Source organism: Coleofasciculus sp. (assembly GCF_046539235.1).
Lineage (GTDB): Bacteria > Cyanobacteriota > Cyanobacteriia > Cyanobacteriales > Coleofasciculaceae > Coleofasciculus.
This window is the reverse complement of record NZ_JBKHHI010000006.1, coordinates 1-50,356: the sequence shown is the minus strand read 5'-3', so window position 1 is coordinate 50,356 and position 50,356 is coordinate 1. Positions and strand designations below refer to the sequence as shown.

At 47.0% G+C, this 50,356-nt stretch carries 42 protein-coding genes; 27 read left to right on the top strand and 15 right to left on the bottom strand.

Annotated features, from left to right (window positions below; all coding sequences use genetic code 11):
- Positions 1-407 precede the first annotated feature (407 nt).
- Together egtD and hisS are read left to right on the top strand one after the other, a co-directional pair.
- Positions 408-1,373, top strand: coding sequence for an L-histidine N(alpha)-methyltransferase (egtD, locus tag ACLFWI_RS01590; protein WP_446411440.1), 966 nt, complete (start codon positions 408-410; stop codon positions 1,371-1,373).
- Between the two features lie 140 nt (positions 1,374-1,513).
- Complete coding sequence (gene hisS, locus ACLFWI_RS01585; protein ID WP_446407457.1) at positions 1,514-2,902, top strand: histidine--tRNA ligase; 1,389 nt, start codon at positions 1,514-1,516, stop codon at positions 2,900-2,902.
- Positions 2,903-2,985: 83 nt separating this feature from the next.
- Here the strand turns inward: hisS and ACLFWI_RS01580 are convergent, their stop codons facing one another.
- Together ACLFWI_RS01580 and ACLFWI_RS01575 are read right to left on the bottom strand one after the other, a co-directional pair.
- Positions 2,986-3,522 (bottom strand): peptidoglycan-binding domain-containing protein, encoded by a 537-nt coding sequence (locus ACLFWI_RS01580; protein ID WP_446407456.1) that lies wholly within the window; start codon positions 3,520-3,522, stop codon positions 2,986-2,988.
- A 405-nt stretch (positions 3,523-3,927) separates the two neighbouring features.
- Positions 3,928-8,178 carry a S8 family serine peptidase gene (locus ACLFWI_RS01575; protein ID WP_446411439.1) on the bottom strand — a complete coding sequence of 1,417 codons (4,251 nt, stop codon included), beginning with the start codon at positions 8,176-8,178 and terminating at the stop codon, positions 3,928-3,930.
- 816 nt (positions 8,179-8,994) lie between these two features.
- Here ACLFWI_RS01575 and atpD point away from each other — a divergent pair.
- The 13 genes from atpD (at position 8,995) to ACLFWI_RS01510 (ending at position 19,786) form a co-directional block, all read left to right on the top strand.
- A complete protein-coding gene (atpD, locus tag ACLFWI_RS01570; RefSeq protein ID WP_446411442.1) occupies positions 8,995-10,488 on the top strand; it encodes a F0F1 ATP synthase subunit beta in 1,494 nt (497 codons plus the stop codon).
- 108 nt (positions 10,489-10,596) lie between these two features.
- The gene (locus ACLFWI_RS01565) at positions 10,597-11,004 is read left to right on the top strand and encodes a F0F1 ATP synthase subunit epsilon (protein WP_446407454.1); all 408 of its coding nucleotides are present in this window, start codon (positions 10,597-10,599) and stop codon (positions 11,002-11,004) included.
- Positions 10,991-11,302, top strand: coding sequence for an AtpZ/AtpI family protein (locus ACLFWI_RS01560; protein WP_446407453.1), 312 nt, complete (start codon positions 10,991-10,993; stop codon positions 11,300-11,302). The genes ACLFWI_RS01565 and ACLFWI_RS01560 overlap by 14 nt, the downstream gene beginning before the upstream one ends.
- The gene (locus ACLFWI_RS01555) at positions 11,295-12,530 is read left to right on the top strand and encodes a cation:proton antiporter (protein ID WP_446411438.1); all 1,236 of its coding nucleotides are present in this window, start codon (positions 11,295-11,297) and stop codon (positions 12,528-12,530) included. Before ACLFWI_RS01560 ends, ACLFWI_RS01555 begins: the two co-directional genes overlap by 8 nt.
- Before the next feature lie 265 nt (positions 12,531-12,795).
- The gene (locus ACLFWI_RS01550) at positions 12,796-13,083 is read left to right on the top strand and encodes an N-ATPase subunit AtpR (RefSeq protein WP_446411437.1); all 288 of its coding nucleotides are present in this window, start codon (positions 12,796-12,798) and stop codon (positions 13,081-13,083) included.
- 91 nt (positions 13,084-13,174) lie between these two features.
- Positions 13,175-13,897, top strand: coding sequence for a F0F1 ATP synthase subunit A (locus tag ACLFWI_RS01545; RefSeq protein ID WP_446411436.1), 723 nt, complete (start codon positions 13,175-13,177; stop codon positions 13,895-13,897).
- Positions 13,898-13,899: 2 nt separating this feature from the next.
- Positions 13,900-14,178 (top strand): F0F1 ATP synthase subunit C, encoded by a 279-nt coding sequence (locus ACLFWI_RS01540; RefSeq protein WP_446411435.1) that lies wholly within the window; start codon positions 13,900-13,902, stop codon positions 14,176-14,178.
- 4 nt (positions 14,179-14,182) lie between these two features.
- Positions 14,183-15,043, top strand: coding sequence for a F0F1 ATP synthase subunit delta (locus ACLFWI_RS01535; RefSeq protein WP_446411434.1), 861 nt, complete (start codon positions 14,183-14,185; stop codon positions 15,041-15,043).
- Between the two features lie 167 nt (positions 15,044-15,210).
- Entirely contained in the window at positions 15,211-15,726 is a 516-nt protein-coding gene (locus ACLFWI_RS01530) for a hypothetical protein (protein WP_446411433.1), read from the top strand.
- 274 nt (positions 15,727-16,000) lie between these two features.
- Positions 16,001-17,563: an alternate F1F0 ATPase, F1 subunit alpha gene (locus ACLFWI_RS01525; RefSeq protein WP_446411432.1), complete on the top strand. Its 1,563-nt coding sequence runs from the start codon at positions 16,001-16,003 to the stop codon at positions 17,561-17,563.
- 20 nt (positions 17,564-17,583) lie between these two features.
- The gene (locus ACLFWI_RS01520) at positions 17,584-17,832 is read left to right on the top strand and encodes a hypothetical protein (protein WP_446411431.1); all 249 of its coding nucleotides are present in this window, start codon (positions 17,584-17,586) and stop codon (positions 17,830-17,832) included.
- 120 nt (positions 17,833-17,952) lie between these two features.
- Complete coding sequence (locus tag ACLFWI_RS01515; RefSeq protein ID WP_446411430.1) at positions 17,953-19,158, top strand: Coenzyme F420 hydrogenase/dehydrogenase, beta subunit C-terminal domain; 1,206 nt, start codon at positions 17,953-17,955, stop codon at positions 19,156-19,158.
- A 214-nt stretch (positions 19,159-19,372) separates the two neighbouring features.
- Entirely contained in the window at positions 19,373-19,786 is a 414-nt protein-coding gene (locus ACLFWI_RS01510; RefSeq protein WP_446411429.1) for a hypothetical protein, read from the top strand.
- On the opposite strand, the gene ACLFWI_RS01505 is transcribed toward ACLFWI_RS01510, so the two are convergent.
- The 5 genes from ACLFWI_RS01505 to smc all read right to left on the bottom strand — a co-directional run bounded on the left by ACLFWI_RS01505 (position 19,783) and on the right by smc (position 28,209).
- Positions 19,783-20,214 (bottom strand): hypothetical protein, encoded by a 432-nt coding sequence (locus ACLFWI_RS01505; RefSeq protein ID WP_446411428.1) that lies wholly within the window; start codon positions 20,212-20,214, stop codon positions 19,783-19,785. The two genes, ACLFWI_RS01510 and ACLFWI_RS01505, sit on opposite strands and share 4 nt — an antisense overlap.
- Positions 20,215-20,792: 578 nt before the next feature.
- Positions 20,793-22,388: a gamma-glutamyltransferase family protein gene (locus ACLFWI_RS01500; protein WP_446411427.1), complete on the bottom strand. Its 1,596-nt coding sequence runs from the start codon at positions 22,386-22,388 to the stop codon at positions 20,793-20,795.
- Positions 22,389-22,552: 164 nt separating this feature from the next.
- Entirely contained in the window at positions 22,553-23,023 is a 471-nt protein-coding gene (locus ACLFWI_RS01495) for a hypothetical protein (RefSeq protein ID WP_446411426.1), read from the bottom strand.
- A 302-nt stretch (positions 23,024-23,325) separates the two neighbouring features.
- Complete coding sequence (locus ACLFWI_RS01490; protein WP_446411425.1) at positions 23,326-24,333, bottom strand: PRC-barrel domain-containing protein; 1,008 nt, start codon at positions 24,331-24,333, stop codon at positions 23,326-23,328.
- Positions 24,334-24,414: 81 nt separating this feature from the next.
- A complete protein-coding gene (gene smc, locus ACLFWI_RS01485; RefSeq protein ID WP_446411424.1) occupies positions 24,415-28,209 on the bottom strand; it encodes a chromosome segregation protein SMC in 3,795 nt (1,264 codons plus the stop codon).
- A gap of 684 nt (positions 28,210-28,893) precedes the next feature.
- Here smc and ACLFWI_RS01480 point away from each other — a divergent pair.
- The 8 genes from ACLFWI_RS01480 to ACLFWI_RS01445 all read left to right on the top strand — a co-directional run bounded on the left by ACLFWI_RS01480 (position 28,894) and on the right by ACLFWI_RS01445 (position 37,131).
- Entirely contained in the window at positions 28,894-30,066 is a 1,173-nt protein-coding gene (locus ACLFWI_RS01480; RefSeq protein WP_446411423.1) for a HetZ-related protein 2, read from the top strand.
- A gap of 170 nt (positions 30,067-30,236) precedes the next feature.
- A complete protein-coding gene (locus ACLFWI_RS01475; protein ID WP_446411422.1) occupies positions 30,237-31,811 on the top strand; it encodes a GspE/PulE/PilB domain-containing protein in 1,575 nt (524 codons plus the stop codon).
- Positions 31,812-31,968: 157 nt separating this feature from the next.
- Entirely contained in the window at positions 31,969-32,592 is a 624-nt protein-coding gene (locus ACLFWI_RS01470) for a (2Fe-2S) ferredoxin domain-containing protein (RefSeq protein ID WP_446411421.1), read from the top strand.
- Positions 32,593-32,688: 96 nt separating this feature from the next.
- Complete coding sequence (locus tag ACLFWI_RS01465; RefSeq protein WP_446411420.1) at positions 32,689-33,762, top strand: S-layer homology domain-containing protein; 1,074 nt, start codon at positions 32,689-32,691, stop codon at positions 33,760-33,762.
- A 170-nt stretch (positions 33,763-33,932) separates the two neighbouring features.
- Positions 33,933-34,799, top strand: a complete 867-nt coding sequence (locus tag ACLFWI_RS01460; RefSeq protein WP_446411419.1) for a tryptophan 2,3-dioxygenase family protein — start codon at positions 33,933-33,935, stop codon at positions 34,797-34,799.
- A 182-nt stretch (positions 34,800-34,981) separates the two neighbouring features.
- The gene (locus tag ACLFWI_RS01455) at positions 34,982-35,320 is read left to right on the top strand and encodes a hydrogenase maturation nickel metallochaperone HypA/HybF (RefSeq protein ID WP_446409527.1); all 339 of its coding nucleotides are present in this window, start codon (positions 34,982-34,984) and stop codon (positions 35,318-35,320) included.
- Entirely contained in the window at positions 35,311-36,249 is a 939-nt protein-coding gene (hypB, locus tag ACLFWI_RS01450; RefSeq protein ID WP_446411418.1) for a hydrogenase nickel incorporation protein HypB, read from the top strand. The genes ACLFWI_RS01455 and hypB overlap by 10 nt, the downstream gene beginning before the upstream one ends.
- A 231-nt stretch (positions 36,250-36,480) precedes the next feature.
- On the top strand, positions 36,481-37,131 hold the full coding sequence (locus ACLFWI_RS01445; protein ID WP_446411417.1) for a DUF429 domain-containing protein: 651 nt from the start codon (positions 36,481-36,483) through the stop codon (positions 37,129-37,131).
- A gap of 27 nt (positions 37,132-37,158) precedes the next feature.
- Here the strand turns inward: ACLFWI_RS01445 and ACLFWI_RS01440 are convergent, their stop codons facing one another.
- Positions 37,159-37,281, bottom strand: coding sequence for a hypothetical protein (locus ACLFWI_RS01440; protein WP_446411416.1), 123 nt, complete (start codon positions 37,279-37,281; stop codon positions 37,159-37,161).
- A complete protein-coding gene (locus tag ACLFWI_RS01435) occupies positions 37,278-37,643 on the bottom strand; it encodes a hypothetical protein (protein WP_446411415.1) in 366 nt (121 codons plus the stop codon). Before ACLFWI_RS01435 ends, ACLFWI_RS01440 begins: the two co-directional genes overlap by 4 nt.
- 162 nt (positions 37,644-37,805) lie before the next feature.
- Here ACLFWI_RS01435 and ACLFWI_RS01430 point away from each other — a divergent pair, with 162 nt between their 5' ends.
- Positions 37,806-38,024: a hypothetical protein gene (locus ACLFWI_RS01430; protein WP_446411414.1), complete on the top strand. Its 219-nt coding sequence runs from the start codon at positions 37,806-37,808 to the stop codon at positions 38,022-38,024.
- A gap of 162 nt (positions 38,025-38,186) precedes the next feature.
- On the opposite strand, the gene ACLFWI_RS01425 is transcribed toward ACLFWI_RS01430, so the two are convergent.
- The 4 genes from ACLFWI_RS01425 to ACLFWI_RS01410 all read right to left on the bottom strand — a co-directional run bounded on the left by ACLFWI_RS01425 (position 38,187) and on the right by ACLFWI_RS01410 (position 42,679).
- Positions 38,187-39,098, bottom strand: a complete 912-nt coding sequence (locus ACLFWI_RS01425; protein WP_446411413.1) for a ribonuclease D — start codon at positions 39,096-39,098, stop codon at positions 38,187-38,189.
- Positions 39,099-39,265: 167 nt separating this feature from the next.
- Positions 39,266-40,669 carry a (Fe-S)-binding protein gene (locus ACLFWI_RS01420; protein ID WP_446411412.1) on the bottom strand — a complete coding sequence of 468 codons (1,404 nt, stop codon included), beginning with the start codon at positions 40,667-40,669 and terminating at the stop codon, positions 39,266-39,268.
- A gap of 186 nt (positions 40,670-40,855) precedes the next feature.
- On the bottom strand, positions 40,856-42,172 hold the full coding sequence (locus ACLFWI_RS01415) for an FAD-binding oxidoreductase (RefSeq protein WP_446411441.1): 1,317 nt from the start codon (positions 42,170-42,172) through the stop codon (positions 40,856-40,858).
- A gap of 78 nt (positions 42,173-42,250) precedes the next feature.
- A complete protein-coding gene (locus ACLFWI_RS01410) occupies positions 42,251-42,679 on the bottom strand; it encodes an NUDIX domain-containing protein (RefSeq protein WP_446408419.1) in 429 nt (142 codons plus the stop codon).
- A gap of 159 nt (positions 42,680-42,838) precedes the next feature.
- Between ACLFWI_RS01410 and malQ the strand changes: the two genes are divergently transcribed.
- A complete protein-coding gene (malQ, locus tag ACLFWI_RS01405; RefSeq protein ID WP_446408418.1) occupies positions 42,839-44,347 on the top strand; it encodes a 4-alpha-glucanotransferase in 1,509 nt (502 codons plus the stop codon).
- A 95-nt stretch (positions 44,348-44,442) separates the two neighbouring features.
- Here malQ and ACLFWI_RS01400 read toward each other — a convergent pair whose 3' ends face one another.
- Together ACLFWI_RS01400 and ACLFWI_RS01395 are read right to left on the bottom strand one after the other, a co-directional pair.
- Positions 44,443-45,234 carry a helix-turn-helix domain-containing protein gene (locus ACLFWI_RS01400; protein ID WP_446411411.1) on the bottom strand — a complete coding sequence of 264 codons (792 nt, stop codon included), beginning with the start codon at positions 45,232-45,234 and terminating at the stop codon, positions 44,443-44,445.
- Positions 45,235-45,282: 48 nt separating this feature from the next.
- On the bottom strand, positions 45,283-46,050 hold the full coding sequence (locus ACLFWI_RS01395; RefSeq protein WP_446408416.1) for a pseudouridine synthase: 768 nt from the start codon (positions 46,048-46,050) through the stop codon (positions 45,283-45,285).
- A gap of 284 nt (positions 46,051-46,334) precedes the next feature.
- On the opposite strand from ACLFWI_RS01395, the gene ACLFWI_RS01390 reads away from it, so the two are divergent.
- Together ACLFWI_RS01390 and gghA are read left to right on the top strand one after the other, a co-directional pair.
- On the top strand, positions 46,335-47,072 hold the full coding sequence (locus ACLFWI_RS01390) for an LmeA family phospholipid-binding protein (protein WP_446411410.1): 738 nt from the start codon (positions 46,335-46,337) through the stop codon (positions 47,070-47,072).
- A gap of 307 nt (positions 47,073-47,379) precedes the next feature.
- Entirely contained in the window at positions 47,380-49,839 is a 2,460-nt protein-coding gene (gene gghA, locus ACLFWI_RS01385; protein WP_446411409.1) for a glucosylglycerol hydrolase, read from the top strand.
- Positions 49,840-50,356: the final 517 nt, after the last annotated feature.

The following is a 50,356-nucleotide window of genomic DNA, read 5'->3' as shown; positions in this document are numbered from 1 at the left end:
TTTATTTGGAGGATTGTTTGGCGGCAAGAAAAAGTAAGGGAATCAGGGACAAAGGATAAAAAATGAAACCGTTTTTAGGTTGGTCAGTTGTTCCGGCAGGTTTCACCCTGATGTCCCTCAACCCACCCTATCCAAGTGCGAGAATTTTTTGACCAGATGGATGAGGGATGAGGATATAAACGTGCAGCAGCCTCTGACATCCTGTCCGTCTAAACAGTCATAAATTCCTTTTCCCTGGCATACTTGCTTTTTTCCTTGAAGCCCTCAGCTATCTGCATTCTGCCTTGTTTCCACCAAAGTGTAAGTATTCAACCGGACATGAGATAACTTGCAAAAAGGATCGTTGGCGGTAGATGATAGGAGAGGAATCCACCCTGTAGGTGGTTAGCAGATTGAACGATAGGTGGATGAGTAATCTAGAGTTTTACGATTATAAGCCGCACCTAAGCAGCTTACGTGAGGAGATATTCAAGGGTTTGACTCAACCCCAAAAAGCGATCGCGCCCAAGTTCTTTTATGATAAACGTGGGTCAGAACTGTTTGATCAGATCTGTGAGGTGGAGGAATACTATCCCACCCGGACAGAGATTCATCTGTTAAAAACCTATTGCCGGGACATTGCCCAACTCGTGGGTCAAGATTGCTTGCTGATCGAGTATGGTAGTGGCAGTAGTGCCAAAGTCCGCCTGCTGTTGGATGCCTTGCCGCACCTAGCCGGCTATATGCCCATCGATATTTCCCAAGAACACATGCTGCAAGCGTCAGCAGAACTAGCACAATCCTATCCTGACTTGGATGTGATCGCCGTTTGTGCAGATTATACCCAAGATTTTCAACTGCCGCCCTACAGCAAAAAACCCGTTAATCACAAGCTAATTTTCTTTCCGGGTTCCACGATTGGCAATCTCCATCCCCAGGAAGCCATCCATCTGCTGAAACAGTCGCGTCGTCTTTTGGATAAAGGTGATGGCATGTTAATTGGTGTTGATCTCAAAAAAGACCCAGCTATTTTAAATGCTGCCTATAATGATGCCCAGGGAGTTACGGCTGAATTTAATCTCAACCTGTTAGAGCGGATTAATCAGGAGCTAGATGCTAATTTTAATTTATCCCACTTTCGCCACTGGGCTTTTTATAATCAAGATGAAAGCCGCATTGAGATGCACTTAGTCAGTCTCAAGGAACAAACTGTGGTTATCCATAACACACCGTTTCACTTTCGTCAAGATGAAACAATTCACACCGAAAATTCATATAAATACAGCATTGAAGAGTTCCAGGATATGGCAAATTATGCTGGATTCGATACTCAACAGGTATGGACAGATGCTGATCATCTCTTCAGTCTCCACTACCTAACGATTAGCCATTAGAAATTTTAATTCCCGGTTCCCTAGAAGGGCGGGTTTAGTCAAATTATCGGTTTATGGCAAAATGTGAGCGGTAAAACCCGCCCCTACATACCTGTTCCCTGTTCCCTGTTCCCTGTTCCCTGTTCCCCGTTCCCTGAAAAATGGCAAAAGCTGACAAAATAAACTTTTATTGTCCGAGTGGTTTTCCCGAATTTCTCCCAGGCGAAAAGCGTCTGGAGATGTATTTGATAGATACAATCCGCCAAGTTTTTGAGCGATATGGATTCACACCTATCGAAACTCCAGCAGTTGAGCGATTAGAAGTCCTGCAAGCTAAAGGAAATCAAGGGGATAATATTATTTACGGGTTGCAACCCATTTTACCCCCCAATCGCCAAGCAGAAAAAGAACAGGCGGGAGAAAGTGGTTCAGAAGAGAGAGCCTTAAAATTTGATCAGACGGTTCCTTTAGCGGCTTATATTGCCCGTCACCTGAATGAACTTCAGTTCCCCTTTGCCCGGTATCAGATGGATAATGTATTTCGGGGAGAACGGGCAAAAGCGGGACGCTATCGCCAATTTCGTCAATGTGATATTGATGTAGTGGGTCGTAATAAGCTGAGTTTGCTCTATGATGCTCAAATTCCTGCAATTATTGCCGAAATTTTTACGGCGATTAATATTGGAGACTTTTTGATCCGTATAAACAATCGCAAAGTTCTCAGTGGGTTCTTTGAGTCGATTGGTTTAGGCGAGAGCAAAATTATGCCTTCTATCCGGATTGTAGATGCCGCCGAGAAAATTGGCGAAACAAAGGTGAAAAAAGCACTCTTGGCTGAAGGGTTATCCGATGAACAAGTCGAGCAAATTCTTACCTTTACCAAGATTCAGGGTTCGGTAGATGATGTGTTGGCACAATTAAACGCCATGCTTGAGGATAAACCAGACGCTCAGGTATTGAAAACTGGCATTGCTGAACTAGAAACGGTGATTACCGGAGTGCGGAATTTGGGGGTGAGCGATCGCGTATTTTGTATTGACCTCTCCATTGCTCGTGGCTTAGATTATTATACGGGAACGGTGTATGAAACAACACTTGTTGGTCACCAAGCCTTGGGTAGTATTTGTTCCGGGGGACGCTATGAGGAACTTGTGGGCATGTTTGTCGGGGATAAAATGCCAGGAGTGGGCATTTCCATCGGCTTAACTCGATTGATGAGTCGTTTGATTCAAGCCGGGATTCTGGAGTCTTTCTCGTCTACACCCGCCCAAGTGATGGTGGTGAATATGCAAAGTGACCTGATGCCCCTGTATTTAGAAGTATCTCAGAAACTGCGTCAGGCGGGAATTAGTACAATAACCAGTTTTGATGAGCGTTCTGTGGGCAAACAGTTACAGCAAGCTGATAAACGGGGAATTCCTCTTTGTGTCATTATTGGCTCGGAAGAAGCAGCATCTCAAACATGCGGTTTGAAAAACCTGAAAACCGGGGAGCAAATTGCCGTTAATATAGAGCAGCTAGCTGATCAGGTGAGCAACCAATTAGCCTAAGGGCATTTCTGTAGAGACGTAGCATGCTACGTCTCCAGCCTAAGGGCTATTTTGTAGCATCAATTACAGACAAGAACAATGAACTATACGGCGACTAAAGCATCGTGGTAAGAGTTATGGTGTAAACGGAAATGAACCTGACTAAGAGCATACCAGGTTTGCTCATCGACCACTCCATCTACCACTAAGCCATAACGTTTTTGAAAGGAGCGCACAGCGCGTTCTGTTTGTTCGCCAAAATCACCATCAATTGGCGCTGAATAATCCTGAGTCAGATGCAGCACCCACTGCAAGGGAATCACCATATCATGTCGGCTACCTCGATTTAGTACAGGCATATTAACTGGGGCACCCTGATAAAGAGCTTGCCACGTCAGGGAATCGACAATACCATTGGCTTTGAGGAACATACTTTGCTGAAATTCCATCACAGCATCATGGACACAGCGATCAAAATACCCTCCCATCAGACCAGTATAGGTGCCGCAATGAGCCAAAAGCTTTTGCAGTTCTAAAACCTCGGCTCCCACCGAACCCAGTTGCAGTATAGGTTTTTGCACCGATGATTTAGCGGTGAGTCTAACCTTTGATGTCGTTTCCGGATTAAAAAGCGCTTGCATAGTAAAGTCCTCATAAGTTTAAGTAATGGACGCCAGGAAATAAATTTCTGGAACCTAAAGCTAAAGTAAGCTAAAGCTTACTGGGTAAGTCTTTGAACCCGTTTGAACGGGATAAGAGCTTTGAGAGGAGTATTTGAGTTCAGGGCTTAATCAGCGTGACATTAATTTTAAGATACTGTTGATGACGGAGAACTTATCCTAGCTAACCCAATCAGCCTTGTCATCATCCGATTGGGCAATTGGGTGAAAGGATGTATTCTATCTCAACTTAATCCTACAGTAAGTTTAACGGAAGGGAAATCATACAAAAGCGATCGCGCTTGAGTGGGAAGGTTCAAGTACGCGATCGCTTAATTAAATTTAACGGATTTTATCTCAACCGCCCAATGAACGGTTAAGTTGGCTCTAGGCGAGGATAAAATCACTACTGCTGAGGGTACTCGCTTGAATCCCACTCAAAATAGCTAAGTCTGTATTGAAGACACTAATGCGAGTATCATTACCATCTTGAATCAGGTCGAGCTGTTGGAACGTGATACCCAAACCACGAATGCCAATCCGGTCAATCTCTAGCTCAAAGTCGGTAATCGTGTGAGTCGCACTGGGAACAAAGCCATTAACAATCCAGAACTGTTCTGCACCATTGCCACCCGTCATGGTGCTACCACCATAACCACCGAACAATAGATCATCGCCGTCGCCGCCTGAGAGTTGATCATTGAAACTAGCAATCAGGATATCATCACCTTTGCCGCCATCCAGACTGTTATTGCCTGAACCAAACGAGGCATTAAGAATATCATCGCCATCGCCACCAAACAATTGATCATTGAAGCCAGCTAAGAGATTGTCATCACCTTTGCCACCATCTAGGATATTATTTCCTGTACCAACAGAAGCGTTAAGGATATCATCGCCGTCACCGCCCAGAAGTTGGTCATTGGAGCCAGCCAAGAGGTTGTCGTCACCTTTACCGCCATCAAGCAGGTTATTTCCGCCACCATTTAAGGCATTGAGGATATCTTCACCTTTGCCGCCTAATAGGTGATCATTAGAACCAGCGAACAGAACATCGTCACCTTTACCTCCATCAAGCAGGTTATTTCCGCCACCACTGGAGGAATCCAGAGTATCATGACCATTGCCGCCAAACAACTGGTCGTTGAGGTTAGCTAATAGAACATCGTTGCCTTTACCACCATCAAGTAGGTTGTTTCCCGCACCATTGGATACATCCAGACGATCATTGCCAGCTTCACCAAAGAGTTGGTCGTAGCTATTACCAATGAGGGTGTCATTCCCTTTACCGCCGTAGAACTGATTACCACCAGCACTTCCTGAACCATCCACCTCATCATTCCCAGCCAGGGCAAAAACGATGACTGGACTGTCCGTAATAGTGAGAATATCATCGCCACTGGTGCCAAAAATCGGAGTGGGAGCAATCTTTTGGTTACCAAAGTCGATGTTCGTGACTGTATCACCAGGACGCAGCACCACCCTTTGAGGTTGGGGAGTACCGGGCGTAGGTACAATACTGACGGCTAAGTCGTCGTGGACATAGCTCTGGTTGTACGCCACTTGTACCCCTTCAGAAGCATCAGCATTTTCGATGCCAATCGTGGCACTGGTTAAGATGGCATTCATTTCATCGTATTGATAGAGAATGCTGCCATCTGAGTCTAGGATCGCCTGAAATGTCAGGGAACCTTGATCAAAGTAACGAGGAACATCCTGATACTGAACAATGAATTGATCCTCAACTTGATCGTGGTAGTAATAAACCGCACCTCCCCGACCGGGATTCAAATCATCCCAGAAGGGCGCAATGAAATCATTGGGTTGATTGGGATTGAGAATCGGATCATTACTAAAATCACGGGCTTCAGAGCCAAAACTGAGGTATCCATTTGAGGAAATCTTGACCGTATTTTTATCTTCTCCGAAGAAAGAGAAGTTGAAGGGTAAGTTAACTTGGGCGAAAGAGTCATCACTTAAACTGAGCCTTGTACCCAATCTTGAGATATCCATCCAGTCAAAAGTCGGACCACCGGGTTGGTCGCTGTCAGACCATTGGTAGTTAACCGCAGTTGGAGACGTGGCTCGCCAACCTGGTCGCAGCACCTCGGCAACGTTGTAGACACCGGGAGTCAGGTTAGTAAACGTATAATTGCCGTTAACATCAGTTTTTGTGGATGTTTCACCCGAATCGAGTTGACCGTTCTCGTTATCATCCAGATAGACTGTCCAACCTGCGATACCCGGTTCACCAGCATCTCGCTGCCCATTTCCGTTAAAATCATTCCACTTACTACCGCTAATTTCTCCTGGCTGAGGTACTCCGACAAACACATTATCTATAGCCCAGTTATCGAAGTTATTGCCACTGTGGTTGATTTGTCGCCACCGGAAACTGGTGCTACTGGTTTGGGCTGCGGTGGGAACTGTTTCGCTGAGGGTTGTCCAACTGGTGAAGTCTTCGGTGTCATAGAGACCAAGTTGAGTCCAACTGCTACCACCATTGATGGAATATTCCAGTACTACATCTTCCCCTGGATCAGCATTCTCGCCACCATTGGAGCCATTGCCAAAGATTAGGTCAAAGAAGACTGTACCGCCACTGGAGACATCCACAAAGTTGGTGGTAGCAAAGCGAGAGTTCCCGCCAGAAGAACCGCCGTTAAACCACAGCGAGTTCCCATCACTACCGACAAAGTTGCTATTGGCTGTGCCGTTGGTAATCGTTGACCATTGACTATTGTCAATATCTGGATCAAAGTCATCAACAACACTGTTGAGGATCGGGGGTCCAACTGTTATATTGTCTATTGCCCAGTTATCGAAATTATTGCCACTGTGAGCAATTTGCCGCCAACGGAAGTTGGTGCTACTCGTCTGAGCTGCAGTGGGAATCGTCTCAGTTAGGGTTGTCCAAGTGGTGAAGGCTTCGGTGTCGTAAAGACCAAATTGGTTCCAAGTGCTGCCATTATTAATAGAATATTCCAGCACCACATCTTCCCCTGGATCAGCATTTTCGCCACCGTTGGAGCTATTGCCGAAGATCAAATCAAAGGTAATCGTGCCGCCATTAGCGACATCTACCAGGTTGGTGATGGCAAAACGAGAGTTACCACCAGGAGAACCTCCGTTGAACCAGAGGGAGTTCCCATCACTGCCAACAAAGTTGCTATTGGCTGTACCGTTAGTGATGTTTGACCATTGGCTATTGTCAATGTCTGGGTCAAAGTCATCAAAGAGTACGGGAAGTACTGGGGGAGGGGTAGAGCCAGTCAGGGCGCTGTAGGCATTGAGCCGCCCACCTGTAACAGTCATTCCTTGTAATGCTGGAATTGGGTCAACGGTTGCTAGGATACGATCCTTGACCTGTTGGGCTGTTAATGTGGGATCGTCAGACCAAATCAAACTAGCAACACCTGCTACGTGGGGACTTGCCATGGATGTCCCACTCTTAAAACCGTATCCACCCCCAGGAATCGTGCTGTATACGGAGGAGCCTGGTGCGCCTAGGTCTACGGAATTAAGTCCATAACTGGAAGTCCCAGATAACTGATCGTTATGATTTGTGTTAGCTACGGAAATAATGTTATCTAGGCTATAACTGGCAGGGTAATGGGGGGAAATGTCAGTATTTCCACCAGTATTCCCAGCCGCAGCAATAAATAACTGGTCTGCATTACCAGCCGCCGCGATCGCATCATACAACCCTTGGGAAAAGCCGCCACCCCCCCAACTGTTGTTGGTCAGGTTAGCTCCCATCATCGTGGCATATTCCACTGCCTGAATCGCATTAAAGATACTACCGGAACCTGAGGCGCCGAGGAACTTGAGCGCCATAATATCAGCCGACCAACTGACACCCGTCACACCGATTCCGTTGTTTCCTTCAGCGGCGATTGTCCCAGCTACATGGGTGCCATGACTGTTATCGTCAAACGGGTCGTTATCATTATTAACAAAGTCCCAACCGTAGACATCATCGACGTAGCCGTTATTATCATCATCAATCCCATTTCCGGCAATTTCTCCCGGATTTGTCCACATATTGTCATTGAGATCGGGATGGTTATAGTCCACCCCGGTATCAATTACCCCAACGACTATATTGTTTCCGGTTTCAATATCCCAGGCTTCGGGAGCATCAATGTCCGCGTCAGAAGTACCACCTGTCTGTCCGGTATTATTTAACCCCCAAAGTTGATTGAATTGGGGGTCATTGGGAACAGTTGTAGTGGTGGAAACGATATAGTTAGGTTCGATATATTCAACTGTAGGATTGTTCCCATAAAGGGCGATGGCTTCAGCAACGCTCATCCCTTGAATTTCCCAAAGCTGAATGCCTAAGTTCTGAGTGGACTGTTTGACATTAGCGTCAAGGCTGGTTTGTAGAGCGTTAATTTGATTCGTTGAGGCAATGGATGGGTTAAGTTTAACAATCACCTCACCGGAGGTGTAGTCTGTTCCTTCTACTCCCATGGTGCTAGAGAGTTCTTGCACTAAGGCTTGGAATTCAGGTGACTCCATCTCTCGCTTGGGCAAAGCAGCTACTTCATCAGTATTTTCTCCTTCTAATTCTACTGAATCATTGAGTTCAATTTGGCTGTTTTCGGATTCATCGAACAACTCGTTTACTGACATCGTTCTCATTCCTTAAACGAAATTACTTGGACAATCAGATTCAGTGGTTATTGCACCACAGCTAACTCGCGGCAACTCGTGATCCTTAACTGAATTAGTCTGGATCTGGCAGCGAATTTTACGCAAATGAACGATTTTTTTGATAAAAATTAACAAAAACTGAACGATCAGACACAGGATTCACTCCTTCACGCTCAATTAATGTAAGTCAAAACTGATTCAACGAAACACTGTATCTCGGAGGTTTCCGCTGGCGGACGTAAGTCCTCAAAAATTAACCTGAATTTAACCTTACTGAGACAGCCGTAAGGTTAGACCATCGATATCTATAAGAGGAGTATAGATGGTTCTTTTCCGTCAATCAAACTAATTAACAAAACTTATGAATATCCCAGGAATCAACTGTCCCAGTAGATGTTGAAATCCTAGTCAAAACTGCCTTATTTAGGCAGATGTCATGAAAGGTAAACTCCTGGAATGACTGAACAGCTTATCCCATAGAACTTTTAGCTTGAATAGAGGGCGATCCAACCGAATTGAATGGACGGGTGTTGTGAATTGATGTAAGCGGGTCGCCCCTACAGGTTGTTAGATCATGTCCACTCCTCTCCTATTCTCGTTGATATACCTTGCCAACAGCATCTCTCCTTCAAAAGGAGGATGTTCTAGGCACAAATACTGACTTATTAATAATAAGGATACTCAACCACATAGGCGATTAGTCCTCTGGAGAGGTCAACTACCCCGCTCATGCTTACCTACCGCTTACGTTCTCAGATGAGAGTGGCTGTGGATAGTTCTCAGGGATTGATAGAGATGAACAGAACCGAAAACTTGCATCGAGCCAATCAACATCAAACCAACCAGGGAAGCGTCGTTTCCATTCGCAGCAGCGTCATCGACGTTCAGTTTCCGCATCAGCTTCCGGAAATGTATAGCCAGCTTCGGGCGGGTGAGGATGACCAGATTGTGATTGAGGTGGTTAACCATCTTAACGATAAGACGATTCGGGGTATTGCTTTAACTCCAATTTCAGGGTTAGCGCGAGGTTCGGTTGTCAAGGATACAGGTACTCCCTTGCAAGTTCCTGTGGGAAAACAACTACTTGGTCGCGTTTTTAATGTATTGGGCGACACTATCGATAAAAAAGAGAAGATCACGGGGGGAGAGTGGCGTTCCATTCATCAACCTGCGATTTCTCTGGCGGAACAATCGACGACTTCGGAAATTTTGGAGACGGGGATCAAAGCGATTGATGTGCTAGTTCCCCTAGAACGTGGCGGAAAAGCGGGATTGTTTGGTGGTGCGGGTGTGGGTAAAACGGTTCTGCTGACGGAAATGATCCACAACATGGTGACTGAACATGAAGGGGTGAGTTTCTTCTGTGGGATTGGCGAACGCAATCGGGAAGCGGAAGAACTGTATCGCGATATGCAAGAGGCGGGGGTTCTAGAGAGTACCGTGATGGTATTCGGGCAAATGAATGAACCGCCAGGTGCTAGATTCCGGGTTGGTCATGCGGCTCTGACTATGGCAGAGTATTTTCGGGATGATGTGCAGCAAGATGTGTTGCTGTTGATTGATAATACGTTTCGGTTTATTCAAGCGGGACAGGAGGTGTCGGGGTTATTGGGGCGATTACCCTCTCGTGTAGGGTATCAACCGACGCTGGGAACAGAGTTATCGGAATTTGAGGAACGGATTACGAATACCGCAACGGGGGCGATTACTTCGGTACAGGCGGTTTATGTCCCAGCCGATGATTTTACTGATCCGGCTGCTGTTAATACGTTTGGTCATTTATCCGCTTCGTTGGTTCTGTCTCGTAAACGGGCGAGTCAGGGATTGTATCCGGCGGTTGATTTGCTGCAATCGGGTTCTAAGATGTTAAGTCCAACGATTGTGGGCGAACGTCATTACCAAATTGCTCAAGAAATTAAGAGTACCTTGGCGGGTTACGAAGAACTTAAAGACATTATCGCCATGTTAGGGATGGAAGAATTATCCCAACGCGATCGCCAAACGGTCAACCGGGCGCGACGACTTGAGCGCTTCCTAACTCAACCTTTCTTTACAACTGAACAATTTACTGGGAAAAAGGGCAAACTGGTGAGTTTAGACGAAGCCCTGGATGGATGTGAGCGCATTCTCAATGATGAGTTTAGCGATTATTCGGAGCGATCGCTCTATATGCTCGGTTCTATCGACGAAGCACTTGTAGAGACGCGCCATGGCGCGTCTGGGAGCGGGGGAGATAAGGAAGATAAGGAAGATGAGGGAGATGAGGGAAATGAGGGAGAAAACAAATGACGAATGACGAATGACAAATGACAAATGACAAATGACGAATGACCAATGACAAATGACCAATGACAAATGACAAATGACCAATGACAAATGACCAATGACTAATAACCAATGAACCTTAAAATCTTGCTTCCTACAGAAGTGCTTTTAGATCAAGACGTGACCAAAGTATCCGCCGAAGCGGAAAATGGTTCCTTTACCTTATTACCGAATCATATTGACTTCGTAACGGCGATTGTTCCTGGCATTTTATTCTTTGAATCTGAATCGGAATCCACGCCGGAGGTTTTTATCGCTGTGGATGAAGGAATTTTAGTTAAATGTGGGGCAGAGGTTTTGGTTTCAACTGGACGAGCGATTCGGTCGAATGACCTAGAATCGTTACAGCAAACCGTAGAAGAGGAGTTTTGGCGCTTGGATGAACGGGAAAAAATAGCAGCTAGTGCGATCGCGAAATTAGAAGCGAGTTTTGCTCGTGGTGTATATGAGATAGGAGGGTCAAGTGGTGAAACGTCCTAATCACTCGAGACGACGACAACACAATAAGACGTTTCTGGGGAAAATAAAAGACAAATCCATCCGTAAACTTAAAGCCCGCAAGGAAGAAAATTTAAGTGTTTTATATGGCTTGACATTGATGGGCTTTGTGGGTTGGTCAGTTAGCATTCCCACGTTAATTGGGGTGGCAATTGGACTGTGGCTAGATCAAGTTTTGCCCACTCCCTTTTCTTGGACACTCACCTTAATGCTGGTGGGTTTAGTTCTCGGTTGTATCAATGCTTGGTACTGGGTGCAGCAGGAGTCTGCCGATGAATGAATCAGCACAGACACTCCCACTATTAATTTTATTGGTGGGCGCAATTATCACGATTTCCATCCTGGTTAAGGAAGGAATGACGCGCTTGGGCTTACCCAGTTTAGTGGGGTATTTGGTGCTGGGCTTTCTGCTGCGGCTGGCGGATTCTCAGTGGCAATTTCTGGGAGAATCGGGGCAGGAAATTTTTGACTTTTTAGCTGAAGTTGGCGTGATTTCGTTGTTGTTTCGGGTGGGGTTAGAAAGTGATTTAGCGGGATTGATACACCAGTTAGCTAGAGCTACGAAAATTTGGATTGGCGATATTGTCGTCAATGGCGGGTTAGGTTTTGTCACCTCCTATTGGTTACTGGGACTGGCGTTTATCCCCAGTTTATTTATTGCGATCGCGTTTACAGCAACCAGTGTCGGTGTATCGATTGGGGTGTGGCAAGAAGAAAATGCCACAGATTCTAAATATGGGGAATTACTGTTGGATGTGGCGGAACTGGATGATATCTCTGGGGTAATTTTAATGGCGTTATTGTTTGCTATTGCACCAGCAATTCAAGACAGTGGAACGGGAGAATTACTGCCCGTCATTGCCCAAACCTCTGGCATATTTTTCCTGAAAGCTGTGGTTTTTGCGACATTTTGCTATGTTTTCTCGCGCTTTTTTGAGGCAAAGCTGACTAAGTTCTTTCGCCAAATTGAAGCGCCACCGGAACCGATGTTGGAGGTGGTGGGGATTGGCTTTATGATTGCCGCGATCGCGGGGTTGTTGGGGTTTTCGGTTGCTATTGGCGCCTTCTTTGCCGGATTGGTGTTTAGCCGTGATCCCAATGCAGTCAAGTTTGATGCGTCGTTTGAATCCTTATACGAACTGTTTACCCCGTTCTTTTTCATTGGGATTGGCTTGAAAATTAACCCCAGTGCGCTAACGGCGGCTTTGGGGATGGGAGGAATTCTCCTTGTCGCCGCCGTACTTGGCAAACTTATTGGTGTGGGGGGTCCGACTTGGTTAACCACAGGTGGGATAGCTGCTGCGTTAATTGGCGTCAGTATGGTGCCTCGCGCCGAAATTACCATGATTGTCATGCAACGGGGACTCTCACTGGGGGAGTGGGCGGTATCCAATCAGGTTTTCGCCGCCATGGTTGTTGTATCAGCGGTGACTAGCATTCTAGCACCGATTGTTCTCCGTTCATTGTTGAACAAATTGCCGGAAACTCAAACAGGAGTAAGTAACTGATGCCTATTTCACCGCAGCTTATTATCTGGATTGCGATCGCTTTAGTGCAAGTCAGCCTACTGGCAATAGCACCGTTGTTAATTCGTTGGCTTTCTTTACTTCCTTAATTGTTCGGAAAATCTCTCTTAGATTAGATGCGCTATGGCACATCTGGAACAGGAAAAACTTAGATCAGGGCGGGTTTAGTCACATGAACCCAGACAAAAATGGATAATATTAAAACCCGCCCCTACAGTCATCAAAACGTTTTTATCGGAGCATCACCATGAACAATATATTGCATTTAATCCTCGCCTTTCCCGCCGGCTTTGCCCTAGGAATTTTCTACTTTGGTAGTCTGTGGCTTACCGTGCGCCAACTGCCAACCACCCCTTATCCCATCCGCTTATTTGTGGGTAGTTATTTAGGTCGTATGGTGCTTGCCTTACTCGGCTTTTATATCATCATCAATGGACATTGGGAACGAGCGCTGATTGGCGTATTGGGTTTGATTGTTGCCCGCACATTGTTGGTGCGTCGTTTTGAACCAAAACCTTGGCATTTAAGTCAGTAGGGAGAATAAACGTTAACAGTGGAGATCGTCATTTGTCGTTTGTCATTTGTCATTCGTTGGACGTTAATTTGAAATTGAGAGAAGGAGAATAATGAATGTTACCCCAGATACTATTATTTTTTGGCAGTGGCAGTGGTTTAAACTGAACGCCACCCTGGTTTATACCTGGCTCGTAATGGCAATTTTGGTCGTGGGATCTTGGCTAGTGACGCGCAATTTGAAAGTTGAACCCGAACAGATGTCGAACTGGCAAAATCGCTTAGAAATTATTGTTGAGATGATTAATGGTGAGATTCGCCAAGCCACTAATCGAGAACCCAGTGAATTTCTGCCGTTTGTGGGGACAATTTTTCTGTTCTTTGCCCTTGCCAATATTCTTACCGTCATACCCGGTTACGAATCCCCCGCCGCGTCTCTATTCACTACAGGCGCTTTTGCCTTGTGTGTGTTTTTTGCTGTACCGTATTATGGGATTAAGCATTCTGGGTTTGGCAGTTACCTGAAACATTTTATTGAGCCGACGCCCGTTGTTTTACCCTTCAACATTCTCAGCGAAATTACCCGGACGCTATCCTTAGCTATTCGCTTGTTTGGGAATGTGATGAGTACGAGTTTATTGGTGGCAATTGTTTTATCACTTATCCCGCTATTTGTTCCTATTCCCGTCAGAGCTTATGGAATCGGAATTGGGGTCATTCAGGCGTATGTTTTTGCCATTTTAACCCTCGTCTATATCGCGTCAGGGATTCGCGCCCAGCGTAAGAGTCAACAAAAACGACAACAGCAACAGCAATCAGAAGAAGGAGCAACTTAGATATGGATAATCTTGGTCTTATTGGCATCGCCTCGATTCTTGGTTCAGCACTTTCCATTGGACTCGGTGCAATTGGACCCGCGATTGGGGAAGGATTGGGATTGGCAAATGCCCTACGTGCGATCGCGCAACAACCGGATAAGGCAAATACGATTACCCGCACCTTATTTGTGGGTATGGCATTTATTGAATCGACGGCGATTTATGCCTTCATTGTGTCGATTATTCTCATTTTTGCTAATCCGTTTTGGAATCACTTTTTAAATCAGGGAGGAGGATAAGCTAGTGATTGATTGGTTTACATTTGTTGCTCAAATTATTAACTTCATCATCCTCATTTTTCTACTGTGGCGCTTTTTGTATAAGCCCATAACCAAAACCATGGGGGAGCGCCGCAAGCGGATTGAGCGTCAGTGGAAAGAAGCTCAACAGCAGCAAGAGGAAGCCCAAGCCGAGGCAGAATCCTATCGCCAAAAGCAACAAGACTTAGAAAAACGGCGCGAAGAGTTGCTGAATGAAGCCAAAGAAAAGGCAAAAGCTGAACAGGAAAATTTAATCAAACAGGCACGTCAAGAGGTTGACAAAAAGCAGTCAAAATGGCAGGAATCTATTCAACGACAGCAAGAGTCTTTCCTGGAGAATCTGCGACAACGGGTAAAAGAACAAACCCATAAAATTAGCCGTCGCGCCTTACAGGATTTGGCAAATGCTGATTTGGAAGAACGGGCGATATCGGTTTTCATGGAACGCCTAAAACACCTGGATGAGGAGGAACGAGAAACTTTCAAGCAATCTGTACAGGAATCTGAGCAGGATGTTGTCATCAACAGCGCCTTTGATATGTCGGAAGAGACACAGCAAAAGTTACGGGATATTCTCCGCCAGGAAGATATGATCAATGGCAAGGATGTGGAATTCTCCACCTCATCCGATTTAATCTGTGGCGTAGAAATGCGGAGCAAAAATTATCAGATTGCTTGGAGTTTAGCTGACTATCTAGAAAGCCTAGAGGAACAGTTATCTAAGGAATTCCCGAATAAGGCTGAAGCAGAAGGAAAAGCAGAAGACGAACAAGGAAAGCCAAACGGAAAACAAGACGAACAAGATAAAAGGGAGCTTTTAGGTCTGAAGGAGTATAAAAGATGAAATGAGATAAATCATCCTTGAGGCAGATAAATTTTGACGCCTCATTTTTTAAGCTAAGTGCCGAGGACTAGAAAATTGAGGTGAATTAGCTGAACTATTTTCTAGTCGCAGGACTATATTTTACAAATTGGCAATTTGCCCAAAACCGCACAAGGAGATATTATTGAATGCTGAATTCTATGGCTAAAAAAGAATGCAATAGCTGGGTAGGAGTGAAGAAAGGAGGCGCGTTTACCTTAATCACCTTGTCCCTACTCCTAGGCGCTTGTACCCCCGAACCGGAAGCAACGGTTCCTCAAACGGAACCTGACACAACATTGACAGAAACCGATGATACAGACGTTGAAGACGTTGCTGAAGATACGGAAGAATTCATCGGTGAGACGGTAACCGTTACGGGTGAAGTGGAAGCAGATTATGGGATCAATACCTTTGTCATAGAAGAAATGGGTGACATCTTTGCTGATCAAGTGTTAGTGATCAATACCGCCGCAACAACTGAGCCAATTCTGGCAGAGCAGAATGTCCAAGTTACTGGGGTAGTTCGCGAACTCGTAGTCGCTGATTTTGAGCGGGAATATGATATCACCTGGGAGGGGGATATTCGGCAGACGATAGAAGCTGAGTATGTCGGAGAGCCTGTTATCGTTGCTGATGCTGTCGAGGTATTGGATATCCCCTAGAATTTTGGGTAAAAAACCCTACTCCATGGCGAGCGAGACTCTATACAGCACTTTCTAACACCGTGTAGTACAGCAACTCTAGGACAGCTCTGTTCTGCTCTTGGAAAGGGTGTATCACATCGAGTCTGAAAACGCTGTAGCGAGCGAGACTCTATAGCGAGCGAGACGCTCGCACTACGGCGGCGGCGGTAATTCTTGTTTGCCTCTTTCCTCCTGCTATCTACCATCTGCCATCTACCATCTGCCATCTGCCTTGTTCATGAACGGAAAGTCAATGTCACTACAAACGGTTCTAGATGAAACCTTTACCCAGTTAGACCAGGGATTAGAAACCTATCAACCTGAACTCCAACTGCGGGAGGTGGGTTTGGTCAAATCTGTCTCCCGTGGCATTGCAACAGTTAGCGGTTTACCCACGGTAAAAGCTGATGAATTGATTCGCTTTCCGGGTGGGTTGTTAGGGATTGCGTTTAACTTAGACCCGGATGAAGTAGGGGTTATTTTACTAGGGGAAAGCGAACATATTGAAGCCGGCGATCGCGTACAGCGCACGGGACGGATTTTGGATGTACCAGTGGGAGAGGCGCTGCTGGGGCGGGTGATGGACGTCACCGGTCGTCCGTTGGATAATCAGGGGGCGATTCAAACCACTGAACGTCTGCCCATCGAACAGGAAGCCCCGGCTATTTTAGACCGCGCCCCGGTAAAAGTGCCATTACAGACGGGGCTGAAAGTCGTGGATGCTTTGATTCCCATTGGTCGCGGTCAACGGGAATTGATTGTTGGCGATCGCCAAACCGGGAAAACCGCGATCGCAGTGGATACGATTATTAATCAAAAAGGGAAAGATGTCATCTGCATCTACTGCGCTGTGGGTCAACGTACCTCCGCCGTGGCTAAAGTGATTGCCCAGTTGCGCGAACGAGAGGCGATGGATTATTCCCTGGTTGTCGTCGCCACCGGGGAAGATGCTCCAGGGTTGCGCTACATTACCCCATACTCGGCGATGTCCATTGGCGAATATTTTCGCGATCGCGGACAGGATGCGTTAGTGGTAATTGATGATATGACCCGTCATGCTTGGGCATATCGTGAACTTTCCCTACTGCTGCGGCGTCCCCCAGGTCGAGAAGCCTATCCCGGCGATATTTTTTATATTCATTCCCGGATGTTGGAACGGTCAACCCACCTCAGCGAGGAATTGGGAGGCGGTTCCCTAACGGCATTACCCATAGTCGAAACCCAAGCCCAGAATATTTCAGCTTATATTCCAACTAATTTAATCTCAATTACCGACGGTCAGATTTACCTGTCTCCGGATTTATTCCAGCAAACCGTCTTACCCGCAGTGGAGGTGGGTAAATCGGTGTCGCGGGTTGGCGGAAAAACTCAGTTATCGGCGTATCAAGAAGTGGCGGGAGATTTACGCCTGTCTTATTCTCAATTCCAAGAAGTGGAAGTATTTGCTCGGTTTAGCACCCAGCTTGATCAAGACACTCGTCATACCCTAGAACGAGGGCGTCGGGTGCGGCAGATCCTCAAGCAAAAGGAATCCCAACCGTTATCGGTTCCTGAGCAAATTGCTGCCCTTGTCGCGGTGAATCAGGGGGTTTTTGATGAACTGCCCTTGGATCAGGTTCGAGACGCCGAAACAGCCGTCAGAGAAGCGGTGACAGCGGAATTATCTGAGGTGTGCGATCGCATTGTATCGGGTGACAAGTTAAGGGATGAGGATTTAGAGGCAATTTTACGGGTAGCTAAGGAGGCGATACAGGCGTATAAACCAGAACAAGAGCAAGAAGAAGAACGAACTGAGCAAGAGTCGGAAGAAGACTAATTTTTATCATTGTAGCAGTTGTGGTCTTGGTCATCTTTGCTATTGCTAAAGGTAGTAAACGCCGGGGTAGTCATGGTGGCGGTGGCTTTGTCCCTGATACTAACGGCGATAATGGTGATGGCTTCGGTGATGGTGGTAATGGTGGTGGTGACGGCGGTGGTATCGGCGGTAGTTCTGGTGGAGGTGCTGGTGGCGGCGGTGGTGGGGGTGCTGGCGGTGGTGGGGGTGCTGGCGGTGGCGGCGGCGGCGGCGGTGGCGGCGGTAGTTGATGCGAGAGTTGTAGGTTGGGTTGACGCGCCGAAACCCAACACTATTTAGGCTAAAGCCCTGACTACGAACTAAGATATCGTGAGAGAAGAACCGTCCCGTTAAGAGAAAATCCTTTTTCAATGACTGCAATTACTCCCAACTCCGCCAAACACAAAAAAGCTAAAGCCTTGAAACCAGGGACTATACGCCCTGCCAAGGAACTCTGTAGCGAATGTGGTCTGTGTGATACATACTATATTCATTATGTCAAGGAAGCTTGTGCCTTTCTTAACCAACAGATTCCCGAATTAGAAACTCAAACCCATGGACGTAGCCGGAATCTGGATAATCCCGATGATTTGTATTTCGGCGTTAACCAAACCATGATGGCGGCGCGGAAACTTCAACCGATTGAAGGGGCGCAGTGGACTGGAATTGTCAGCACTATTGCCATTGAAATGCTCACCAGTGGCAAAGTTGAAGGCGTTGTCTGTGTGCAGAATACCAAAGAAGACCGTTTTCAACCCATGCCGATTATCGCCCGAACGCCAGACGAGATTCTCGCCGCCCGGGTGAATAAGCCTACCCTGTCTCCCAACCTCTCCGTATTAGAACAAATCGAACAGTCGGGGATGAAACGCCTATTAGTGATTGGCGTCGGCTGTCAAATTCAGGCATTACGGGCGGTGGAAAAAGAATTGGGCTTAGAAAAACTTTATGTTCTGGGGACGCCCTGTGTGGATAATGTCACCCGCGCTGGCTTGCAGAAATTCCTGGAAACTACCAGCAAATCCCCTGATACAGTCGTGCATTATGAGTTTATGCAGGATTTTCAAGTTCACTTCAAACATGAAGATGGTTCAATTGAGAAAGTCCCCTTCTTCGGACTGAATACCAAAGAACTTAAGGATGTATTTGCCCCATCTTGTATGAGTTGTTTTGATTACGTCAACTCTTTGGCAGATTTAGTTGTCGGTTACATGGGCGCCCCCTTTGGTTGGCAATGGATTGTGGTGCGAAATGACCGAGGACAGGAAATGCTCGATCTGGTGCAAAATCAGCTAGAAACGCAATCGGTTACGTCTAAGGGGGATCGACATCAAGCCGTGCAACAGAGTATTCCGGCCTATGATAAAGGGGTTACCTTACCGATGTGGGCAGCCAAATTAATGGGGGTGGTGATTGAAAAGATTGGTCCGAAAGGATTGGAGTATGCTCGTTTCTCGATTGACTCCCACTTTACCCGCAATTATCTCTATGTGAAGCGTCATCACCCAGAGAAATTAGCAGCCCATGTGCCAGAGTTTGCTAAGCGAATTGTCGGACAGTATAACTTACCCGATTAAGGGAGTTATCGAGCCAGGGAGTGGGGTTAAGTTGTGGCTTCAACAAATCAGTATCAAGCGCAACTGACCCTGACTCAATTGATCGGGTATAATTTCAGCCAAACGCGATCGCCCGCTCAAAAATATTACGACAATCCAACTCTTGTCAATTCTGTTATATAGCGCGTCTAAATCCAAGGCGAAATCTTTTTGTTCCCTGTTCCCGACAAAACCAATGCCGTCCAAAACCTTTATTGTTCGCGCCCACGCGAGAACTATCCATACTCGCCCTGTCACATTTATATGTGCAAAGTGCCATCAGGCGACGACTCGCGAATGTTATCCGGGTACACCACCGAAATACTGTCTCAACTGTGCGCCGAAGAAGAAGAAAGCCTCAGCCAGCCGAACACCCGAAAAGGGTATGTTTAAACCCACTCATCACTTAGTTGCTCATAGAACAGGTGAACAGATACCCGTATGCTTAGAAACCTCCCCTGATCCGGGATGGTTTTGGGTGCGTACTGCCCTGGATTGGTTTTCCGGAGAGTCGATTATTCAATATCATAGACAGAAGGGATTACACAGCCGAGATCAACCCTTGGCGGATTACTCCCTGGACGAGATAGCCTCTGACACAGGGACTTAACGGTTGGACATCCTTAATGTCTTTAAGATGTCAGGAATTGGGCTAGTCCAAAAATGATTTGCCCAGTTTTGTTTGGCAGGTTTTAGCGATCGCTGAGTGGGAAAGCGTGCAAATAAGCGGTCTAATTCACTTCTGCCGCCTTCATCCCACAGCATTTCAATCGGTTTAAATGTTTCAGTATGTGGAAAATCAGGACGGTGGCGAGTTAATCGTTCAGCGTATTGGGTCAACGGCTGAAAGTGAATCGAATAATAGAGTCTGTTGACTGGATAGTTTCTGATTTCAAAGCAGGGAAAAAATTCTGGAAAGCGTTCCCTGGCTTCTTTAAAACGGTTATAGATATCCCGTTCCCAGCGCTTGCGGGTAATATCATCAATGTCTATACCTTGCTCATTCAGGAGAATCATCGAATTATTGGAACGGTGCATAACTAAAGAGGACTTGCTTCACTCTCTACTTTAGAAAGGCGGTGTGACAAGGTTATGACAAATTAATGACAATTCTATCGAGGGGTTGCTGAAGTAAACAATAAGTTAAAGCTATGCTTTGCCGAAAAACTGTTCAACTATTTCAATCATAGTGGCGTTGTAATAAAACTTCGTAAACTCCCCTTTTTGTGGCATTTCCCCAACAAATCGACGGAATTATAGGGGTTTCCGCGATTATTCGATTTGGGGTAGAATATTCTAAATTGGGGGATTTTATTGACTTAAATAGGGTTGCAATTGCCCAAACCCTTAATAATTCATACAGTTTCGGCTAATTTTTTGCCCTCAGCCAACGAATTAGTTTTGCGCCAAGCCATGTATTTATGCGAAGAAATGTAAAGTAATAGTGCAACAGGTTGACTATAAGCGTGTTGTATGATTTGGATTTAGGCTTCACAACCTTTGAGGGAATCTGGTTTTGACGTTAGGGCTGGTTTTGCTACAGATGTTATTGGTAGGATTCAAAGTTGAGTGCCTAAACCCGCCCCTACAGCGTTTTGTATTCTTGAGATTTCGGGTTAGTAAGCCAATGCCAACCCATCCCCACGGGGTTCAGATGCGGCAACGAAAACGCCTCCCTGGTGTAAAATCATCTGACCCTTGCCAAATCGTTTCCTGTCGGTACTCATTTCAATATGATGTCCCCGTTGGGCGAGTGCCAAAGCCACCTCAGACGGTACTGTTGGCTCTAAAAGTACCTGATTTCCGGCGATAAACTGCCATCGTGGGGCATCTAGTGCTGCTTGGGGATTCATGCCATAGTCTGCCAGATTCACCACCATTTGTAGATGTCCCTGGGGCTGCATATATTCCCCCATCACGCCAAAGGGTCCTAAGGGTTGACCGTCTTGGCTGAGAAAGCTGGGAATAATCGTATGATAGGGACGCTTCCCGGGTGCGACTTGATTGGGATGAGCGGCGGCTAAGGTGAAACCACACCCCCGATTGTGCAGGGCAATCCCTGTACCCGGAATCAGAATCCCACTACCAAACCCTTGATAATTGGATTGAATCAACGACACCATCAACTCCCCATCTGCGGCGGCTAAATAGACGGTTCCGCCTTTGGCTAAACCGGGTTGGGCTAAGGGAATTGCGGTTTGGGTGATTAACTGGCGACGGGTTTGGGCATAGTCTTTATCCAGGAGTCGCTCAACTGCTACATCCATAAATCGAGGATCGGCGATATAGCGCTTGGCATCGGCAAAAGCTAGCTTCATCGCTTCAATTTGCAGGTGATAGCTTTCCACCGAGTCACGGGGATATTGACTTAAGTCGAATCCTTCTAGGATATTTAAGCCGATTAATGCCGTTAATCCTTGGGTGTTGGGCGGAATTTCCCAAACCCGTAAATCTCGATAGGTGGTGGAAATTGGGTTAACCCAATCCGCTTGATGGGTGGCGAAATCAGCTACGGTTAATAAGCCACCCGTATCCGCCGCAAAATTCGCGATCGCACCAGCAATATCTCCCTGATAAAAGCATTCACCGCCAGTTTGGGCAATCTGGGTTAAGGTGTGAGCATGAGCCTCACTTCCCCAAATCTCTCCTGGGTGCGGCGCCCGGTTATTGGGGAAAAAGACAGATTTAAATGGTTCAAATTCTCGCCCCTTCAGGGGAAGGAAAATCGCCTCCGCCTGTTTCCAAGCCATTGCCGTAACTGGGGAAACTGGATATCCTTGTTTGGCATAGCGAATCGCCGGGGCAAATAACTGCTCAAAGGGTAATTTCCCCCACCGTTGCCATAATGTTCGCCAAGCCGAGACGCATCCGGGTACGGTGACGGGTAACCACCCCCGTTGAGGGATATCCTCCATCCCAGCGAAATGGTCTAAAGTTAAGGCTTGAGGACTTTTACCGGAGGCGTTGAGTCCATGTAACTGACCATCCCAGACTAAGGCAAAGGTGTCAGAACCAATTCCATTGGAGGTTGGTTCAACAACTGTAAGTGCGATCGCGATCGCTAACGCCGCATCAATAGCATTCCCCCCCGCCCAAATCATCTCCATCCCCGCTAAGGTGGCGAGGGGTTGGCTGGTGGCGACAGCACAATGTTTGCCCATAATCACCCGTCGCGTTGAAGGGTAGGGGTAGTGAGTTAGGTTATTTGTCATTTAATGGGCGTTGAGGAGTTTTGTCACGGTTTCTCGGAAAGCTTGGACGCTAGACTCGAAACGTTTGAAGAGTAGCACCCGAATCAATCCCCGCAGGTTCGCCCCGGCGGTTTGTAAGCTGGAATAGGGTTCTTGTTTCTGCTTGGCTTTTAAGACATACTTGCCTATACCATAACGGGCATAACAGAGTTCATTGGCGGGGGGATTGGTGAGTTGGCGTTTACGGGAATAAGGATAAAGTCTCTATCTTTATAGCGGAAGTCGTTTAAGAGAAGGTTTTCCCCATTTTCGCCATCATCTCGCAGCATTCCTAGGGAGAGGACACGGGCGTTAAGATGATAGACTTCATTGTAACGTTCCCACATTTCTACGAGGGGGGCGGGACAAAGAATTAAAGGGCGGGCGCGTTCGACTTGTTCAAAGCGTTTGACAATCGCCGCGCCAATAAAGCTTTTCCCTAAGCCAACGACATCGGAGACGAAACAGCCACCATAGTCACGGATAATTTTGATGGCTTGGTTAACGGCTACCTTTTGGAAGTCGGCGAGTTGGCGGGTAATCGCGTCATCGGCGATAATTTCAATCCGGTTTTCCTCCTGAATGCGATCGCGGACTAACATATAGAGGGTTTTCATCTAGATATCGTAGGGGCGGGTTGGTGCCATTACCCACGACTGCTGCATCTGCTGCATTAGGGTTTCGTCGAAGTCTTCGGCGTCTTCCCAGAGTTGGTGATGAAAACCCCCTGCTTTTTAAGGGGGGTTTGGGGGGATCTTCCGCTATTAAATACATGCTTTTGAGCAGTATTGGAGCAGGTTGAGTTTAGTTATCAGTTTTTTTTGCCAACGTTGAGCGTCAGCGTTCGACTGAGACGTTCGGCGAGCGCTCAGTCGAGTCGCGCTCACGCCGAAGTCCGAACCGATGAATCGCCGATAAGCTAATAACCTGCCTCCTCTTCGTATTCAGGGGTTTTAGTCTTTTCAGGAATATTAACAGGCGGTGCTTGATAGGGTTCGCGCTCTACAGTATCTTCCCAAGCATCACCTTCTACCTCATAATCCGCGTACTCATCTTTGTACGGCTGCTGATCAGGTTCGGGTTCAGCATAAAGAGGTTCTTCATACCGACGCGCTGCTTGAGACGAATCTTCCCATTCATCCCCCCAATTATCTTCTTCCAGTTGGGCTTCGGCATAAATTGGCTCTGCCCGTTGTTGGCGTATCGGCTCACGTATCGGCTCCGGTTCTGGTTCTTGCCAATCCTCATCCCACCGTTCCTCGACTGGCGTAGCCGTCTGGATGGGTTGAGAAATCGGGGTGCGAACGGGTATTCCTGTCCCCAATTGATTTTCCGGTCGGGTGGTGGGCGCATAGTACCCTTCCTCTTCTTCCCGCTCCCAAGGAGCACTGCCAATGCCCATCCGCTCTAGAATACCCACGGTTAGCTGAATCAACCGTTCTTGAGCGCCTTCAAAGACGATTAAGCGGTCCGGACCACTGCTGACAATTTCCTCAATCGGTAATTCATAGGTACTAATCACCTGATCAGGGATTTGGGGTAATCCCAAGGAGGCAATAATCAGAGACGCCACCTTGCCATCTTCTACGCTAAACTTGAATCCTCGAACCCGACCTAAGAGTTCCCCGGTTTCGGTAATCACTTCGCTATTGATCAGCGTACTGTAGGCATCAACGTCAACATCCTCAACCACATCCTCATCCTCAACCAGGATGACATCACCCACTTGTTGAATGCTGCTGAGGAGCATATACTGTGGCATTCCAGCCAGCGAGAGCAGGTTGTCTCGTAACCCTAATGCCACAACTTCGCGCCGATCAATATCTACGAGCAGCTCCTTAACGACACCTAGGCGCTTACCGTTATTGCGAGTAATCACCTGAGTATTTAAAAAATCGGAGCGCTGACGAATTAGTTCAGTTGTCATTATGTCTTGCAATCCTGAATCTCGACTCCTGCTGGAATGGTTATCAATAGTATCAAGGCTAATAATCACATATAATCTACATCAGTCCCGTTTGGCAGACCCTAATTTCAATCCTAGGACTTGAGTATACGCTCCTCTCGCTTGGGTAACACCAATGGTGCGCTCGGCAGATTCAATCATAGGTCGGCGCAAACTAACAACGATAAATTGGGCAAGTTTAGCCTGTTGTTTGATCATTCTAGCTAATCGCTCGACATTTGCCCCATCGAGAAACATGTCAACTTCGTCAAAGGCATAGAATGGTGACGGTCGATACCGTTGGAGGGCGAAAATAAAACCCAGGGCGGTGAGAGATTTTTCGCCGCCGGACATCGACGCCAATCGTTGCACCGGCTTGCCTTTGGGGTGAGCCACCAAGTTAAGTCCGCCGTTAAAGGGATCGTCGGCGTCATCCAGTTGCAGATGCCCGTCGCCCTCGGAGAGTTCGGCAAAAATGGTTTGGAAGTTTTGATTAATCGCGTCAAAGGATTCTTTGAAGGCTCTCAATCGTAGGGTGGTAAAGTTTTCAATTCGCAGCAATAGCTCAGTCCGCTCCGCTTCTAGGGTTGCCAGTTTTTCCGACAGTTCCTGGAGACGGGCTTGGGTGCGATCGTATTCCTCCAAGGCTAGCATATTCACGGGTTCCATTGCCTCTAGTCGTTTTTGACCGTTACGGATATCCCGTTGCAGCTGCTCAAGTTGAACGGTGATTTGGGAAATTGTATAGGGGCTCTTTTCACTATTATCGTTGTCTTGGCTCCCAAATGGTACTAAACCCGCCCCATCTGTAGAGACGTTGCATGCAACGTCTCTACATTCCTCTACCATTAAGGGAACTTCTGGCAAAGGGTTGGGTAATTCAGCCTGTTGAATTTCAAGTTGAGTTTGCAGGGTAGCTAGTTTTTCCTGCCTTGTCACCTGGGTTTCCTGGAGTTTTTGCCGTTGCCAAGATAGCTTTTGCTGGTTGAGGTGCTGGTTTCTGAGGATAGCCTCTGTGCGATCGCGTTCTTGTTTGGCTTCCCCTAACCGTTGTTCTAGCTGGGTTAATCGGGCTTGGGTTTGTCCAATTTGCACGTCAATTGCCTGAAGCTGACGATTAATCTCGGTTTGCTGTTCTTGGATTGATTGTTGTTGGGTTTGATATTCGGCAATCCGTTGATAACTTGTCGCCAGCTTCTCGTTCGTGCGCTGCTGCTGATTTTCTAAGGCTTGCAGTTGTCTTTCCGCCTCCCGCAATGCCTGTTCGCGATCGCCTAATACGGCTTCCTGGGTTTTAATTTGACTCTGAATCTGTTGCCATTCCTGGGGAGTTTGCTCGGCTTCCAGTTGCGCCAGTTGTTCGCGTAAGGCTTGCAGTTGGTATTCTTGGGCGGGAAGTTCCTGATTTAACTGCTGCAACCGTTCTGCCGCCGTCTCGACTTCCTGGGTATTGTTGGCAAGGAGCGATCGCACTTGGGTTTGTTGTTCTGTTAGCGCCTGGATGTCTTTGCGGGATTGTTCTAGGCGTAATTGTGTCTGGGAGCGGGTTTCCCTGGCATCTGTTAGGGTTTGCGTCAATTGTTTAGCCGTTGCTGATTCCCGTTCCAGCCATTCGTCACAGCGCTTTAACATGGCTTCAATATCCTGGAGACGATCCCTCAACGCCATCATCTCTGCTGAGTCACTGGTATCACTGATACCAAAATGTAACCCAGAACGATAACTACTACTTCCTCCCGTCATCGCCCCACTACTTTCTAAAAGTTCTCCGTCCAATGTGACAATTCGGCATTGACCCAAATAGGGACGCGCCGTACTCAGGGTTTCAAACACCACCGTTGAGCCAAACACATAAGCAAAAATGGTTTGGTATCGAGGTTCACAATCGATTAAATGCACCGCGTAGTCAATAAACCCTTGACCATGGCGCAGTGCCACAATCGGTGAAAATCGGGGCGGTTTAATTTTATTTAAGGGTAAAAATGTCGCTCTCCCCGCACGTTTTTGTTTGAGCAGTTCGATCCCCACCGCCGCCACTGCATCATCTTCGACAACGACCTGACCCAAACGCCCACCTGCTGCGGTTTCCAAGGCAAGTTGGTAGTGGGGTTCGACGCGACCAAGTTGGGCGACTAAGCCATGAACGCCGGGGATATCCGCCTGAAGCACAATTTTAGTGGCATAAGTGCCTTGGGCTTCTTGCTGTGCCTGTGCTTGGGCTTCTAACTTATCCAGTTGACGCTGTTTATCCCGTTGTTCGGACAGGAGGCGGGTTTGGGTTTGCCGTTGGGTTTGTAACTCTTGTTCCGTAGCGGCTAAGGTTTGGGCAAGGGTTTGAATCTGTTGCGAGACGGCGTTTAATTGCCCCTCTAATTCTGCCGCTTGTGTCTGTTGGCTGGCAAGTTCGGGGGCGATGCGTTCTAATAGCTGGGTTTGTTCGTCAATTTGGCGGCTAAGTTGGTTATGACGTTCTTGGAGTTGGGCTTGTTCAGTGCGCTGGGGATTTAGGGTTTGCAGTCGGGTTTCAATTTGGCGGGTGAGGGTGTTTTGTTGCTGTACCCAGGTTTCTGAAGCTGACGCGATCGCATCTGCTTGTTCTCGGCTGGCGTTCAGGGCGGTTTGAGCCACCTCCCGTTCTTGGCGGCGCGAGGCGATAATTTGGGTGTCGAGATGGTGACGTTCAGCCTGAAGCTGTTGCAGGCGTTGTTCCTGGTGCTGAATCTCGTTTTGGGTGTTTTGTTGATGCGCCTCGGTATCCGCCAGGTTTTGAATAAGTTCTTGTTGGCGGCGTTGTAACTGGCGGCGTTCGGCGTCTTGGCTTGCTAGGGTTGCGGCTACGGCGACTTGTTCCTCTTCACCCAAGGCTTTGACACGGGCGTTGAGGGTTTCGAGTTGTTCAGTTCCTTGACTAATATCTGATTCTATGGTATGCAATTGCTGGATTAACTGGCGTTCATCCTGTTTTCCTTTCTCCATCAGAGAGGTAAGATGAGCCACCTGTTGTTGAAGCGATCGCCATTTGAGGACGAGTTCCCACTGTTGTTTTTCCTGAAGTTGGGCTCGCAGTTGTTTGTATTTCTCCGCCTTAATCCGATCCGCCGCCAAGCGATCGCGTTGAGTGATTAGCTCCCCTTCAATAATCCGACAGCGATCTTCCCGTTCTTTAACTTCATTCAGGGTATCTTTGGTCTGGGTAATTTTGCGGTCAAAGGCGGCGACTCCGGCTAATTCATCAATAATTTCCCGCCGTTCTCGCGAGTTCATGGAGATGATGCTGGTAACATCCCCTTGTAACACCACATTATAGCCTTCGGGATAGACTCGCAGGCGGTTGAGCTGTTCATGCAGTTGAGTCAGCGTGCAGGATTCACCGTTAATATAGTAGGTCGAGGTGTAGGTGTTTTGCTTAGTCACCCGCAGCCGCCTTGTCACACTCCATTCGGTTGATTGGGGAGTTGAGGGTTGGAAGTTGGGATTGTCTTCCTCTGATTCCTCTGATTCCTCTGATTCCTCTGATTCCTCTGATTCCTCTTCCTCGTCTGCATCTGATTCGGAGTTTTCCGGTATCTCTTCTACCCCTAGAATATCGGGTGCGTCAGATAGGTCAAATGTCACCGTCACCCTGGCTTCAACCGTACTCCGTCGCTCTTTATCATGATTAACCAGATCAGGTAGACGTTCAGCCCGCATTCCCTTAGAACTGGATAGCCCTAGACAAAAGAGGAGAGCATCGAGGATATTGGATTTTCCTGACCCATTAGGTCCCGAAACCACAGTAAATCCGGGCAGCATCGGAATTTGAGTCGTGCCGCCAAAGGATTTAAAATTAGTGAGTTCCAGGCGCTTAACATGCACCATAGGCGTGGGTCAGTTCAGGTTCGCTGTGTGGTACGAGTGTATCAAAATAATAATGTTGATCAGATTAACAGATATTCTCGTGTTCCAGAGAGCGCGATAGGATAAAACAAGCTCAACCCTAGGATGGTGGAATGAACAGGGTGATTGTGTCTACAGGGCTTGAAAGCTGTTGCTTTTCGGCTAATTGTGGTAAGGGTTGTGCCATCTGCTGCTTCCTTCGGTTTGATTGAGTGGTGCGTGAGACTCACTGAGCGATAAATGCTAGCCTGATCTGGAGAGTTTTAACCTATATAGCACTACGCACACACGTTAGGACAAAAGAAGAAAAATTTAAATCGCTCAATCCCTTGTAAGGTAAGTGTTTTTCTTCAAAGAAAGCCCATTGCCTATTGCAAGAAAGCCTAGCGCGTAGCGCTATACCTGATCAATACCAACGGTTATCCCGGATTGAGTTCACACAATGTAATCGTTAAGCCGGGAGAACACATTTTTAGGGGCTTGTGATCCAAAACACGTTCAAGGTAGATCCGAGTCTCATCGAGGGCGTACTCTGGGTCAAAATACTGATGTGACTGTCTTGTAAGCAACACAGGAGGGCGATCACTTCTATTTCCAGATAGAAATGATGAAATTAGAACAGCAGAGTCTATCAAAACAGTCAGTGCAATGAAAAGGGGAGTTGTTATGCAAACATTAAAACAGGGGTTAGAGGAGTGCCATCTGATGGAAAGGTGGGCAGATCAACTCGAACAAGAGTGGCAACAGCGTTTAGCCAATGACTATCCAGGCTATTGCCCAGCGATCAGAACCAGCATTGTCCACTGGTTACTGGGAGAAAACAGGGAACGGTTAAACCACCTACTCCCCGACAAACTCAAGATTGTCTGCCCAGCGATGGACTATCGCTATCGGATTTTACGTCAGCGCTATTTGGGGGTCACTCCAGAGCAAGCCTATCGCAATTTGACCAGTCGGTTAGCGAGTTTAATGACATTACGGAATAAAATCCGGACGTGGGTGTCTCTGAGTCGCGATCGCCAACGCGCTGTGGTGGATGTCTTACAAGAAGTGATTCAGGAATTATTAAACAGCGATCGCTATATCCAAGGGCAGATTGGTTGGATTGCCAAATGTAGTGAAGATATTCATTTACGCGACGCCCTGTTACTCACAACCCTTGAAGAATATTGTATGCGTCCGATCCGCAATCAGCCCCTGGTTGTCTATCGATTTGTCAACTTTCTCAAGCGATCGGGACGCGGTGGAATGACGCATCTACCTGGCGGGGAAAATGTGCGATTTGTCTCAGAGTCGATTACCTCCGATGATACCGATGCTCCGGTGAGTTTATTAGATAATCAAGCGATCGCGGATTATCAAGAGACTCAAGGCTGGCAAGAGCAACAAGCGCTGCGTCTATCAGTACGCCAAGAATTTGAAACCTACCTCGACCAAAACGTTGGTGCCCAAGCCGCCCAATGGTTGCGGCTGTATCTGCAAGGGAAATCTCAAGAGGAGATCGCTAAGACGTTAGACTTACCTATCCAAAAGGTTTATCGCTTGCGAGAAAAAATCAGTTACCATGCCATTCGCGTCTTTTCCCTTAAAGTTAAGCCGGAATTAGTCGCCAGTTGGTTAGAGGTATCCTTACAAGAGCATAACTTAGGGTTAACCCCCGTACAGTGGCAAGACTATTGGCAAAGTCTCACCGACCAACAGCGCCAGTTGCTCCAACAATTGAGAACTGGTAAAACGCTAGATCTCATTGCCAAGGATCTAAATTGGAAGTATAACCAGGCACTGGGCGAATGGAGTAAGCTCTACTTAGCGGCTCAAGACATCCGTAGCTCTTCCTAGAACGTTGATCCTTTGCCAATTCCGTGTCTTCCCTAACCAAAGTTGTTAAAAATTGAAGTAGGGTTAACAGCTAACCTTTTTGCCAATCCCAAACCGGAAAGTCTATATCTTACTTATGACTCCTGGGGCATCTGAACCGATTGATACTCAGGCTGGAGAAATTAATTATTATGTTACCCTCACCACAGGACCCAGAACAAGCGGACAATCCTGTTCAGTCACCATCATCCTCTCAAGCGTCAAAACTCTCTGGCGTGGATACTGAGCAAATGTTTCGGCTGATTGATAGTATTCTGCCTTTTGAAGCCTGTCTATTTCATCAATTCTTGCCCCTGTCTCTCGAAGGCAAATACCTTAAGCTGGGTATAGTCGATCCCCACGACTCCACGGCTCTTGATTATGTCCGTCGCATTCTGGCGTTTATGAACTGTTCCCTCAAAATCGAACAGATTAGCGCCAGCACTCATACAGCAATGTTGTCTGCCTATTTAAATCAAGGTCATCGCGACACAGCATCGAAAAGGCAACGCTCTGAGCGCCAACAGTCCATTCCTCGGTCGGAACAAGCAACGCTAATTATTGATGATGCCAGTTTAGCTGAAGATGAGGCGAATCAGCCTGAGCCGTCAACTCCTTCTCCTCAAGCGGCGGCACAGAAACACAACTCTACCCCCGTAGCGTCTCAACCGCAACCGAGTGATGCTGCCCATTTAACCGAGGATGAGACAACTGAACCCCAGCCATCAATCTCCTCCGCTAACGCAGCGACAACCGATAATCCGCCGCCGACAGCCTCTCAACCTCCAACCAGCCATGAGGTGAGCCAAACTGAAAATGAGGCGGTGCAGCCTGAGGAATCAAAAGCGGCGGCGAAAACCAATAGTAATTTTTCTGCTCGCGAATCTCAACCGACACTGATTATCGATGATATCCGTCAACTCCAGGAAGAATTAAACCAATCCTCTGATGTACCTAACCAAGAGGATAGCCAGCCATCGGCAGCAACGCCCCAACCGACGTCACCATCGTCTAATCACTCCCCAGCCCAACCACCCCATCCTTCTGGCAAGACGGTATCGGCTCAGACGGCGCTGACGCCAGTTTTCCAAAGGTCACTCCCGACTAAGGCTCTTCTACCCTTGGATGTAAACCCTCTCTATTTATCTCGTCCGATCGCGTTTTTGGCAACCTTAGCCCCCCATCAAATTGTGGAAGAGTTGTTAGGGCGCCTGTTGCAGGGGGGAATTGGTCGGCTGTATTTTCAGCGACAATCTCAGCGGGGTCGGGTTGTTTTGCGCCAGGATAGCTCTTCCCAGTCTGTCTTGGATAAATTAAGCATATCCGTTTTTGAAGATATCATTATTGAACTGAAGCGCTTAGTTAACCTGCCGTTGCAGCCCATTACCCAGCCCAAACAGATCGAAAGTGAGCGACTTTATCAGCAAGAATCCCTGCTATTGTGTTTGCGGCTAGTACCCGGTACTCATGGGGAAGAGGCAACGTTACAACTCTTGCGAGGAGCGCCTTTAAACTTCTATCAACAACAAAAGGTGGAACGATTGGGTCAGGAGGCGATTAAACTCGCCGGACAACTTCAGCAGAAGCTAAATGAAATCCGCGATCGCTCTTATCGCTATTCCATTCCTCCGGTGGAAACCCTACCAACCCTGAACCAACTCTTACACCATCTCGACACACAACTTGAAACCCTGATCCACAATCCCATGGATCAGCAGGACAATTGAAATCCACCCCCATCTCCCCCTGCTCCCAGACGCGCCATGGCACGTCTCTACATGGCTCCCTCTCATTTGTAACGACTTATGAAGAACTCTTACGAAAAATAGATGACATGTTTTATCAATTAGCGCTACGGTTAGGGGGAGACATTGGAGTACTTTCATGGGTAAATCATATAAAAAGAAACAAGTCAGTCCCTTCAAGCTAGAGGGAGAGTTTGTCAAATTTCTGGGTAAAGCTGGCAAAAAACCCAAGTTGCTGTGGATCAATACAGAAACAGGTGAACGATATATCAAGCTGGCTAAACCCTTACGGGAATCTCTACCGGAAATCCTCAAACCCGGAGATCCGATAGAAGTCTGTGGCAAACAGAAGTACAAACCCAAACGTGGGGAATTGAAACTCAAAGCCGAGCGGGTGACATTGAAAACCCCGTCAGCATCCCAGCAATATGAGAAACTTTTGCAACCGTCTCCCCAGAAAACCAAAGCCAGCGTCATGGTGTGTAAAAAGTCCTCCTGTCGCAAGCGCGGTGCAGCAAAAGTCCATCAAGTAATGAATGACACCTTGCGCGATCGCAACCTTGATCAGCAAGTAGCGATTAAAGACACAGGCTGTATGAAGCAGTGTAAAAAAGGTCCCTGTATGGTAGTGATGCCAGACAAAGCCCGGTACAATAAGGTGGAGCCCGAAGACGTAGCGACGCTGGTGGATAAGCACTTTGGCAGTAAACTAAAGCCAGAGGCAAATGTATGCCAACGCTCTACCGTCAGATGTGGAGGCTAATACTGGGGGATTGGGGGGTCAAGAATTCAGACAACCGAAAAAATTCTCTGATTCCCCTTGCTTTCTTAGTGTTGTTGCGAATAAGCCAGGTGCATAATGAGAAATCTACCGCCACCCGATTCGGACTCCTCTCCACTAGGTTTGGAGGAATGGATTGGTATAATTATCGCCATTACCACTATCGGTGGGATTTTAATTGGAGTATTGGGTCAACGGCAAAAGGGATTGAACCTACAGCAGTGGATTGGCTCACTCACCTCTGAACCAACAACGGAAGCACCAGAAGAGCCAAAAGTGACTTCTCCGATAGCTGAGGAGATTCCCACACGCCAAACCGTCAGCAGCGCTCCTTTGGCAACGGATTCCCCTTCACCCTCTCCAGCCGTAGCTGCTGCACCCGAATCCCCAGAGGAAGGCGAGGCGTTTCCGGAAATAGCTAGAGCAGTTCCTCTTGCTCCTATTGTCTCAGCTCCCAGGACAGAAACACCCACAGAAACAACGACAGAAACAGCAGAAATACCCAGGGAAACTCCGGAAGCAACACCGACACCAACCCCAACGGAAACGCCTGATGCAGCCGTGAACTTTACCGATATTCCTGATAACTATTGGGCAAGTCCTTATATTACTGCTCTGGTGCAGCGGGAGATTATGAGCGGTTTTCCAGAAGACAACACCTTTAAACCGAATAATTCGATCAATCGGGCAGAATTTGCGGCGTTGTTAAGAAGCGCTTTTGATCAACAAGCAACATTAGAGACACCCAAATTTCAGGACGTATCCTCAGACTTTTGGGCATGGTCGGCGATTCAGGAAACCAGTAAAACTAATTTTTTGCGTGGCTATCCTAATAATACCTTTCAACCCAAGCAACCGATTTCTAAAGTACAAGTTTTAGTGGCACTAGCGAGTGGATTGGGGTTAGAAGCAACTCAACCTGCTCAGGAGGTGTTACAAACCTATCAGGATTCAGATCAGATTCCGGAGTATGCGCGTGAAAAAGTCAGTGCGGCAACAGAAGCGGGTATTGTGGTGAATTATCCTAATCCTGAGTCTCTCAATCCGACTCAAGATGCAACTCGTGCTGAGGTAGCGGCGATGGTTTATCAGGCTTTAGTCGAAGCGGGAAAAGCAGACACTGTGACGTCTGAGTATGTGGTTAATCCTTGATTGAGGATGTTAGATATGATTAATAAAAAAAGACTGATTTCCTGACACCAAGCTGATTATTTTTCTGGAAAGGCATTTGTGTTAGGATTTTGTTTTGGAAGACTAATATTATACCCTATCAGAGCCTAGATAATACTAATACTCTAGCGCGATCGCACTCTATCTCTACTATGCCCCAATCCGACCATACTCAACCCTTACCTCCCCTTGATCCCACCCTAGACGTTACTCAAAATCACTATTGGACGTATCATAATCTAGAGGCGCTACTCAGTTGCAAGCATCCTCTCACCGCGTCCCAAGACGAAGACTTATTTATTGCCGTCCATCAGATTTGTGAACTCGCGTTCCATCAAATGATTCTGGATATGGAGCGAGTTTTAACTGGATTAGGGCAAGCCATTACTGATAATACTACTGATCCGATTATCGGGGATACTAGCGAAGCCTGTTACTTTTTCCCCCGGATTCTGCGCCTTTATGAAGTCGTATTGACAACCATGCCCATTCTCAAGACAATGCGGGCATTTGCCGAGTTTCGCACAACTATTGGTCCAACCAGTGGTTTTCAGTCATTCCAGTTTCGCCATTTAGAAATTATGAGCGGAGTGCGAAACTATTGGCAAGGAGGAACTAAAGACACCCAGGGCAATCCTCACATTGCTGAAACTGAATTTGACCGTCGCTATGGTAATGATATTGCCCAATGGTTTGAGCGCTATCATAATCATAATCTCGCCTATTATTACGACACCCTACTGCAACGAAGTCCTGGAAACACGACAGCGGAACAAATTTCCTCTCTCTTCAACCACCCTCATGCCAGTCCAGTTTTAGAGAATATGCGGACTTACGATCATTTACAAATCCGCTTTCATCAATTCCATTTGGCACTGGCGGTACAACAACTTAAACTCGTGGGTGTAGAGGTAGGAACTGGGGGAACCTCATTCCGGGATTATCTGGCAAAATACCATAAACAGCAAGCGCCACTATTTCCCGGATTAACTCAATATGAACGTGATGGATTCAGTTAGGTTGGTCACGCCATTAATGCAGTAAGCCCTAGTTAGTCCTGAAGAAGCCACTCCCGTTAAGTTGGAAACGAGGTAAAATTAAATTAAGCCTTTCAACCCGTTTTAACGGGTTTTAGTTCTTAGCCCGAATTTTAATTCAGGGCTTAAAAGAAAATAGATGTGAGAGAACAGGAAACAAACCATTGCACGAACTGGGAATCACTCAAAATATCGTTGATATCGTTGCCGAACAGGCTAAAGGGGCTAAAGTGCGACGAGTCTGCCTGGAAATTGGTCAGTTAGCGGCGATAATGCCCGATGCGGTGCTATTTTGTTTTGATGTTTGCAGCAAAGATACTCCCTTAGAAGGGGCAACTCTGGATATTATTGAAATTCCGGGTATTGGTCGCTGTCGTCACTGTAATGCTCAAATTCCCCTTGATCAACCTTTTGGTCTCTGTGAATGCGGTAGTGTAGAACTGGATATAATATCGGGTCAAGAACTGAAAATTAAGGAAATGGAGGTTGAACCATGTGTGTAACCTGCGGCTGTTCTGATGGCGCTGACACCACGCTTACCAATCCGGAAACGGGGGAGGTTGTTGCCATGGCTAACTCCAATCATGACCAGAGTCATAGCCATACTCTACCTGATGGGACTGCGATCGCGCACTCTTCCTCATCTAGCCACTCCCATACTCACACCTTACCCGATGGTCAAGTCATCACCCACACTCACACTCACGACTCGTCGGGGAATCACCACAATGAAACCTCTCAAGTTCACGCCCAGGTTCACGGTACAAAAATCTCTCTGGAAGCGGATATCCTGGCAAAAAATAATTTAATGGCTGCCCAAAATCGGGGATGGTTTAGAGGGCGTAATATTTTGGCGCTAAATCTAGTTAGTTCTCCGGGGGCGGGTAAAACGACGTTATTGACGCGCACGATTCAGGATTTACAGGCACAATTACCGATTAATGTGATTGAAGGGGATCAAGCGACTGCGAATGACGCCCAGAAAATTCAAGCAACTGGGTGTAAGGTTGTCCAAATTAATACCGGAACCGGGTGTCATTTGGAAGCAGCGATGGTGGAACGGGGTTGCACTCAACTGAATCCTCCCCTCAATTCTGTAGTCATGATTGAGAATGTGGGTAATCTGGTTTGTCCCGCCTTATTTGATTTGGGTGAACAGGCGAAGGTGGCGATTTTATCGGTAACTGAGGGCGATGATAAGCCGATTAAATATCCTCATATCTTCCGGGCTAGCCAAGTGATGATTCTGACGAAAATTGACCTGTTGCCTTATGTAGACTTTGATGTGGAACGCTGCATTGAGTATGCGCGAACGGTTAACCCTCAGATGCAGGTATTTCAGGTTTCGGCAAAAACAGGTGTTGGGCTAGAGGGTTGGTATGAATGGTTAACCTCGCAGTTTCAACCTGTGCAACCTATGGAGTCAATGTAATTGAACGAGGAGGATGGTGGGCAATGCCAACCCTACGGTATATTAGCGGTTTTGGTGATCCCAAAATGCTGACTGGAGTGTGCCATTCGACTTAAGCTGTCACGCCTTTAAATTGGGTATTAGTAGCGAGCAAGATGCAAAGCCTGCGGCATGGCTTCCCTAAACGCCCTACAAGAATTTCACCATTATTGACATTAAGGTTTAAATGGCGAACAGCTTATTCTTTATCTTATGAAATTTATCGGAATTGACCTCGGTTGGACGTCAGGCGCGAGTGGTTTATGTTGCCTAAATTGGTCAGATGGACAGCTTCAGCTATTAGAATTAAACCGCAAACAAGACACAGTTGATATTCTGAATTGGATTAATGATTGGACAGCCGCCACTGAACCCGCTCTCATCGCCGTAGACGCTCCCACACTGATTCCCAACGCCACCGGAATGCGCCTCCCGGATAAACTTAGTCATCGGTATTTTCATCGCTACCACGCGGGGTGTTATCCGGCAAATCGCCAACGCCCTTTTGCCCAACGCACGATAGAGTTTGGTTTGAGTTTGGAAGCACGAGGGTTTATTCACGCCCCCCAGATAACGCCAAAAACAATAGGCAAGGGATGGGAGGGAATGGGGGAATTGTATTATTTTAACGGATTAGATTTGGCTTGTAGTAAGGGCTTTAGCCCTAGATCCTGTTGGGTAACATGGGCCAACCCAATCAACCTATTCCACAATTTTAGGTGTGCCACGCCAGTAGGTTTTGAACAAATAGTAGCATCAATGGTTAGGGTCGAGGCGAGTTTAGTCACATCCAGGTCAAAAAGAAACGATAATAGTAAAACCCGCCCCTACAAACCTGGTTTCCTCCCGGTTCCCTCCCCTTGATAAGGGGCGGGTTTAGTCGCATCCAGGTCAAAAAGAAATGATAATGGTGAAACCCGCCCCTACACAATTTCCAAATGACCAATGACCAATGACCAATGACCAATCAATTCCTGATTTATCGCATCCACCAACTGATTCTTCTGGGGTCATAGATACCGATTTAGTCGTTCTCGCAGTTTCGCATCACTTTTGGTGCGGGTGGTAATTTCGCCAATGCCAAAATAGAGGGAAAACTTATCGGCGTCTGACGCCATCCCCACATCCCCCAGAGAATCCCCCAGTAGCTTCAGTCCCGGAATCTTCAACTTTATCCCTGTCACCTCGGAGTTTAACACCTCCAATGCCTCAGCCAAAAACTCTTTCAGCCTCCTGGGTTCAACTAGGGCAATATCGGTTAAACTTTGACTAACCTGACGTGCGATCGCCAGTAGCACTTCGCCAATATCAACATCCGCCATTTCCAAGTCTTGCGAGAACTCAAAATACACCACATGAAACCCCTCTTGTTCCATGCCTTTGAATATAAAGCCGTAACAGTAGTGATAAATTTTCGTTTTTGTTACAATTCTTTACTTAATAACTCAGGGTTTATCGCCCATTTTTACAGACAAAATCTAAGATTTTGATTAAAATCTTGGTGTGGCTTAAGAATATTTTTAGAATTTGGTAAATTTATGATACTTACAGAAAAAATACAACGACGGGACGTTAACCCCAGCTCATCTCATTTAGCCCTACTGTTTGCCCAAACCATGCAAACTGGACAAATTACCTTCTCGCAGTGGTATGAGTTAATGACAGCACCGTTAGACGATGCCTTAAGTCCTGAGGCTGAAGATGCGATTACCCGTTTAATTTATGGAGTACGTCACGGCTTGATTAAAGTGATTTAGGGGTTGCTGAATAAGTGTTGTGGTGAGGGCAGGCAACACCTCGGCTTCGCTCGGTGTCTTAGGGCTAATTATGCTTACCGCATCCTGGCAAAATTCCAGGATTTCGATGATAACGATACAAAGGACATGATATACCTGTAGAGATGTGCCATAGCTTGTCTGTCAAAACGGCAAGTCTTCTTCCTCTGGCTCAGTAATCGAGAGTCGCCAAGTCGTTTTATTCTCTTCTTCTACGGGCAATTCTCCCATTACCTCCCCTAACTTTTGTTGTAGGGATTTCGTCAATTGTACTGATATATCTAACTCAATCCCTAGTTTTTTTGTCACTTCTGCTAATTGATGAAAAGCAACTTTTTTACTGGTGCGATTTTGACTGGATAAGCGAAATCCATTGACTTTTTTAACATTTTGTGCTTGCATAGCCGCTTTCAGCCGTTCCTTAATTTGCTGAATTTCCGTATCCAGTTGCTTCCAGCGATGCTCGATTTGTCGATAGCGTAAGATTAGGGCTTCAATATCCTCTGTGGCGGGGTCAGGTTGAGCTAAGTCCAATAAATGACGGTGAACGTGAGCCACATAGACGACATCCTTAGCCGCGTAATCCAGTTGGCGGGGTGAGAGGGGACGTTTCCGCCAGTCGCCCGTTTGTTCGGTTTTATCAACCTGGGGACATATCCCAAAATATTCAGTTAAAGTTTTAAGTTGATAATTGGGGATAGGGAGGCGATAGTAGGGAATCGTTTTCGCCAGTTCTAGGGTACAGGTAACATTTTTTGCCTTACGTTTGCCCAAAAATTTCCGGTCATAGCTGGCGTTGTGAAAGACTTTCTCAATCGCCGGATTGTACATAATTTTAGCAATAAACTCATCGGCGAGTTCTGGCTGGTATAGCACATCAAGAATCGAGACAGACTCAGCCGTGAGGTCATTCCCATCCGCCAAGACTTGAATTAACGACAATTGCGGCGTATCGGTTTTATAGTCAGCGACTTCCGTATCTAACCATAGGATAGAGGCTTGAGTGCAGCTTGCGATCGCGCGTTCAATATCTTGGGCTTGCGTGAGGTATGGCATTAGTCAATTGAGCAGGTAAAGCATTTTCAGACTTGATGTAATATAGCCAAACAAGAGTAAAATTGGTTGATCTGATGTCTCGTTATTACACCGTTTGAGAACCTGCTGTGTTTTATCCTACACCCTAATTTTCTGGGCGCACGTCTGTGCGCCCCTACTTCAATTCTCTAATCCCCAATCGCCAACTTTTCCCCGCGAATGGAATAATCCAACAACTCCATCGGATGCATCAATGGTATTTCCTTCTCCTGCAAGTTCAAATGCTTCTTAATTTGCAGCGAACATCCCGGATTCGATGACGCAATTAACTCCGCCCCCGTATTCAACAAATTCTCAACCTTTTGCTGTCCCAACTCATCAGCCACTTCCGGTTGCAGCATATTATAAACCCCCGCACTACCACAACATAGCGCCGCATCGATGGGTTCGCGTAATGTTACCCCCGGAATTTTCCGCAATAATTGACGCGGTTGTACGGAAATCTTTTGCCCATGTAACAAATGACATGCATCTTGATACACCATTGTCAAGGGTTTATCGGTCAGAGGTGACAACTTAGCCGTCAATCCTACCTCAGCCAAAAATTGCTGTACGTCTCTCACTTTCGCCGCAAAGTCTTGCGCCTTCTGGCGATACGCCGGATCATCGTCTAAAATATGCCCATATTCCTTCAACGTATGACCACAGCCTGCGGCATTTATAATCACATAATCAACATCCGTCCCCTCAAAACTATCAATCATCTGTCGCGCTAAGGCTTGGGCTTGTTCTGTTTGTCCCTGATGTTCGGGTAATGCAGCACAACAGCCTTGACTTTTGGGAATCACCACTTCACAGCCATTCGCTGTTAATACCCGCACCGTTGCTTGATTAACAGGGGAGAAAAATAGCCGCTGTACACAACCCAAAATCACACCCACTCGATACCGCTTTTCCCCTTGCGCCGGAATTACATCCGGGAAGTTATTTTGAAAGGACTGTAAGGTAATTTGCGGTAAAATTGAATCCATTGCTGCTAAACGGGGGACTATTTGCTTTAATAATCCTGTAGACCGAACTAGCTTTTGTAATCCTAATTTCTGATAGATATAAAGTGGCGCAAGAAAGGGGCGCAGGCGTCCCGGATAAGGAAACAGATTAAAGATTAACGCCCTAACGATGCGATCCGGTAAACTCCGAGGCTGATTTCGTTCAACCTGATGACGTGTGGCTGAAATTAACTTATCATACTGGACTCCAGAAGGACAGGTGGTTACACAAGCCAAACAGCCTAAGCAGGAATCAAAATGTTGTGTTGTCGCCTCAGCTAATGGGGCTTCACCTTTGTTAATCGCATCCATTAAATAAATCCGTCCCCTCGGTGAATCCATTTCCTTGCCAATCACTCGGTAACTGGGACAGGTGGCGAGGCAAAATCCGCAGTGAACACAAGTATCGATTAAGTCTTGTTTGGGCGGATTTTTAGGGTCAAAACCAGGAACTTGAGACTCCTCTGGTTCCGTTTCTAAGGGGGCTGTTGCTGCGCTTTCTTTAACAGAATCGGGTGTGGGAAATTTAAAATCAGTTTGCATATCGTTTTATTTGAGGTAGATGTGCAGAAATAAATAAATTGGGGAACTGTAGGGGATTGGTCGGGGCGGGTTTAGTCACATCCGGGAGCAAAAGAAAAGATAATAGTGAAACCCGCCCCTACATGGGGATAAACCAGGTTTCCTATAAGGTTGTGAAGGTCAGATCTGCTCCTGTGCCTTTTGGATTCAAATATCCCCCACAAATCGATTAGGACTTAAAAGGCTTTTCGGATCAAACTTATGTTTAATTTGACGCATAATATCTAAAGCGTTACCGCTGTATCCCCAAACATCAAGCTGCTGTTTCACACTAATTGGAGCCTCTAGTACCGTCAAAAAGCCGCTGTGGGATTGGCAATGCTCTCGCATCTTTAAAATTGCCTCAGGTTTCACTGTTTCGGGTTCAAACCGCACTTTTCCTAAGCCAATTCCTGCATGAATTAACCCTAATCCCGTTCCAAAGGTGAGCGTATCAAGTACAGTTAACGTCATAACTGCCGCCGTTGGTACTATCCCTATTTTGCAAGTAATTGAGGTGGATTGGGGCATTCCCCAGATTTGTTCTGGTAATGATTGCCATAGACTCGCTGCATCGTTATCCTGATAAAGTGTGCCTTGTAGTCCCAACTGTTGCCCCACCTCTAGCAACCGGGACGACTGCTCCTGTACACTGTCAGTAACGCTTTGGAAGCGTACCATTAAGCCCATACCCTGACCAATATCTAATTGCTTGACTAATCCAGAGGAGAGTAAATCGGCGGCTGTAGGCGTTAGGGCGGACGCGAGTAGGGTTTTGGTTGTTGATGCAAGAGCGTCAGCGTCTCCGGTGAGTACCACTGTCCCCGATGCTTCCTGTACCGGATACAAGCGAAACGTCACCTCGGTTAAAATTCCCAGGGTGCCATACGCCCCCGTCAACAGTTTCATCAAGTCATAACCTGCCACATTTTTCACCACTCGTCCCCCAGCTTTGGCAAGTTGTCCATCACTGCGGACAAAGGAAACCCCCAATAGCATATCCCTAACCCCACCATAGCGTTGTCGCCATGAGCCACTATCCGCTGTTGAAATAATTCCACCCAAGGTGGCGGCTTCCGGGTAGGCGGGTTCTAGAGGCAAAAATTGATTCGTTTTCAGCAGTATTGGCTGTAAATCTGCCAATTTTACACCCGCTTGCCCCGTTACTGTCAAGTCACCCACAGCATGATCAATCACCTGATTCAGGTTTTGGGTACTAATCACCACGTCAACTGGTTTACCGACACCCGCCCAGGCTAATTTACTCCCATTCCCGCTGGGGAGAACTTGCCAGTTATGGGTATTGGCAGACTCCATTACTTGACAAAGCTGTTGAACTGTAGTAGGACAAACGAGAGTGCTGGTAATCGTGTCTACGCCATAGGCTCTCTTAAGTTGCTCTTGCCATAGCGGAGGTAAATTATCCCCCTGGTAGAGGTTAGAGTCACCCACAATCGGTGTTAGAGTTTGTGCGATCGCATTCATGGGATCGTCATTGGTCATTGGTCATTCGTCCTTCGTCCTTCGTCCTTGGTTATTTGCTTCCCCATCTTCCCCATCTCCTCAATAACGAGGACGCACCCCATAATGGCGGTAATATCGGTAATCCCGCAAAATCTGGTCATGATCGAAACATAGATTCGTGGGAATCTCCCACAGATTAAAAATCTGCAAATTTTTGGCATCATCAGCGGCTTGGGGTTCGCCTGTCGCGGTGGCTAGAAACACAATACTCAGGGTATGCTTACGGGGATCGCGGTCAGGCGCCGAATAGACGTGAAACTGCTCAATTAACTCCACCTGTAAGCCAATTTCTTCTTTGGCTTCGCGAACCGCTGCTGTTTCCACCGATTCCCCGTAATCGACAAAGCCGCCAGGAATTGCCCAGCCTAGGGGGGGATTTTTGCGCTCGATTAGAATAATCGGTCGCGAGGGTCTATCCATGAGTTCGACAATAATATCGACGGTGGGAACTGGATTTCGGTAAGTCACAAGCTAAGTTCAGGTAACGGGTAGCGATCGCAGTATGTTCGTTGTTTTCAGAATACCTCTATTGGCAGAGTGAAATCTACCACGATGGCTCTTTTTTAAGGTCTCCCTAGCGTGCTAATGTCGATAGGACTTGCTTTGCTGTACTATGGTCTATCCTCTATGCAGATTCCTAGATCGAGTGGTGTTTTGCTGCATCCCACTTGCTTTCCCAGTCCTTATGGAATTGGTGACTTAGGGTCACCGGCTTATCAATTTATTGATTTTTTGGCGGCTAGTGATCAGCGATTTTGGCAGATCTTGCCCGTCGGACCAACCGGGTTCGGTAACTCGCCCTATATGTCTTACTCCGCCATGGCGGGAAACCCGATGTTGATTAGCCCAGAACAACTGAAAATGAAGGGGCTACTCAAGGATGAAGATCTCGCCCATCTAGCGGAGTTTCCCCCTGATACTATCGATTTTGAGCGAACCTTTCCCCTGAAAAAATCGCTACTGCTCAAAGCCTGCGATCGCTTTAAACGGGAAGCCTCCCCAGAACAACACGAGGAATTCGAGCAATTTTGTCAGCGTCACGCCTACTGGCTGGATGATTATGCCTTATTTATGGCACTCCACAACACCTTTGAGGATGCCAGTTGGCATTTATGGGAGCCAGACATTGCTAAAGCCGAACCGCAAGCGGTGAAGGAGTGGCGAGAACGGTTACGCGATCGCATTTATTACCAAAAGTACCTCCAGTTTGAGTTTTTCCGCCAGTGGTCATGGTTGAAGCAATATGCTAATGACCGGAATATCCAGATAGTTGGGGATATCCCGATTTATGTTGCCCATAATAGCGCTGATGTCTGGTCAAACCGCGAACTGTTTGCCATTGATGAGGAAACAGGCGAAGCCTCTCTAATGGCAGGTGTTCCCCCCGACTATTTCAGTGAAACCGGTCAATTGTGGGGAAACCCCATTTACGACTGGGAACGCATGGAAAAGAATAACTATCACTGGTGGATCATGCGCCTGAAGATGATGTTTGAGTACGTCGATGTACTGCGAATTGATCATTTTCGCGGATTTGAGGCGTATTGGGAAGTTGACCAAGGTGAAGACACTGCCATGAATGGGCGCTGGGTCAAAGGACCTGGAGCCAAATTTTTCAAAGTCCTCAAGCGGGAATTAGAAGGATTGCCGATTATTGCTGAAGATTTAGGGGTGATTACGCCTGAAGTTGAGGCATTGCGGGATCAATTTGGGTTTCCGGGGATGAAGATTTTGCATTTTGCCTTTGGTGGAGGTCCAGATAATCCTTACTTACCTTTTAACCTGGAACGTAACTGTCTGATTTATACCGGAACTCACGATAATAACACGACAATCGGCTGGTTTAACCAGATTCCCGACTATGAACGAGAAAATGCGATTCGTTACTTAGGAGGGTTAAGTGATCAAGGCATCAATTGGGATTTAATCCGGTTAGCCTACAGCAGTGTCGCCAATCTTGCCATGATTCCCTTGCAAGATTTCTTGGATTTGGGTGCAGACGCCCAAATGAACCGTCCCAGTACATCTGAGGGAAACTGGAAATGGCGTTATCGAGCAGAGATGTTGAATGACCAACTGCGCGATCGGATCAAAACCCTAGCCTATACCTATGGTCGGACACCTAATGGTTCTTAGGATTGAACCCTGTTTCGCTAAAGGTTGGGGAGAGGCGATAAGTCTGGCGCTGTAATCTTTGATTGAGCTGCGGTATACATAAAGCGAGCAGAATGTCAAGAACGAGGATTAGCCGCAAAGGTCATTTCCTCAACCGCACCGGGGGCGCCCATTTGTTTAGCACTTTGGTCATTAAACTCGACCAGGACGCCTCCGGCATTACCCGCCCGGACAATCAGTTGTTGATCCGCCACCCAAGTCCGCTGGGTGCCTTCGGGCAAGACGCCTTCAAATTCGGTTTTACCATCCACAACGACTCGAATCCAAGACTGAGCCTTCAGGGTAACACCCACCTGCACCGGTTTACCATCTTGGCTGGCATGACTGACTTCCGCCGGTTGGTTGATATCAAGGGATTGTTTCGGTGGTATGGGTTGTATCTGTTTCGGTGTCGGAAACTGCTGGGCAGAGGGGGTATTGTCAACTTCAATCACTTGCACTGCCGAGCGACTCAGAATGTGAGATAAACCAGTGACCGAACCAATCACCAACAGAATATAGAGCAGGTAGAGATGAAGCGGTCGCAATTGAGCAGCGGGTAAATGCCGCCAACGAGGTCTGATCAACTGCATACTCGCTCCCACGGGAAAAGAATCGGCAAGTTCTGCACCGTTGAGTCCTAGCGCTTCGGCAAATCGCCGGATAAAGCCCCGAATGTATACAGGCTCTGGCAACTGGTCGATCTTTCCGTCTTCAATCGCCTGTAAAAGCCGTGCCTGAATTCGGGTTTGAGCCGCAACTTCCTCTAAGGTAATCGACTGTTCGAGGCGAAACTGACGTAGGCGAGCGCCTATGACTTCGAGCTTTTCAACTTGTTCCTGCTGCAAATGACTCGTATTCTCCTTCATACACGGTACTCCTTGATATCTGCTGGCACGTTTTAGTATTAGTAAGGCTTAGTGAACTCGGTTGTGGAGGAAGCGGATTTCAAATTCTTCAAGATAACGGTAGTGACCACTGAGCAGTATTGGTTCACCTGGTCGTTGTAATTGAATCGGACCAATTGCCGTGCGGTGCAGATGGATTACTGGATAGCCTAGCAGGTCAGCAACTCGACGAATTTGACGGTTTCTCCCTTCTGTCAAGACAATTTCTAAAAGTGTTTTATCGGGTTGCTGCTTGAGTACTCGAACTTGAGCCGGTAAAGTGGTTCTACCCGACAAGTCCACACCCTGACGCCAAGCCGAGAGAATTGATTCAGAAGGATGACCCTTGACCCAAACCCGATACGTCTTGGCAACGTGATGGCGAGGATGGGTAAGTTTATAGGTCAGTGTTCCGTCATTTGTCAGAATTAACGCTCCTGTAGATTCCATGTCCAACCGTCCCACCGGATGGATACCCTGACCTTTTCTAATCGTGCTTGGCAGTAAATCAAGAACTGTACGACGCTCCTCAAGAATGGTATTACACAGCCGATAATTCCCACAAGTAGAGACTACACCCACGGGTTTATTGAGCAACAGATAAATTGCCTGAGGACGATTACTGGGTTTGAGCCGTTGACCATTAACTTCAATCAAATCCGTTTCCGGATTCGCTTTTTGCCCTAGCTGCACCACAGTGCCATTTAGCCGAACTTGTCCGGCTACGATCATTTTCTCAGCTTGACGCCGTGAGGCGATACCCCACTGTGAAATAATTTTTTGTACTCTTTCCTCCATGGCTTGACTACCTGTGTAAGCTAGTTCGTCTCGACCCAGATCGTGCTGGTTCCAAGTTGATCTCCATCCTTATAGTATCCAGCAGGAGTTTGGTTAAACCTCTCCGGCTTTTTAAGGTAGCTGGAGAGAATCAGTCCACTTCTAGCCCTGACCAGAATAGACCATGTACAAATATTACAAGAATGCGGAGAATTGCAAGCGTTTGGTTTTTTGACCTGCTCATTGCCTTGCTCGGAGACTATCCCCGTTGTGTCAGAATACAGGATTGACCCGAAATTGTGGCAATGGGCGTTAATAAATCAAAAGCTGGGACAGACAAAGGCAGCCGGATGATTAGCACAGTGGTATCCCCCGCCGTGCAATTCTGGCTGCGCTCACAAGTGGATGCCGTGGAAACTCTACAGTTTAAGCTGATGGGTCGCGATCGGCAAATTCTGCGAGGACACATTCCTACTGTGTCTATTGCGGCTCGTCGTGCTATCTATCAAGGACTACACTTGTCGCAAATCCAGCTAGATGGTACAAATATTCGCTTCAATCTCACTCAGGTGTTTAAAGGCAAACCCTTACAACTCCTAGAACCTGTCCCAGTTACGGGTCAACTCATACTGCGAGAGAGCGACCTGCAAGCCTCTCTGGGTGCTCCTTTATTATCAAATGCTTTAACGGATTTACTGAATACATTTATTAAATCTTATAATCGACCGGATCAGTATCCACCCCTAGGTGAGTCTAAAATAAACTGGCAGCAGATTACTATTGATGGGGAGCGACTAACTCTCAAAGGAACACTGATCCACCATCCGACGAGAGAAACCTCCATTGTGGTTGATGCGGGCATTCAACTGGCAACACCTCAACAACTGCAACTCCACCCCCTCCAGATTCACATTAACGCTCAACAGCCCCCGATCACGTTAGAACATTTCACGATTGATTTAGGATCAGAGGTTGATCTAAAAGAACTGACTCTAACTCCAGGACAATTAATTTGTCGCGGCTGTATTAGAGTTATACCCTGATGGGTGTTGGGGAAGATGGGGAAGCTGGGGGAGATGGGGGAGATGGGGGAGATGGGGAGCAAATGACGAATGACAAATGACAAATGACAAATGACAAATGACTCTCTCCGCCGTTAACTTTAATTTTCCCACCTAATTGGATTTCATCCTTCAGAGTGTTGGGAGCAACTAGAAACGTGTTTTACTCTCAGAGAAGCTGTAGGACTGTTAAACTTGACGGGAATTGCCGTACAGGTAAACCGATCCCAAATGTCAGGATTTAGTCACCCGTACAGCAGTTGGGTAATGGTTGGGAGATTAAGTTACTGTGAAAGTTGATACTAAACCGTCCATTCAATTGGTGGAAGATGCCACCCAAGAACTAGTAGATTGGGCAGCTACCATTGAGCATTCAGACGCCACCTATTTTGAAAAATCTCAAGCCATCGCTAAACGATTGGGGGCGCATTACCGTCCCGATGGGTTAACCGAAATTGGCTTCTGGACACCCCGGTTATTGGCGCAGGTGATGCGGAAGATGGAAATCTATCTGGAAGTCTTAACCCCCCTTGCTCCGATCGATTGTCGGGCGGTTGAGCAAACCGTCACCTTTCGCCGCGATCGCCTATTCTTACAACAAGAAGGCGAATACCATTGGGGTGTAATCGCCGGGATGCGTCCAGGGAACCGTGAGCAGATGGGATCATTCTACTGGCTGCGCTTTGTTGATCAACAAGGGAACCTACAAGCGATTCGGGATACAATTCCCTATTCCATGCCGTATGGGGTGTTTGGACCGGCTGAACTGTATGATATGGCAAGCTTGCAGAAACAACGAGCTGATCTGGATTACTTCAAAGCCACCAGCGTCCCCTCTGATCCCCTAACGCTTCCACGTGTGCCAGCCCCCCGGAACATTTTACAGCTTCATATTGGCACCGCCTCTAAAGAGGGAACGGTTGAGGGATTAACCCGTGTTTATCGCCAAATTGCCAGTAAATTAGCCGGCAATCTTCCCTTAACCCCAGCCGAAGAAAACTATGTGGGGTACGACTCGGTTCAGCTATTACCCATAGAACCCACGATTGAGTACCGAGACGAATACAGTCCAGAAAGTGAATTTTTTGTCTGTATTGCCGAAGATGGAGATGATCTGCAAATTAAGCTGAGAAAACCCCATACCCAAGATTGGGGCTATGACGTGCCAATCTTGGGATCGAGTGCCACGAATGCAGCGCTTTTGGGTAGCTTGCGTCCCGATGAATTGGTGGACTTTATCACCACCCTGCATAATTTTCCCACGGGTCCGATTCAAATTATCTATGACCTGGTGTATGGTCATGCAGATAACCAATCTGAGTTACTCCTGCATCGCCAGTTTCTCAAAGGACCGAATATGTACGGTCAAGACTTGAACCACCAGTTACCCACAGTACGGGCAATATTTTTGGAAATGCAGCGGCGTAAAATTAATACGGGCGCTGATGGGGTACGTATTGATGGGGGTCAGGATTTCCGCTTCTTTAATCCCCTATCTGGACTGGTGGAATATGATGACGCCTATCTGCTAGCGATGAGTGATGTCGTCCAGGATATTGAGGGGCATCAACGACTATTATTCACCATTTTTGAAGATGGTCGTCCCTGGCCTGCTGAAGGATGGGAAGAAATCTCGACTTACCGTGAATTAATTAATCTGAAACCGGAATCTTTCCAATGGGGACCCCTGATTTTTGCCCATAACACCCCAGCCCTAGAAAAATTTTGGGATCGCAAGTGGCGACGGGTGTGTGAGGTGATCTTTGAAGGGGATCATTGGATCACCGGTTGTGGGAATCATGATACCGTGCGGCGAGGCAATCAAATCCCCCTCAATGCCCAGATTAATTGGAATTTAGGCAGTACGTTGCCAGAGGTGTTAAAAAATGCTTATGATAACCAGGCGGTGACGCTTTGGGTGTATGGGTTCAGCCCGGGGTTACCCATGGACTTTATCAATGCGACAATGCACGCCCCGTGGATGTTCTTCCGCAATACCGATGAACGCTATGGGGTCAAGGTGGTGTCCGAGGAAATTGGGTTCTTGGATTGGCAAGTTACGCCAGAACTCTATGACGCGCCGGAAAGTTTTAGTCGGTTAAAGTCCTTGGGATTTAGTCAGCTAGAGGAATTGCGGGAGTTTGGCAGGGGGCTGCAAGTTGCCATGCTTGAAAAGGACTACAATCTTGCCGAAGTGGTTCAAGCTTGCCAGTTCTGTTTGGGAGACAATACGGATCAGTGTGATATTGAACAGCTGAAAAAGTTGAATAAGCCAGAAATGGTGAATTTCTTGAAAGGGTTGACCCTTGAAAAGCTCAAGTCATTCGCGTTGATGTTCATGGAAGACTGTTATGAGCTGTGTAATGTCTCTCACTATGAGGACAAGCTTGATCCGGTAAGAACTGAGTATAACCTGAGCTTGCGTCGTTTCCGCCATGCTCATCCCTGGTTAGGTCACAATTTAGCTGGAATTGATCGATTCAATAAAATCAGTGATGAGGAACGGACGGTATATTACGGGGTTCGCAGTAATCCTGATGATCATGATCAACAAATCGCCATGGTAGCGCACATGGGGGGAGAACCGATGACGGTTACCGTGGGAGACTGGCTGCAATTGGATATGAGTGAATGGCAAGTCGCGATCGCGTCTCCGGGTTTGGATAGTGATCACTTGGCAGATTTACGCTGCTTTGAGTTAGCCGATTCTCAAGCGGTGCTGTTAAAGCGAGTGGCTAAACCTGAATAGTCTCGGTTTTTGGACATCTCCATCGTAGGGACACCAGATGTCGTGTCCCTACTACGGCGCATTCTGAGAAAAGCTATAAGTTTTATTGAAAATTGTAAAATCACTATGATATACTCTATGCACATCATAAGTTTTATTGTGAACATTCATCAGCAATAAGCTGTCATGCATTTAAATTGGGTATTAGTAGCGAGCAAGATGCAAAGCCTGCGGCATGGCTTCGCTAAACGCACTACAAGAATTTCGCAATTCTTGATATTAAGGTTTAAATGCCGAACAGCTTAGATTAGAAAGCAATAGATTAGAACTTATGCACAAACCCTGCTTAGGATAGGACACGATATATCGTACCCCTACATACGTTGGTTTAACGGTAAAGTTTGATTTATGACTTACTATGTCTTATACCTTTGATTCGTTAATCGAGAAAAAGCTTTTATGCAAATAACCAATCAAATCCACTTTCGTAACCTAAAAGGAGATATTTTTGGCGGGTTGACGGCGGCTGTTGTTGCCT

Coding starts and splice junctions, on each gene's coding strand:
- egtD (WP_446411440.1), top strand. CDS start 408: ATGAGTAATCTAGAGTTTTACGATTATAAGCCGCACCTAAGCAGCTTA.
- hisS (WP_446407457.1), top strand. CDS start 1,514: ATGGCAAAAGCTGACAAAATAAACTTTTATTGTCCGAGTGGTTTTCCC.
- ACLFWI_RS01580 (WP_446407456.1), bottom strand. CDS start 3,522: ATGCAAGCGCTTTTTAATCCGGAAACGACATCAAAGGTTAGACTCACC.
- ACLFWI_RS01575 (WP_446411439.1), bottom strand. CDS start 8,178: ATGTCAGTAAACGAGTTGTTCGATGAATCCGAAAACAGCCAAATTGAA.
- atpD (WP_446411442.1), top strand. CDS start 8,995: ATGAACAGAACCGAAAACTTGCATCGAGCCAATCAACATCAAACCAAC.
- ACLFWI_RS01565 (WP_446407454.1), top strand. CDS start 10,597: ATGAACCTTAAAATCTTGCTTCCTACAGAAGTGCTTTTAGATCAAGAC.
- ACLFWI_RS01555 (WP_446411438.1), top strand. CDS start 11,295: ATGAATGAATCAGCACAGACACTCCCACTATTAATTTTATTGGTGGGC.
- ACLFWI_RS01550 (WP_446411437.1), top strand. CDS start 12,796: ATGAACAATATATTGCATTTAATCCTCGCCTTTCCCGCCGGCTTTGCC.
- ACLFWI_RS01545 (WP_446411436.1), top strand. CDS start 13,175: ATGAATGTTACCCCAGATACTATTATTTTTTGGCAGTGGCAGTGGTTT.
- ACLFWI_RS01540 (WP_446411435.1), top strand. CDS start 13,900: ATGGATAATCTTGGTCTTATTGGCATCGCCTCGATTCTTGGTTCAGCA.
- ACLFWI_RS01530 (WP_446411433.1), top strand. CDS start 15,211: ATGCTGAATTCTATGGCTAAAAAAGAATGCAATAGCTGGGTAGGAGTG.
- ACLFWI_RS01525 (WP_446411432.1), top strand. CDS start 16,001: ATGTCACTACAAACGGTTCTAGATGAAACCTTTACCCAGTTAGACCAG.
- ACLFWI_RS01515 (WP_446411430.1), top strand. CDS start 17,953: ATGACTGCAATTACTCCCAACTCCGCCAAACACAAAAAAGCTAAAGCC.
- ACLFWI_RS01510 (WP_446411429.1), top strand. CDS start 19,373: ATGCCGTCCAAAACCTTTATTGTTCGCGCCCACGCGAGAACTATCCAT.
- ACLFWI_RS01505 (WP_446411428.1), bottom strand. CDS start 20,214: ATGCACCGTTCCAATAATTCGATGATTCTCCTGAATGAGCAAGGTATA.
- ACLFWI_RS01500 (WP_446411427.1), bottom strand. CDS start 22,388: ATGACAAATAACCTAACTCACTACCCCTACCCTTCAACGCGACGGGTG.
- ACLFWI_RS01495 (WP_446411426.1), bottom strand. CDS start 23,023: ATGAAAACCCTCTATATGTTAGTCCGCGATCGCATTCAGGAGGAAAAC.
- ACLFWI_RS01490 (WP_446411425.1), bottom strand. CDS start 24,333: ATGACAACTGAACTAATTCGTCAGCGCTCCGATTTTTTAAATACTCAG.
- smc (WP_446411424.1), bottom strand. CDS start 28,209: ATGGTGCATGTTAAGCGCCTGGAACTCACTAATTTTAAATCCTTTGGC.
- ACLFWI_RS01480 (WP_446411423.1), top strand. CDS start 28,894: ATGCAAACATTAAAACAGGGGTTAGAGGAGTGCCATCTGATGGAAAGG.
- ACLFWI_RS01475 (WP_446411422.1), top strand. CDS start 30,237: ATGTTACCCTCACCACAGGACCCAGAACAAGCGGACAATCCTGTTCAG.
- ACLFWI_RS01470 (WP_446411421.1), top strand. CDS start 31,969: ATGGGTAAATCATATAAAAAGAAACAAGTCAGTCCCTTCAAGCTAGAG.
- ACLFWI_RS01465 (WP_446411420.1), top strand. CDS start 32,689: ATGAGAAATCTACCGCCACCCGATTCGGACTCCTCTCCACTAGGTTTG.
- ACLFWI_RS01460 (WP_446411419.1), top strand. CDS start 33,933: ATGCCCCAATCCGACCATACTCAACCCTTACCTCCCCTTGATCCCACC.
- hypB (WP_446411418.1), top strand. CDS start 35,311: ATGTGTGTAACCTGCGGCTGTTCTGATGGCGCTGACACCACGCTTACC.
- ACLFWI_RS01445 (WP_446411417.1), top strand. CDS start 36,481: ATGAAATTTATCGGAATTGACCTCGGTTGGACGTCAGGCGCGAGTGGT.
- ACLFWI_RS01440 (WP_446411416.1), bottom strand. CDS start 37,281: ATGACCCCAGAAGAATCAGTTGGTGGATGCGATAAATCAGGAATTGAT.
- ACLFWI_RS01435 (WP_446411415.1), bottom strand. CDS start 37,643: ATGGAACAAGAGGGGTTTCATGTGGTGTATTTTGAGTTCTCGCAAGAC.
- ACLFWI_RS01430 (WP_446411414.1), top strand. CDS start 37,806: ATGATACTTACAGAAAAAATACAACGACGGGACGTTAACCCCAGCTCA.
- ACLFWI_RS01425 (WP_446411413.1), bottom strand. CDS start 39,098: ATGCCATACCTCACGCAAGCCCAAGATATTGAACGCGCGATCGCAAGC.
- ACLFWI_RS01420 (WP_446411412.1), bottom strand. CDS start 40,669: ATGCAAACTGATTTTAAATTTCCCACACCCGATTCTGTTAAAGAAAGC.
- ACLFWI_RS01415 (WP_446411441.1), bottom strand. CDS start 42,172: ATGAATGCGATCGCACAAACTCTAACACCGATTGTGGGTGACTCTAAC.
- malQ (WP_446408418.1), top strand. CDS start 42,839: ATGCAGATTCCTAGATCGAGTGGTGTTTTGCTGCATCCCACTTGCTTT.
- ACLFWI_RS01400 (WP_446411411.1), bottom strand. CDS start 45,234: ATGAAGGAGAATACGAGTCATTTGCAGCAGGAACAAGTTGAAAAGCTC.
- ACLFWI_RS01395 (WP_446408416.1), bottom strand. CDS start 46,050: ATGGAGGAAAGAGTACAAAAAATTATTTCACAGTGGGGTATCGCCTCA.
- ACLFWI_RS01390 (WP_446411410.1), top strand. CDS start 46,335: ATGGGCGTTAATAAATCAAAAGCTGGGACAGACAAAGGCAGCCGGATG.